Raw genomic sequence first — 57,390 nt, forward strand, 5'->3', positions numbered from 1 at the left:
CGGCGGGCTCGGGCTTGCCGGCGGGCTCGGGCTCGCCGTCGGTGTCGGAGGCCGTGGCCCTGTCGGCGTCCGCGGCCTCGTCCGCGTCCGGACGGTGGGGGGCGTTGTCGTCGTGCTCGGCGGGCCTGACGGCCTCGTCGTGCGCGTCCACCGGGTCGTGCGCGTCGTGCGGCTTCGCCGCGTCGTGCGCCTGCGCCGCCTCGTGCGTTTCCGTCTCGGAAGGCGAGGGCGGTCCGGGGACGTCGCTGGTGGCGGCGGAAGGCGAGGTGCCCGCGCCCGGGGCCGGGGCCTGTGCGTCCGCGGCCCGGTCGGAGGCCTCGCGAAGGGGCGGCCCGGGGTGTTCGGTGGCCGGGGCCGTAGGATTCGCGGAGTGCTCGGCCGGCCTGTCGTTGCCGGACCGCGGCTGCCCGCTCCCGCCGCTCACGTCCACGGTTTCCCCTCGTTCGATCGTCCTCCGCACCAGCCGGGCGAAGGGGTCTGGGTCGATGGTATGCGGCCGTCGTGACGTGTTCCGCCCCGGCACCCCCTGTGTTTGCCCTGCCGTAGCGCGGTCACACGGCCCGCGACTGGGTCACTGTCAGTGGCGGGCCGTATGGTCTGTGGTCATGGACAGCAGCATCGAGGGCACCGCCGAGGCCGGGCCCGGCGCGGGCGGGGACGCGGATCCGCCGGTCAGGGCGGTGCCGACGGCGAGGACGACGGAATCGACGGAATCGACGGAATCGGCGGTCGGGGCGCCGGCGGGCACCGGGCGGCCCGCCGCCGCGCCCGCCTCCCTCTCGCCCTCGCGCGCGAGCGACTTCATGCAGTGCCCGTTGCTGTACCGGTTCCGGGTGATCGACCGGCTGCCGGAGAAGCCGAGCGAGGCGGCGACCCGGGGCACCCTGGTGCACGCGGTCCTGGAGCGGCTCTTCGACGCGCCCGCCGGCGAGCGGACCGCGCCCCGGGCCAAGTCGCTGATCCCAGGGCAGTGGGACCGGCTGCGGGAGACCAGGCCCGAGGTCGTCGAGCTGTTCGCGGACGATCCGGAGGGCGAGCGGCTGGCGCGCTGGCTGGGCGAGGCGGAGCAACTGGTCGAGCGCTGGTTCACGCTGGAGGATCCGACGCGGCTGGAGCCCGCCGAGCGGGAGCTGTTCGTCGAGGCCGAGCTGGATTCGGGGCTGCGGCTGCGCGGGATCATCGACCGGGTGGACGTGGCACCGACCGGCGAGGTGCGGATCGTCGACTACAAGACCGGCAAGGCGCCCAGGCCGGAGTACGCCGAGGGCGCGCTGTTCCAGATGAAGTTCTACGCCCTCGTCGTGTGGCGGCTGAAGAACGTGATCCCGCGCCGGCTCCAGCTCGTCTACCTCGGCAGCGGTGACGTGCTGACGTACGACCCGGTCCCCGCCGACCTGGAGCGCGTCGAGCGCAAGCTGCTGGCGCTGTGGGAGGCGATCCGGCAGGCGACGGAGTCCGGCGAGTGGCGGCCCCGGCCGACGAAGCTGTGCGGCTGGTGCGATCACCAGGCGCACTGCCCGGAGTTCGGCGGTACTCCCCCGCCCTATCCGCTGCCGGTGAGGGCGGCCGACCCGGCAGGTCCGGCGCAGGGCAGAATGGGGCCGGACTAGCGAAGGAGACTTACGTGGCCATCCGCGTCCTACTGGTCGACGACCAGCCGCTGCTGCGCACGGGCTTCCGCATGATCCTGGAGGCCGAGCAGGACATCGCGGTCGTCGGCGAGGCCGGAGACGGCCTCCAGGCCCTCGACCAGGTGCGCGCCCTGCAGCCCGATGTGGTTCTGATGGACATCCGTATGCCGCGGATGGACGGTGTGGAGGCGACCCGGCAGATCACCGGTCCGGGGCGGGACGGTCCGGCGAAGGTGCTGGTGCTGACCACCTTCGACCTGGACGAGTACGTGGTGGAGGCGCTGCGGGCGGGGGCGAGCGGGTTCCTGCTGAAGGACGCGCCGGCCAACGAGCTCGTGCAGGCGATCCGGGTGGTGGCCGCGGGTGAGGCGATGCTGGCGCCGAGCATCACGCGCCGGCTGCTCGACAAGTACGCGACGCACCTGCCCTCGGGCGACGAGCCGGTGCCGGACACGCTGCACACGCTGACCGACCGCGAGGTCGAGGTGCTGAAGCTGGTGGCGCGCGGGCTGTCGAACGCCGAGATCGCCGCGGATCTGTTCGTCAGCGAGACCACCGTCAAGACGCACGTCGGCCATGTGCTCACCAAGCTGGGCCTTCGGGACCGTGTGCAGGCCGCGGTCTACGCGTACGAGAGCGGGCTGGTGCGCCCCGGCGCGCAGTAGGCGGTACGCAGCAGGCGGTACGCAAGAAGCTGTCGAGACGACGAGGGCGCCCCCTCCCGCTGGGAAGGGGCGCCCTTTGCGTGTCCGTGGAACCGCCGTCAGCTCTTGCTGAGTTCCCAGAAGCGGAAGACGGTCGAGGCGTCGAGGCAGTACTCCAGGCCGTAGACGCCGTCGCGCACGACCGCGTACTGCTTGGCCTGCCAGACCGGCAGCAGGGGGACGTCGTCGGCGACGATGTCCTGGAGCCGGCCGAACTCCTTGTCGGTCGCGGAGCGGTCGCTCTGGGCGGCCGTGCGCGGCAGGAGGGAGCCGGTGATGGTGGCGTTGCTGTAGTTGTTGCCCAGCACGTTGCCCTTGCCGAAGAAGGGGGCCGTGAAGTTGTCGGCGTCCGGGTAGTCGGGCACCCAGCCCCGCACGTACACGCCGTACTTGCCCTTGGCGATGTCCTTCTCGTACTGGTCGTACGCGACCGACTTGACGTCGGTGTCGAACAGGCCGCTGCTGTTGAGCTGGGCGGCGATGGCCTTCAGCTCCTGGCCGGTGGCGGGGCCGTAGCGGGACGGCGTGGACCAGAGGGTGAGCTTCACCTTGCCGGTGATGCCGTCGGCGTGCAGCGCCTGGGCGGCCTGCTCCTTGGAGGGGCGGGCGCCGTAGGTGTCGAAGAAGGCCGTGTTGTGGCCCGCGATGCCCGCCGGGATGATCGAGTACAGCGGGGCGGCGGTGCCCTGGTAGACGTTCTTCAGCAGGGCTTCGCGGTCGATCAGGTAGGCCATGGCCTTGCGGACGCCGAGCTTTCCGGCGACCGGGTCGTGCATGTTGAAGACCAGGTGCTGGACCTCGGCGCTGGTGCCCTCGATGACGTCGATGCCCTGGCTGCCGTCCTGCTTGTCGATGTCGGCGATGTCCGTCGCGGCGAGACCGCGGTAGGCGATGTCGATGTCTCCGTCGAGCAGGGCCTTCTTCAGGGTGGCCCGGTCGCCGTGGAAGAACTTGAGGGTGACCCCGTCGTTCTTGACCTCGGCGGTGCCCTTGTACTGGGAGTTGACGGAGAAGACGGCCTGGTCCTCGTCCAGGGAGTCCAGCTTGTAGGGGCCGGAGCCGACGGCCTGGTGGTCCCTGCGCAGTCCCTTCGCGTCGTACTGCCGGTGGTCGACGATGGAGCCGGCACCGGAGGCGATCTTGCTGGGGAAGGTGGCGTCGGAGCCCTTCAGGTGGAAGACGACGGTCTTCGCGTCCGGTGCCTCGACCTTGTCGAGCAGCGGGAACATGATCGCGGGACCGGCGGGGTCGTTGATCTTCAGCAGCCGGTCGAAGGAGAACTTCACGTCCTGCGAGGTGAGCTCGTCACCGTTGCTGAACTGGAGGCCGTCCTTGAGGGTGCAGCGGTAGACCTTGGCCCGGCTGTCGGTGAAGGAGCATTCCTTGGCCGCGTCGGGCTGGGGCTCGGTGGCGCCCTTGGGGAAGCTCAGCAGCGACTGGAAGACGTTGTTGAACAACAGCCAGGACCCGGGGTCGTAACCGGAGGCGGGGTCCGTGGCCTGGACTTCGTCCGACATCCCCATCACCACGGAGGAGCCGGTACCCCCGGAATCACCGGTCTCCGAGCCGCAGCCGGTCAACAGGCCGGAGGCCAGCCCCGCCATGATCGGCAGGACTGGCCACTGGTTGCGCAAATTCACGTACGTGTGCCTTGTCTTCGGTTCTCGTCGCCCCGGGGCCGGGTCCCGGGCCCCGAGGCACAAACCCGATTACCTTACCGCCTGCCGACGAGCGGCCGTTCGGCGACCGGGACTTGAGAGACCGTCAGCCGCTGGCGCCGCGGCCGAGCTCCCACAGCTGGAGCGTCGACGAGGAGTTGAGGGCGTACGAGGTGCCCGTGACGTCGTTCCGGGCGGCGACGTACTGCTTGCCCTGCCACAGCGGCAGCACGGGGACGTCATCGGCCACGATGTCCTGGATGTCCGTCAGGGCCTTGGAGGCGGTGAGACGGTCGGCCTCGCGACGGGAGTCCGGGATCAGGGTGTTGCGGACGTCGGCGTTGGCGTACGGCGAGCCGATGGTGTTGTCCTTGTCCAGGAACGGCGCGAGGAAGTTGTCGGCGTCCGGGAAGTCGGGGAACCAACCCATGCCGTAGACGTCGAACTGGCCCTTCTGCTCGGCGGGCCGGTAGGCGTCCCAGGGCGTGCCCTTGACGGTGACGTCGAACAGACCGCTGTTGTTGAGCTGCTTCTGCAGGACCTCGAACTCGTCCTTGGTGGCGGGGCCGTAGTGGTCCGTCGTGTAGTGCAGAGTCAGCTTCACCGGGGTGGTGACGCCGGCCTTCTGCAGCAGCGTCTTGGCCTTGACGACGCTCGGCTCCCCGTACTTGTTGAAGAACGAGTTGGAGTGACCGGTGAGGGTCGCCGGGACCAGTGAGTACAGCGGCTCGGCCTCGGAGCCGTACACCTTGGAGACGAGCTCGCCGCGGTTGATGACCTGCGCCATCGCCTGGCGGACGGCCTTGGACTTCACGGTCGTCGCGTTGGTGTTGAAGCCCAGGAAGCGGATTTCCAGGCCGGGCATCTCGACCAGCTCGACGTTCTTGTCGGTGCCGGCGTCGAGCTTGCGGATCTGGGCCGGCGACATGGCGCGGGTCATGACGTCGATGTCGCCCTTGTCGATGGCGGTGCCCATGGCGTCCGCATCCTTGAAGGTGCGCATGACAACCTTGTCGTTGCTCACCTTCAGGCTCCCCTTGTAGTTGGGGTTCTTGCTGAAGGTGGCGCCGACGAGGGCGTTGTCCTGGACATCGGTCGTCAGGGTGTAGGGGCCGGAGCCGTCGACGTCGAAGCCGTCGCGCAGCTTGTCCTTGGCGTAGTCGCTGGGGTTGACGATGCCCGCGACCGGGGTGGACAGCTTGTACGGGAACGTGGCGTCGGCGGTCTTGAGGTGGAAGATCACCTCGCGGTCGCCCTGGGTCTCGACGGTGTCGATGGTGGAGAGCAGCGCGAACACGCCCGAGTCGGCCTTGAGGTGCAGGGCGCGCTCGATGGAGAACTTCACGTCCTCGGCCGTGATGGCGTCGCCGTTGGCGAACTTCAGGCCGTCGCGCAGCTTGCAGGCGTAACGCTCGTTGCCGCTGTCGGTGAAGCCGCAGCTCTCGGCGGCCTCGGGCACCGGGTCGCCCTCGCCCTTGGGCTGGATCATCAGGGTCTGCACGGTCTGGCGCAGGATGTTCCAGGTGCCGACGTCGTAGGCGTAGGCGGGGTCGAGCGGGGCCGGGGTGTCCTTGGTGGCCGTGAACCGGTCGGTGGTGCCGACGACGATCGCGTCACCGCTCTTGGCCTCGCTGTCGGATCCACCGCACGCGGCGAGAACCGGCGCAAGCAGGCCGACCACGGCCGGCAGCACCAAAGTCTTGCGGTTCATGCTCGAAGTTCTCCAGAGCTGTTTCGGTCCGTGTACCCGGCATGCAGGGGTGTCGCGGCGGATCACGGGGGTAACGGCGATGTTCTCGCCATGAGATTAGTCCGCGCCCGCACGAGGGTTCACAGCCGCCGGAGTTGAGTTCCCATCACGCAGCGAAACCGGGCGCGGACACACCGAAAACCCGACAGAGGCAGGATTAGTACAGCGTTCCACCAATCGGGACACAAGGGCACGCGCCTTCCCCCCGAACAGGGGTGGGCAGCACAGGTCGACATCGATGTCGACCCCCCAGGGAGTGGGGAACGTCACACTCTCAACTGGGTTCAGCGACAGTGGAATTCGGCCAGGTCGACCGGTCGGAATTCCGCGCGGCGCACCATGGAGAGATTTTACCCGAGGAAATTTGCACGCTGGGTGAAGGTCTAGAGCATTTCTGTCATCAGACTGTGCAGAAATGGCAGGTCGACCTGTTCCAGAGAGGTCACGACGGTACGGCGGGCGGCCGGGGCGATCGGTGCCACGGACGGTACCGCGACGACCTGGCAACCCGCCGCCTCGGCCGCGGCGACACCGGTCGCGGTGTCCTCGACGACCGCGCATCTGGCCGGATCCACGCCGAGTCCGGCGGCGGCGAGCAGGTACGGATCCGGGTACGGCTTGGTACGGGACACCTCGTCGCCGGCGATGGACAGGGCGAAGTGCTGGGGGCCCAGGGAGGTCAGGACGCGGTCGATGATGCGGCGGTGGGAGGCCGAGACCAGGGCGGTGGGGATCTCGTGCTCGTAGAGCTCGGCGAGGAGTCTGGCGGCGCCGGGCATCAGGGGCAGGGTGCGGTCGATGCGGTCCTCGAAGCCGTCGTTGAGCAGGACCGTGAGTTCGGCGAGGGTGATGTCGGCGCCGGTGGCCTCGATGAGGAAGCCGGCGCTGCGGGTCATGGGGCCGCCGACGACGACGTGCCGCCAGGAGTCGTCGAGGGCGTGGCCGAGGCCGCCGAAGACCTCCACCTCGACGTCCCACCAGAAGCCCTCGGTGTCCACCAGGGTGCCGTCCATGTCGAGCAGCACGGCCTGCAGGGCTGAGCCTTCCGCCGTACGGGTTCCGAGCGCGGGGACCGTGCTGGTCATCCTGGCGCACCTCCATGAGGGACGACCAGGCCGGTTCCCGCACGGGGAACCGGCCTGCTGTGGATCGACCAGTGTACGACTCCTCCTGGCGAAACGCCTTGTTTATGACTAGGGCGCGCGGGTATCCCCCAAACACCCCGCGACCAGGCCGGGAGCCACTGCCGCGTGCCCGCGAAGGGGCGGAGGGATGCCGTTCGGCCGGGCGGCCGACACCCCGAGGAACCCCGCGCCCGGGTGTCCGAACGGGGCGGCCGAGAGACCGACGGAACGCCCCCTACGTCCGACACGCCCGCGCGGCTGCCCCGGCGGGCCTTCCCGAGCGCACCGACGCCCCGGAAACCGGCCAGCGCCTGCCTGCGACGCCGAGTGCGGCAGCGGCCGGGCGAGACACCCGGGGAACACACCCCACCGGACCGCCCGCACGAGCCACTCTGCGGAACGCGCCTGTGGGACGTTGCGCCCAGCCGGCGGGCATACGGAAGACCCGCACCGAGACGCGCCGCTCGGCCGCGCGGTACGCGGCCCGGCGTATCCGCGGCAGCGCGCCGAGCCCCCGGCCAAACCCCGGAGGAGGCCGCGGGGGCACCCCCGCACTCCCCGCGCGGCCGGTTTCTCTCGCCTGTGGCGATTACGCCCTGGCGCTGGGGGCCTTGGGCGGGAAGGGTGCCGTTTTGGCGTGCGCCGGTGCGGGGCAGCGGCCGGGCTGAGGTTGCTTGCGCTCGTGCCCTGGGCAGACACGCTGCTCCGGTCGACGCCGCGTCGCCGAGGGATGCCACGGGGTCCCGTGATCCGCGGGGGCACCCCGAATGGCCCAGGGCCTCCCCGAGCGCGCCCCGCCCCGATCGCCGTATGCGGAGCCCGCCGGGCAAGGCGGCAGCACGCCGAGCCCCCAGAGGGGATCGGCAGCGGAGCGGCGCTACGTCGAGACCCGGTCGAGCCACCGGAGGAGGCCACCGGGACACCCCGGCCCAAGCCTCGCAACGCCCCGGCACGGGCCCCACCGACGGCACCGCCCGGCAGAGCCGCGCCACGCCAACCCCGATCAAGCCACCGGAGGAGCCCGCGGGGGCGCCCCGGCTCACCCCAACGCCGTCGGCGGCCTCCGGAGCAGCGGGCGTGCGTCGTGTCCCGGCCGAACCCCCGGAGGGGTCAGCGGGCGTTGAAGTACTTTGCCTCCGGGTGGTGGATCACGATCGCGTCCGTGGACTGTTCGGGGTGGAGCTGGAACTCCTCCGAGAGGTGGACGCCGATGCGGTCCGGCTGGAGGAGTTCGGCGATCTTGGTGCGGTCCTCCAGGTTGGGGCAGGCGCCGTAGCCGAGGGAGAAACGGGCGCCCCGGTACTTGAGGGCGAACATGTCCTCCATGTCGGCCGGGTCCTCGCCGCCGAAGCCCAGCTCGGCGCGGACGCGGGCGTGCCAGTACTCGGCCAGCGCCTCGGCCAACTGCACGGACAGACCGTGGAGTTCGAGATAGTCCCGGTAGGAGTCCGCCTCGAACAGCCGCGCGGTCTCCTCGCCGATCCGGGAGCCGACCGTGACGACCTGGAGGCCGACGACGTCCGTCTCCCCCGACTCCTCCGGACGGAAGAAGTCGGCCAGGCAGAGGCGGCGGCCGCGGCGCTGGCGCGGGAAGGTGAAGCGGGTGCGCTCGTTGCCGCGCTCGTCCAGGATGATCAGGTCGTCGTCCTTGGACACGCACGGGAAGTAGCCGTAGACCACGGCCGCTTCGAGCAGGTTGTCCGTCTGGAGCCGGTCCAGCAGTCCGCGCAGGCGCGGGCGGCCCTCGGTCTCGACGAGTTCCTCGTACGTCGGTCCGTCCCCGGCGCGGGCCTGCTTCAGACCCCACTGGCCCTTGAACAGCGCGCCCTCGTCCAGCCAGCTCGCGTACTCCTTGAGCTGGATGCCCTTGACGATCCGGGTGTCCCAGAAGGGCGCGGTGGGCACCGGGTTGTCGGTGGCGACGTCCGAGCGGACGTGCCCCTCCTCCGGGCGCTCCTCGACCTCGACCGTGCCCGCCGCGCGGACCCGGCGCTGCTTGAGCTCGGGCAGCGCCGCCCCGGGCACGCCCCGCTTGACGCCGATGAGCGCGTCCATCAGCCGCAGGCCCTCGAAGGCGTCGCGGGCGTAGCGCACCTCGCCCTCGTACAGCTCGTACAGGTCCTGTTCGACGTACGCCCGGGTCAGGGCGGCGCCGCCCAGGATGACGGGGTAGTTGGCGGCGAGTCCGCGCTGGTTCAGCTCCTCCAGGTTCTCCTTCATGATCACCGTGGACTTGACCAGGAGCCCGGACATGCCGATGACGTCGGCCCGGTGCTCCTCGGCCGCCTCCAGGATCGCGGAGACCGGCTGCTTGATGCCGAGGTTGACGACGTTGTAGCCGTTGTTGGACAGGATGATGTCGACGAGGTTCTTGCCGATGTCGTGCACGTCGCCGCGCACGGTGGCGAGCACGATGGTGCCCTTGCCCTCGGCGTCCGACTTCTCCATGTGCGGTTCGAGGTAGGCGACCGCCGTCTTCATGACCTCGGCCGACTGGAGCACGAAGGGTAGCTGCATCTGTCCGGAGCCGAACAGTTCGCCGACGACCTTCATGCCGTCCAGCAGGGTGTCGTTGACGATGTCGAGGGCCGGGCGGGTCTCAAGGGCCTGGCCGAGGTCGGCCTCCAGGCCGTTGCGCTCGCCGTCGATGATGCGCCGCTTGAGGCGCTCCTCCAGCGGGAGGGCGGCCAGTTCCTCGGCCTTGCCGGCCTTGAGCGACTTCGCCGTGGCGCCCTCGAACAGCGTCATCAGCTTCTGGAGCGGGTCGTAGCCCTCGGCGCGGCGGTCGTAGACCAGGTCGAGGGCCGTACGCACCTGCTCCTCGTCGAAGCGGGCGATCGGCAGGATCTTCGACGCGTGCACGATCGCCGAGTCCAGGCCCGCCTTGACGCACTCGTCGAGGAAGACGGAGTTGAGCAGGATGCGGGCGGCCGGGTTCAGGCCGAAGGAGATGTTCGACAGGCCCAGTGTGGTCTGGACGTCGGGGTGGCGGCGCTTGAGCTCGCGGATCGCCTCGATGGTGGCGATGCCGTCCTTGCGGGACTCCTCCTGACCGGTGCAGATGGTGAAGGTCAGGGTGTCGACGAGGATGTCCTCCTCACGGATGCCCCAGTTCCCGGTCAGGTCGGCGATCAGCCGTTCGGCGATGTCGACCTTCTTCTCCGGGGTGCGGGCCTGGCCCTCCTCGTCGATGGTGAGCGCGATCAGAGCGGCGCCGTGCTCCTGCGCCAACCGGGTGACCTTGGCGAAACGGGACTCGGGTCCGTCGCCGTCCTCGTAGTTCACCGAGTTGATGACCGCGCGGCCGCCGAGCTTCTGCAGGCCCGCCTCGATGACGTCGACCTCGGTGGAGTCGAGGACGATCGGCAGGGTGGAGGCGGTGGCGAAGCGGCCGGCGAGTTCCTCCATGTCGGCGACGCCGTCGCGGCCGACGTAGTCCACGCACAGGTCGAGCAGGTGCGCGCCCTCGCGGATCTGCTCGCGGGCCATCTCCACGCAGTCGTCCCAGCGGGCCTCCAGCATGGCCTCGCGGAACTTCTTGGAGCCGTTGGCGTTGGTGCGCTCGCCGATGGCCAGGTAGGAGGTGTCCTGGCGGAAGGGCACGGTCTGGTAGAGGGAGGCGGCACCCGGCTCGGGCCGGGGCCGGCGCTCGGGCGGGGTGAGGCCCTGGACGCGCTCGACGACCTGGCGCAGGTGCTCGGGGGTGGTGCCGCAGCAGCCGCCGACCAGGGAGAGGCCGTACTCGCGGACGAAGGTCTCCTGGGCGTCGGCGAGCTCCGGCGCGGTCAGCGGGTAGTGGGCGCCGTCCTTGCCGAGGACCGGCAGGCCCGCGTTGGGCATGCAGGACAGCGGGATGCGCGCGGTGCGGGCGAGGTAGCGCAGGTGCTCGCTCATCTCGGCCGGGCCGGTGGCGCAGTTCAGGCCGATCATGTCGATGCCGAGCGGCTCCAGCGCGGTGAGCGCGGCGCCGATCTCCGAGCCGAGCAGCATGGTGCCGGTCGTCTCGACGGTCACGGACACGATCACCGGCAGGTCCAGGCCCAGGGCCGTCAGGGCGCGGCGGGCGCCGAGGACGGAGGCCTTGGTCTGCAGCAGGTCCTGGGTGGTCTCCACGAGCAGCGCGTCGGCGCCGCCCGCGACGAGTCCCTCGGCGTTGCGCTGGTAGGCGTCGCGCAGGGTGGTGTACGGGGCGTGGCCCAGGGTGGGCAGCTTGGTGCCGGGGCCCATGGAGCCGAGGACCCAGCGCTGGCGCCCGTCCCGGGCGGTGAAGGCGTCGGCCGCCTCACGGGCCACGCGGGCGCCGGACTCGGACAGCTCGTACACGCGGTGGGCGATGTCGTACTCGCCGAGGGCGGAGTGGTTGGCGCCGAAGGTGTTGGTCTCGACGCAGTCGACGCCCACGGAGAAGTACGCCTCGTGGACGGAGCGCACGATGTCGGGGCGGGTGAGGTTGAGGATCTCGTTGCATCCCTCAAGATGCTCGAAGTCGTCGAGGGTGGGGTCCTGTGCCTGGAGCATGGTGCCCATCGCTCCGTCGGCGACCACCACTCGGGTGGCGAGCGCCTCTCGGAGGGCGGACGCGCGGGTCCGGCTGTCGGCGGAAGGGGACGGCGGCAACGAGGCCATGAAGGGCTCCCTGGAGTGCGACGGCTGTCGGCTATGCGGTCTCCCCATCGGGTCGGGGAAGCCGCACGGCGCCAGAGTAGCCGGGAGTGGGATTGGATGGGCAGGGCGTCCACGAGGCGGACGGGTGTGGCGGCCGTGCCACGCGCAGGCCACGTGTGACGTAACAAGCGTCGACCGAACATTGGCGGGACGTCGACATGGACCGGTAGTGTTCGACATTGCCGAACGGTGTCGACGACACTGTCGGAGTCCGACGGAGACGGAGGCAGTACGGCGATGGCACGGAACATCCAGTCGCTCGAAAGGGCGGCGGCGATGCTGCGGCTGCTCGCGGGCGGCGAGCGACGGCTCGGCCTCTCGGACATCGCCTCGTCGCTGAGCCTCGCCAAGGGCACGGCCCACGGCATCCTCCGCACCCTCCAGCAGGAGGGCTTCGTGGAACAGGACGAGGCCTCCGGCCGCTATCAGCTGGGCGCCGAACTGCTGCGCCTGGGCACGACCTATCTGGACGTGCACGAGCTGCGGGCCCGCGCCCTGGTGTGGACCGACGATCTGGCCCGCTCCAGCGGGGAGAGCGTCCATCTGGGCGTGCTGCACCAGCAGGGCGTGCTGATCGTCCATCACGTCTTCCGGCCCGACGACAGCCGGCAGGTCCTGGAGATCGGGGCCATGCAGCCACTGCACTCGACGGCCCTGGGCAAGGTGCTGTCGGCGTACGACCCGGTGGCGCACAGCGAGGTCCTGGAGGCCGACCGCAAGGCGTTCACGGACCGTACGGTGTGCGACCTGGACGACTTCGAGCACGTTCTCGACATGACACGCGCGCGTGGCTACGCGGCGGACGTCGAGGAGACGTGGGAGGGCGTGGCCTCCATCGCCGCGCCCGTGCACGACCGGCGGCGCATGCCCGTGGGCGCGGTCGGCATCACCGGCGCCGTGGAACGACTGCGCCGGGACGGCGAGCTGCGCCCCGAACTGATCGCGGCGGTGCGGGACTGCGCCCGCGCGGTGTCGCGCGACCTGGGCGGCGGCCGCTTCTAGGGCCCCGCGGGGCCACGAGGGAACGAGAGAGAACCGGGACGCTGGACGGCGTTCCGGCCATCGCCATACCCTGAAATGGACATAACGGACCAATGCCTACGTCTCGTGCGTGAAGATCAATAGCGAAGGGCGATCAATAACGATCGCGTTTTCGATAACAGAACTCTTGACGCAGGTGTAACGCCGGAGCAAGACTCCCGTCCATCGGTCGGCATTGTCGAACACCTACCGGCAATACGCGCTAAGGTGTGACAACGCCAAGGGCCAGCTCATCGCTCTCACCCCCGAGGGCGCCAGATCCCCGGCGGGACCCGGGGTTCGGCTTCCCTGGACGTAAGGCAAAGGAGTCGCGGGTGTCCAGCTCCGACATCTTCATCGGCGAGACCATCGGTACCGCCATACTCATCCTGCTCGGCGGAGGCGTCTGCGCCGCCGTGACGCTCAAGGCCTCAAAGGCCCGAAACGCCGGTTGGCTCGCCATCACCTTCGGGTGGGGTTTCGCCGTCCTGACGGCGGTCTACACCTCGGCACCGCTCTCCGGTGCCCACCTCAACCCGGCCGTGACCCTCGCACTCGCGATCAAGGACCACGACTACAGCAACCTCCCCACCTACTGGGGCGGCCAGCTGCTGGGCGCCATGATCGGCGCGACCCTGGTCTGGGTGGCCTACTACGGCCAGTTCCAGGCGCACCTCACCGACAAGGAAATCGTCGGCGGCCCGGGTGCGCAGGCCACGGCAGCCAAGGCCGTCGAGGCCCAGGAGAAGGGCGCCGGCCCGGTCCTGGGTATCTTCTCCACCGGTCCTGAGATCCGGAACGCGGTGCAGAACCTCGCCACGGAGATCATCGGAACGATCGTCCTCGTCCTCGCCGTGCTCACGCAGGGCCTCAACGACAAGGGCAACGGCCTCGGCACCCTGGGCGCCCTGATCACCTCCTTCGTGGTCGTCGGCATCGGTCTGTCCCTCGGTGGCCCGACCGGCTACGCGATCAACCCGGCCCGTGACCTCGGTCCGCGCCTCGTGCACGCTCTCCTGCCCCTGCCCAACAAGGGCGGCTCCGACTGGGGCTACGCCTGGATCCCGGTTGTCGGTCCTCTGATCGGCGCGGCGATCGCTGCGGGCATCTACAACGTCGCCTTTGCTTAAAGAGCCCCGAGCCTCGTCTTCGAGTACCGAGCTTCACAGCACGCGCCGTACGTACCGCCCTCGTAACCACGGAACTCCCAGGAGCACACAGTGACCGACGCCCACACGGCCGGCCCCTTCATCGCGGCCATCGACCAGGGCACGACCTCCAGCCGCTGCATCGTCTTCGACCGGGACGGCCGCATCGTCTCCGTCGACCAGAAGGAGCACGAGCAGATCTTCCCGAAGCCGGGCTGGGTCGAGCACAACGCCAACGAGATCTGGACCAACGTCCAGGAAGTCGTCGCCGGAGCCATCCAGAAGGCCGGCATCACCCGTGACGACATCAAGGCCATCGGCATCACCAACCAGCGCGAGACCACCGTGCTGTGGGACAAGAACACCGGTGAGCCCGTCCACAACGCCCTCGTCTGGCAGGACACCCGCACCGACGGGCTCTGCAGGGAGCTCGGCCGCAACGTCGGCCAGGACCGTTTCCGCCGCGAGACCGGCCTGCCGCTCGCGTCGTACTTCTCCGGCCCGAAGGCCCGCTGGCTGCTGGACAACGTCGAGGGCCTGCGGGAGCGCGCCGAGGCCGGCGACATCCTGTTCGGCACCATGGACACCTGGGTCATCTGGAACCTGACCGGCGGTGTCAACGGCGGCAAGCACGTCACCGACGTCACCAACGCCTCCCGCACCCTTCTCATGAACCTGCACACCATGGAGTGGGACGAGAAGATCGCCGAGTCGATCGGCGTGCCGCTGCGGATCCTGCCCGAGATCCGCTCCTCCGCCGAGGTCTACGGCGAGGTCACCGGCGGCAAGCTCGGCGACATCCTCGGCGGCATCCCGGTCGCCTCCGCGCTCGGCGACCAGCAGGCGGCCCTGTTCGGCCAGACCTGCTTCTCCGAGGGCGAGACCAAGTCCACCTACGGCACCGGCACCTTCATGGTGATGAACACCGGTGACAAGATCATCAACTCCTACGCGGGCCTGCTGACCACGGTCGGCTACAAGATCGGTGAGCAGCCGACCGTGTACGCCCTGGAGGGCTCGATCGCCGTCACCGGCTCCCTGGTGCAGTGGATGCGGGACCAGATGGGCCTGATCTCCACCGCGGCCGAGATCGAGACGCTCGCGCTCTCGGTCGAGGACAACGGCGGCGCCTACTTCGTGCCGGCCTTCTCCGGCCTGTTCGCCCCGCACTGGCGCTCCGACGCCCGCGGTGTGATCGCCGGCCTGACCCGGTACGTCACCAAGGCGCACCTCGCCCGTGCCGTCCTGGAGGCCACCGCCTGGCAGACCAAGGAGATCGCCGACGCCATGGTCAAGGACTCCGGCGACGAGCTGGTGGCCCTGAAGGTCGACGGCGGCATGACCTCCAACAACCTGCTGATGCAGACGCTCTCGGACGTCCTGGACGCACCGGTGGTGCGCCCGATGGTCGCCGAGACCACCTGCCTCGGCGCCGCCTACGCCGCCGGTCTCGCCGTCGGCTTCTGGTCCAGCACGGACGAACTGCGCGCCAACTGGCGCCGGGCCGCCGAGTGGACCCCCCACATGGACGCGGACATCCGCGACCGCGAGTACAAGAGCTGGCTCAAGGCCGTCGACCGGACCATGGGCTGGATCGAGGACGAGGACTGAGCGGCCCGGACCGCCCAGCCAACTCTGACGAGGAGTAAGAACCCGAAATGACCAGTCAGTCCACCCTGCAGTCCGTGCCTGCCCTCGGGACGCACCCGGCCTCCGGCTCCAACCCGAGCCGGGCCGAGACCAGGGAGCAGCTCTCCAAGGCGTCGTACGACCTTCTCGTGATCGGCGGCGGCATCCTGGGCATCTCCACCGCCTGGCACGCCGCGCAGTCCGGGCTCAGGGTGGCTCTGGTCGACGCCGGCGACTTCGCCGGCGCCACCTCCTCCGCCTCCTCCAAGCTCCTCCACGGCGGTCTGCGCTACCTGCAGACCGGCGCGGTGAAGCTGGTGGCGGAGAACCACTTCGAGCGCCGTGCGGTCTCCCGCCAGGTGGCCCCCCACCTGGCGAACCCGCTCACCTTCTACCTCCCCGTGTACAAGGGCGGGCCGCACGGCGCCGCGAAGCTCGGAGCGGGCGTCTTCGCCTACTCCGCGCTCTCCGCCTTCGGTGACGGCGTCGGTCACCTGCTCAGCCCCGCGAAGGCCGCGCAGGACGTGCCGGAGCTGCGCACCGAGAACCTCAAGGCCGTCGCCGTCTACGGCGACGACCAGATGAACGACTCGCGCATGGCGCTGATGACGGTCCGCGCGACCGTCGAGGCGGGCGGGGTCGTCCTGAACCACGCCGAGGTCACCGGCCTGCGCTTCACCCAGGGCCGGGTCACCGGCGCCGACCTCAGGGACCGGGTCTCCGGCGAGGAGTTCGGCGTCAACGCCCGCCTGGTGCTGAACGCGACCGGCCCCTGGGTCGACCACCTGCGCCGCATGGAGGACCCGAATGCCGCGCCGTCCATCCGCCTCTCGAAGGGCGCGCATCTGGTCCTGAAGCGGACCTCACCGTGGAAGGCCGCGCTCGCGACCCCCATCGACAAGTACCGCATCACGTTCGCGCTGCCGTGGGAGGACATGCTCCTGCTGGGCACGACCGACGAGGAGTTCGAGGGCGACCCGGCGGACGTCTCGGTCAACGACAAGGACATCGCCCAGATACTCGACGAGGCCGCGTTCTCCGTGCGCGACCAGCAGCTCGAGCGGAGCCTGATCACCTACGCCTTCGCCGGCCTGCGGGTGCTGCCGGGCGGCCCCGGCGACACCGCCAAGGCCAAGCGCGAGACGGTCGTCACCGAGGGCAAGGGCGGCATGCTGTCCGTCGCGGGCGGCAAGTGGACCACCTTCCGGCACATCGGCCGCACGGTGATGCAGAAGCTGGAGGCGCTGCCCGGCCACCCGCTGGGCGACGACTTCGAGCCGATCTCCTCGCTGCCGAAGAAGCTGCCGCTGCCCGGCGTCGCCAACCCGCGCGCGGTCGCCCACCGCCTGCTCGTCGACAACCCGGCGCCCGGCCCGCGCATGGCGGCGGACACCGCCAAGCACCTGGCCACCCACTACGGCTCGCTGGCCTTCGACATCGCCCGGCTGGCCAACGACAACCCGGAGCTCGGCGCGCGGGTGCACCCGGACGCCCCGGAGATCTGGGCCCAGGTCGTCTACGCCCGGGACAACGAGTGGGCCGAGACGGCGGACGACGTACTGCGCCGCCGTACGACGCTGACGATCCGCGGCCTGGCCACGGACGACGTCCGGGCCAAGGTCCAGGACCTGCTCGACAAGAAGTAGGCCACGGCGCCGGCCCCCCTGACCGGGGCCGGCGCCGCGCAGGTCCGGTCCCCGCCGCACCGGGGCCGGCGCCACGAGAGGGGCGGCTCCACGCCGATGGAGCCGTCCCTCTCGTCTGCGTGCGCCGGTCTCACCCGCGTACGCCGGCGCCTTCATGGGCCGGCCGCGCATGCCCGGGGCCCCCTGCCGCACGGCCGCGTCCCGCCTCCACACGCTCCCCGAATGCCCCCGCACGCTCCCTCACACGTGTTTCGAACAGGCGGTTCGTCACCGGGTTCGGCCACTAGAACGGATGGCTCCGACACAGCGGTTCGGCACCGGAGACCGGCCGCGGGGAGCGGTGACATGCGAGGCGGATGGCACAGTGCCCGGGCGCGGCGGCGCCTGGGCTTCGCCGTGTGCGGGGCCGCGCTCGCGGCACTGGCGGGCGTCCTGCGGTTCTGGTGGCACAACGCCGCCACCGCGGGCGTCCTGGTCTCGGCGATCGGCGCGTTCGTGTCGGTCGCGGCGCTGGTCGCCGACGTCCTGCGCGGCGACGCCGACCCGCCGCCTCGGTCGGCCGACGAGGACCGGCGACGGGCCGCCGACGCGCTGGCCGAGGCCGTACGCGACCAGTGGGCGGCGGAGGCCCGGCTGCGCAGGCTCCAGGACCCGGTGCCGCTCGACGTGCGCTGGGCCCCGGCCGACCGGCGACTGGCCGACCACGCGGTGAACATCCGGCAGGACCGGCCCCTGCCCGCGCCCCGTGACCACCGCACGGAGACGGAGGACGACACGACCGGCCGGCTCCCGGCGCTGCCCGGCCGGCGCCTGGTGGTGCTGGGCGGCCCGGGGTCCGGCAAGAGCGTGCTGGCGATGCGGTTCGTCCTCGGCAGGCTGGCCGCGCGGCGGCCCGGCGGCCCGGTGCCGGTGCTCCTTCCGCTGGCGGGCTGGGACCCCCGGCGCACCGGCCTGCGCGACTGGCTCGCGGACCGGCTCGCCGCCGACTACCGGCCACTGGCCGCACCGGCCGACGGCCGGTCCACCCTCGCCCGCGCCCTCCTCGACGCGGGACTCGTCCTGCCCGTCCTCGACGGCTTCGACGAACTGGCCCGGCCCGCCTACGGGGAGGCCGTACGCCGGATCAACGCGGAACTCGACGACGACCTGCCGTTGCTGCTCACCAGCCGCGGCCCGGCCTGGGCGACGGCGGTGGCCGAGGGCGACGTGCTCACCGCCGCCGAGGTGATCGAGCTCCAGCCGCTCGACCTCGCGCAGGCCGGGGCCCATCTGGAGCGCACGGCGCGGCCCCTGCATCCGGCGGACGGGGAGCCCCGCACCGTGTGGACGCCGGTGCTGCGCGAACTCGCGCGCCGGCCACGGGCCCCGCTGGCGCGGGCGCTCACCACTCCCCTGATGGTGGCCTTGGCCCGCGCGGTCTACGGCGACACCTCCCGCGACCCGTCGGAACTGCTGGACTCGGAGCGTTTCGCCGCGGTCGACGCCGTCGAGCAGCATCTGCTCGGCGCCTTCGTGCCCGCCGCGTTCGCGGACACCGGGCCGCGGGCCACCGGCGACGCCGTGCGCCGGCTCACCCTGCTGGCCCGCGCCCTGCACCGGCGTGACACGGGGCGGCTGGCCTGGTGGGAGCTGGAGTCGATGCTGCCGCGGGCCCTGCGGGCGTACACACCGGGGCTGCTGGCGATGGCCGTGATGTCCCTCCTGCTGCTGCCCGTCTCGGTGGCGCGTGCGGCGAGCGACCTGGCGGGCACGGAGGACGCCGTGTCGGTGCTCGCCACGCTGGCCGGCCAGACCCTGGGGTTCGCCTTCGGGGCGACATGGCTGCTGCCGTCGCACCGGGACCGGCCGGGCCGGCGGTTCCTGACCCGCCAGACGGTGGTCACGGCGGGGGTGAGCGCCCTGCTGTGGGCGGGCTTCGCCTGCGCCGACGACCTGCGCTTCGGCTTCCGCTTCGGCGGGGTGACCGACGGCTGGGTGCCCGACCTGCTGGGCGGTTGTCTGTTCTCCCTGCTGTTCACCCTGTTCTTCGGCATCGCGGGGTTGCCGCAGCGGCCGGTGCCGCTCGGCCTGCCGTGGAGCGGTACGGCGGGGCGTGCGGTGGCCAGGATCTGCGGGACCGCCCTGATACTGGGCGGACTGGGCACGGCGGGCGCGGTGCTGCTCGGGCGGTCCGGCAGCCCGTGGACCGTCATCGTCGGCACCACCTGTGCGGGAGCGGGGGCGGCGTTGCTGGTGAGCGGCGGCCGCCGGGCCGGGCAGGACGCCCCGCAGCCGGCCCGTGCGGGCCGTATCGCCCGGCGCTTCGCGGCGGGCGTGGTCCGGGGAACCGCCGCCGCGCTGCTGATCGGGGTCACCGCGTGCACGGCCGCGGGCCTCGCCGCGGTCGGCGTGACCGTGCTCAAGTCCGGTTCCACGGCCGACCTGTCCGGCCGGCGGATCGACGGATGGCGCCTCTCGGAGCGGCACGGGCTGCGGACGGCGGTCACCGCGCGGCCGGTGCGGGGCACTTTGCTGATCCCCGGCGGCGGGGCGGCACCGGTCGCCTACCCGCAGGGCTCGCGGCCGCCCGACTGCACGCTGCCGCTGCTGCACGGCCGCCGCTGTGTCCCCTTCGCCGCCCGGCGCACGGTGTTCGACTCCCGGGACGGCGCCGTGGTCCTGCGGCTGACCCTGGTCGACGGCGCGCCTGCGGGGCTGCGACCGACCACGTCGGTGTATGCGGCGAACCTCAGGTCGGTGCTGCCCGAGGCGGCCCGCGCCTGGCTGACCCGGGGCCCGGCCCGGGGCGTCCTCGCGCGCTGTCTGCCGCCGTTCGTGGCCGGCGGGGTGCTGATCGGTGTGGTGGGCGGGTGTGTGTGCGGTGTCTACCGTGCCCTGAGCGTGCCGTCGGACATCATGCGCGCGTCGGGCCCGGGCTCCTCGCTGCGTACGGACCGGACCGCATCGCTGACCCGCGGGGGCGTCGTCGCGCTGCTGGTCGCCCTCGTCTGTGTGCCGGTGGTGGCGCTGCCCGGCGACTGGGGCGGTCTGGTGCACGTCGGCACCCAGCTATGGCTCCCGCTGGGCGCCGCGGCGCTCGCGCTGAGCTCCTGGGGGCGCTTCACCGTCGCCCGCGTGTGGCTCGCGGCGACGGGGCGGCTGCCGTGGGGGCTGATGGCGTTCCTGGAGGACGCGCACCGGCGCGGGGTGCTGCGGCAGTCCGGGGCGAGCTTCGAGTTCCGGCACCTGCGGCTGCAGTCGCATCTCGCGGGGGCCGGGACGCTGGCCGACGACGTGGCGGGCCTGCCCGAGCGAGTCGCGTGAAGTGGCTCCGACATGGCTCTTACGTGGCTCCGAAGTGCCTCCATAATGTGCTGAGACATCGGAGGTCTGAGCGACAGGGAGGCCCGCCATGGCGGTCACCGATGAGGCGATCGAGAAGATCAAGGACATGATCGTCTCCGGTGCGCTGCGGCCCGGCGACCGGCTGCCCAAGGAGAGTGAACTCGCCGCCGAACTGGGGCTGTCCCGCAACTCCTTGCGGGAGGCGGTGCGCGCCCTGTCGCTGATCCGGATCCTGGACGTGCGCCAGGGCGACGGCACTTACGTCACCAGCCTCGATCCCCAACTTCTGCTGGAGGCGATGAGTTTCGTCGTCGACTTCCACCGCGACGACACGGTGCTGGAGTTCCTGGCCGTGCGCCGCATCCTGGAGCCCGCCGCCACGGCGATGGCGGCCGCCCGGATCAGCGAGCGGCAACTGGACACGCTCTCCGCCCAGTTGGACGAGCTCGGCGCCGCGCCCTCGGTGGAGGAACTGGTCGCCTGCGACCTGGAGTTCCACCGCGGCATCGTGCAGAGCGCCGGCAACTCGGTGCTGTGTTCCCTGCTGGACGGCCTGTCCGGGCCGACCACGCGGGCCCGGATCTGGCGCGGCCTCACCCAGGAGGACGCGGTGGCCCGCACGCTGCGCGAGCACCGGGCGATCCTGGCCGCGCTGCGCGACCGGGACGCGGAGGCGGCGCGGTCCTGGGCAACCGTGCACATCGCGAGCGTGGAGCAGTGGCTGCGCAGCACCCTGTGACACCCTCGGCGGGCCACCGAGGCTCCCCACCGACGAGGGGTGTTCGCGGGTGGTGAACGGGGCAGTGATCCGTTCACTCCCCCGTGCAAGGGGGCTGCGGGCGCCCCCGATGGACGCCGTAAGGTTGGGACGTACGCGAGGGCACGTCGGAAGGAGGCGCTGGGTGATCGAGCTGGAGGGAGTTCCCGAGCTGATCGACCCAGTCATGGTGGCCGCGTTCGAGGGCTGGAACGATGCCGGTGACGCCGCCTCCACCGCGGTCGCGCATCTGGAGCGCGAGTGGAAGGGCGAGGTGTTCGCGGCGCTGGACGCCGAGGACTACTACGACTTCCAGGTGAATCGCCCCACGGTGTGGATGGACGCGGGCGTCCGCAAGATCACTTGGCCGACGACACGGTTGTCGGTGGTCCGGGTCGGCGGCGAGAAGCCGCGGGACCTGGTGCTGGTCCGCGGTATCGAACCGTCCATGCGCTGGCGATCGTTCTGCAACGAGCTCCTCGGCTTCGCCCACGAGCTGGGTGTGGAGCTGGTGGTCGTCCTGGGCGCCCTGCTCGGTGACACCCCGCACACACGTCCGGTCCCGGTCAGCGGGGTCACCTCCGACCCGGACCTGGCCCAGCGGATGGACCTGGAGGAGACCAAGTACGAGGGCCCCACGGGCATCGTCGGCGTCCTCCAGGAGGCGTGCACGCACGCGGGCGTCCCGGCGGTGTCACTGTGGGCGGCGGTCCCGCACTATGTGTCGCAGCCGCCGAACCCGAAGGCCACGCTGGCCCTGCTGAACCGGCTGGAGGACCTGCTCGACCTGCGCATTCCGCTGGGCGAGCTGCCGGAGGACGCGCGTGCCTGGCAGGTGGGCGTGGACCAGCTGGCCGCGGAGGACAGCGAGGTCGCCGAGTACGTCCAGACGCTGGAGGAGGCCCGGGACACCGCCGAGCTGCCAGAGGCGTCGGGCGAGGCGATCGCCCGTGAATTCGAGCGCTACCTGCGGCGCAGGGACGTCAACCCGCCGGGCGGGCACGCGACGGCGGACGGCGGGGACGGCTCGTCGTACCTGCGGGACAACCCCAGCGGGAAGACCCGTCCGCCGAAGCCCCCGCGGCCCGGCTCCGCGGGCCCCGGCGGCAGCACGGGCACGCCCGAGAGCGACGACGAGGACACCTCCGAGGACTGAGCCGGGGCGGTACGCGACACGCGTACCGCCCTCGTGCCGGGCATCCCCGTGGCCGCTCCCGCCACAGGTGACCCCCTGGTCGTCCGCAGCACCCCGACGGCAACTGGCCGGTTCATGGCGTGACATCTGCTTCCGGACGGAATGCACACGTTACCCAATTCAACTTGTTCCAAACCGAGTTGCCGAAACACGTCTGGACGGCTCGCCGTCGGCGTGCTTGGTTGTGCTGCGTGGCGGCCCGCACGGACCGAAGGGAACGGACCGAAGGGAGCGGCAGCGATGACCGATCGAACCATGCCGGAGCGGGACCCCGGGGCGACCGGACCGGGGCCCGACGGAGCGGGATTCACCTATCACGGGGCCGAACGTGAGCTGATCGTCGTCGCGCGTGCCGAGGCCCGGCTGCGCGCCGGGACCGACGGGGTCCGCTCGGCGGCGGGCACCGACGTGTCGGCGCTCGCCATGTTCCTCGGCGACGAACAGCTCACCCTGGAACCGCTGTTCGGCAGCGAGGAGCGGGTACGGCAGTCCGGCACGGAGGGCGCGCCCGACCTGACACTCTTCTACCGGCTGCGCGGCGGGGACGACCGGGCGCGGGAGTTGTGCGCGCGGATCGCCGCGCTGCCGGGGATCGACACGGCGTACGTCAAACCGGGCGCCGTACCGGCGACGGCCCCCGCCGACGACCGTCGCCTCAAGGAAGGCGCCCCGGTCACCCCGGACTTCAGCGGACGTCAGGGGTATCTGCGCCGCGCGCCGGAGGGGATCGACGCCCACTGGGCCTGGCAGCGGCCCGGCGGGTCCGGTCAGGGCGTGACGGTGATCGACGTCGAGGGCGCCTGGCAGCTCGGGCACGAGGACCTGGCGGCCAAGCTGGCCGGCGTGGTCGTCGGCACGCCCCTGACCGACCTGGCCTGGCGAAACCACGGCACCGCCGTGATCGGGGTGCTCGGCGGGGACCGCGGCGAGTGCGGCATCACCGGCATCGTGCCGGAGGCGGTGACCGCGGCCGCGTCCGTCCGGACGGCCGGTACGGCGGCGGCGATCCACGCGGCGGCCGACCGGCTCGGCCCCGGCGACCTGATGGTGGTCGGGCTGCACCGCCCCGGGCCGCGGTTCGACTACGCGGACCGCGACGACCAGCGCGGTTACCTCCCGCTGGAATGGTGGCCGGACGACTTCGCGGCGATCCGCCACGCCACCGACCGGGGCGTGCTGGTCGTGGCCGCCGCCGGGAACGGCGCCGAGTCCCTCGACGACGCGGTCTACGAGCGCCGTCCGGACGGCTTCCCGGCCTGGTGGCGCAACCCGTTCGATCCGTCGAACCCGGCCTCCGGCGCGATCCTGGTCGGCGCGGGTGCCCCGCCGCCCGGCACGCACGGCCGCGACCACGGCCCGGACCGCTCCCGGCTCGCCTTCTCCAACTACGGCGCCCGGGTCGACGCCCAGGGCTGGGGCCGCGAGGTCACCACCACCGGCGGCTTCTGGGACCGGCCCGGCGATCTGCAGGGCGGGCCCGAGGAGATCGCCTGGTACACGGACGCGTTCTCCGGGACCTCCGCCGCCACCCCGGTGGTGGCCGGCGCCCTGGCCGCCCTGCAGGGGATGCTCAGGGCGGCCGCCCAGCCCCCGATGTCCGCCGACCGGGCCCGCGAGGTGCTGCGGGCCACGGGCTCCCCGCAGCAGGACGCGCCGGGCCGGCCCGCCTCCCAGCGCATCGGGGGCCGGCCCGACGTCAGGGCGGCCGTCACGCGTCTGCTGCCGGAGGCGGTGGGCTCGGGCCGGGCCGAGCGGTACTGGGACGAGTTGCTCCCGTACCCCCGTGAACTCCCGCCGCGGCTCCGGCTGTTCGTGGCCGGCGCCTGGCGGAACCTGAACCACCCGTCCCCCGAGATCCGCCAGGCGGTGCACACCGCCTTCGCGGGGGGACGGCCCGACGTCCGCGTGTGGTTCGCGGACGACGAGATCGTCGGCCTGGTCGTCACGGGCTGACGGGCCAATCCATCAAGGGAAGGTGACACCGTATGAGCACCACCCCGCAGATGAGCCACCAGCAACAGCAGTTCCCGACCACCTCGCCCTACCAGCAGCCGTACGGCACGGTCGGCTCGCTGGAGCAGCTCCAGCAGCTCGGGCAGCAGCAGCCGTACCAGCAGCTGTTGCAGCAGCTCGGGCAGCCGCAGCTCGGACAGCCCCAGATCGGACAGCCCCAGATCGGACAGCCGCAGTTCGGGCAGCCGCAGTTCGGGCAGCCGCAGGGGCAGGGCGAGCAACAGATCCAGCAGATGCAACAGATCCAGCAGATTCAGCAGCAGATGCAGCACCAGATGCAGCAGGTCACGCAGGCGGCGATCCAGCAGGCCTCGGCCCAGCTGCTGCAGGCGGGCATCGCGAACGGCTACGTCGACATCGTGCAGCCGCTGCCGGGCCAGCCGCAGCAGATCTTCCTGCGCTTCCCGGACGGCTTCCGGGTCCTCAACAACCCGACCCCGCAGGCCCACCAGGACATCCAGCAGGCCTTCGCCGTCGGCCACCAGGTGATCGGCGTCTGGGACGGCACGTCACCGGCGGTCCTGCGCAGCGTGCGGGTGCAGCGGCTCTGACCGGCGCCGGGGAGAAAGTGCCGACCGGCAGGTGAACGGCCGGCCGGCGCGTGAAAGAAGGGGCGGCTCCTACCGCGGGGAGGAGCCGCCCTGTCGGCTTTCTACAGCGCCACGCCCAGCAGGGCGTCCACGGCGCGGGAGACGACGCCGGGGGCGCCGATGTCCGTGCCGCCCCGCTCGTCCTGCAGCGCGGCCCACCGGTCCACGGCGGCCAGCGCGGCCGGCGCGTCCAGGTCGTTCGCGAGGGCCTCGCGGATCTCCTCGACGAGCGCCTCGGCGGGCGGTCCGTCGGGGCGGGAGACGGCGGCGCGCCAGCGCCCGAGCCGCGCCTCGGCGTCCCGCAGGACCTGGTCGGTCCACTCCCAGTCGGCCCGGTAGTGGTGGGCGAGCAGGGCGAGCCGGATGGCGGCCGGGTCGACGCCGTCGCGGCGCAGCCGCGAGACGAAGACGAGATTGCCCTTGGACTTGGACATCTTCTCGCCGTGCAGGGCGACCATGCCGGCGTGGACGTACGCCTTGGCCATGGGGAACTCGCCGGTCAGCACCTGGGCGTGCGAGGCACCCATCTCGTGGTGCGGGAAGGCGAGGTCGGAGCCGCCGCCCTGAAGGTCGAAGCCCATGCCGAGGTGGTCAAGGGCGATGGCGACGCACTCGATGTGCCAGCCGGGGCGGCCGGGCCCCAGCGAGCCGCCGTCCCAGCTGGGCTCGCCCTCACGGGCAGCCATCCACAGCATCGGGTCGAGCGGGTTCTTCTTGCCCGGGCGGTCCGGGTCACCGCCGCGCTCGGCGGACAGCAGCCGCATGGCGGCGGCGTCGAGGTTCGAGACCTGGCCGAAGTGCGGGTCGGACTCGACGGAGAAGTAGACATCGCCGTCCAGCTCGTAGGCCGCGCCGAGGTCGCGCAGCCGCTCCACGAGCGGGACGATGCCGGGTATCGCCTCGACGGCGCCTATGTAGTGCTGCGGCGGGAGCATCCGCAGGGCGGTCATGTCCTCGCGGAACAGGGCCGTCTCCTTCTCGGCGAGGGCGACCCAGTCGACGCCGTCCCGCTCCGCGCGCTCCAGGAGCGGATCGTCGACGTCGGTGACGTTCTGCACGTAGTGGACCTGCCGCTTGGTGTCGAGCCACACGCGCTGAACGAGGTCGAACGCGTTGTAGGTCGCCGCGTGACCCATATGGGTCGCGTCGTACGGCGTGATGCCGCAGACGTAGATACGGGCGACGGGACCGGGGGCCAGAGTGACCAGACCGCCGGTCGCGGTGTCGTGGATCCTCAGGTCGCGGCCCTGACCGGGCAGGGCGGGGACCTCAGAAGCGGGCCAGGCATGCATGTACATGAGCGTAACCGGCCTCAACTCGCGCGTACGAACCGGACCAGGCCGGATGACCGGAAAGGCGATCTTGCGGTCCGGCCCCGGGTGTGCTCCCGCGCCGTCGCAGGCGCTCCCCGGACGGCGACGCTTTCCGGACCGGCGGCGCGTCCTAGACCGGCGGCCAGGGAATCGCCGGCCACTCCCCGCTCGGCTCCGGATGCTTCCCCGATGTCAGCAGTGCCCCGATCCGCGCGCGCGTGGCCGCGAGCTCGGCCGCGGTGATCAGCCCGGCCAGCCGGATGCCGAGCGTGCCGCCGTCGCCCAGGGCGTCCCTGAGCCCCTTGAGCACGCCGACCGCGTCGGGGGTGAGCGGCTCCCCCGCCCAGCCCCACAGCAGGGTGCGGAGCTTGTTCTCCACATTGAAGGTGACCCCGTGGTCGATGCCGTACAGCTGCCCCTCGGACGTCGGCAGCAGGTGACCGCCCTTGCGGTCCGCGTTGTTGATCACGGCGTCCAGGACGGAGAGCCGCCGCAGCCGCTCGTCGTCGGCGTGCACCAGCAGCGCCGTGCGGCCCTCACCGACCTCGGCGAAGCCGATCGCCTTCCAGCCGGGTCCGGCCTCCTCGCCGTCCACCAGGGCGAGCAGCTCGGTCTCCGGGGTCTCCTCGACCCACAGCTGGACCATGCCCTCGCCGTACGGCCCGTCCCGCAGCACGGTGGGCGGTACGAGCCCCCAGCCGGTGACCTCGGACACCTCGTAGGCGGCGACCTCGCGCTCGGCGAGGGTGCCGTCGGGGAAGTCCCACAGCGGGCGCTCCCCGGCGATCGGCTTGTAGATGCAGGACGCCTCCTGGCCGTCGAGGGCGACCGTGCAGAACAGCGCCGCGTTGGACGCCTCGCGGATGCGCCCGCGTACCGTCAGCTCCCCTTCGGCGAGCAGTGCGGCGGGGGCGACGCCGGGCGTCACGCTCCCCGGCGGTATCCGTTCTGGCGCGGACATACGTGTCCTTCCGGGTCGAGCGGGAGGCTGCACAGCGGGCACGGCGGCCGCCCGGCGTTGACGACGTCGAGGGCGCGCTTGGCGAAGGCTCTGGCCTGCGCGCCGGTGAGCCGGACCCGCAGCATCGGGGGCCCGTTCTCCTCGTCCTGGAGGAGCCGCTCCTCGGCCTCCGCGAGATCCTCCTCGGAGTCGGCGTCCAGCTCCACCAGCGCCTGGGCCTCGACGACCATGCGCTCTTCCTCGCCGTCCCAGGCCAGGGCCATGGTGCCGACGCGGAACTCCTCCTCGATCGGGGTGTCCAGCGGAGCCGAGTCGGAGATCTCCGTGGGCGCGACGGCGGGGACGGCGGCATTGCCGCCGCTACGCCGTACGACCTCGTCGAGCAGTTCGTCCATGCGCTCGGCGAGGGCGGCGACCTGGGTCTTCTCCAGGACCACGCTGGTCACCCGGGGGCCGGCGGTGGCCTGGAGGAAGAACGTACGGCGCCCGGGCAGCCCGACCGTACCGGCCACGAAACGCTCCGGCGGGTCGTAGAGGAACACCTGACGGGACACGTCCTGTCTCCATTGGAATCGAGAGTGCGTGAGAGTGCATGCGTGAACGCGACTGTGTGGATCGCTTCACCCTACTGCGGCCGACGATCACGGTGCGCCCGCACCGCCCCCGACCGGTGCGTCTTCCCCCTGGGGTTCCTCGCGCGGCGCAAGGGAGGCGAAATCCCCGGTGTCGCCGAGGCGAACGAGAAAAGGCCTGAGCCGGGTGTAACGGATCGCCGTGATGGAACACGGTTCGACGGAGATCCGTTGGAAGAGGTCGAGATGCAGTCCGAGGGCGTCCGCGACGAGCGACTTGATGATGTCGCCGTGCGAGCACATCAGGTACACGGCGTCGGCGCCGTGGTCGCGCTCCACGCGCGCGTTCCACTCGCGTACGGCGTCGGCGGCCCGGGTCTGCATCGCCCGCATCGACTCGCCGCCGGGGAACGCGGCCGCCGACGGGTGCGTCTGCACCACCTGCATCAGCGGCTCGTCCATGAGCTCGGCGAGCTTGCGGCCGGACCAGTCGCCGTAGTGGCACTCCCCGATCCGCTCGTCGGTGTGGGCGCGCAGCTCCGGGCGGGCGTCGAGCAGCGGCCTGAGGGTCTCCTGACAACGTTGCAGCGGGCTGGTGACGACCTCCGAGAGGGGCAGCCCGGCGAGCCGTCCGGGCAGCGCGGCGGCCTGGGCCGCCCCCCGCTCGTCGAGGGCGACCCCCGGCGTCCAGCCGGCGAGCAGGCCCGCGGTGTTGGCGGTGGAACGTCCGTGCCTTACGAGGATCAGCGTGGGCATGCCGCCCAGGGTAGGCGCACGCCGCGAACGACAGGGTGCGCCGGTCGGCGCCCGGCGGGAGAATACGCCCCGTGATCGTCGACTGTGCCATCTACCGCAACGGGCACCGTACGGAGAGTCCCCAGGACTTCTCCGACGCCCTGGCGGAGGCGCGCGCCCGCGGTGACAGCTTCCTGTGGATCGGGCTGTACGAGCCGACGGAGAAGGAGTTCGACCTGGTCACCGAGGAGTTCGGGCTCCACCCGCTGGCCGTCGAGGACGCCCTGAAGGCTCACCAGCGGCCCAAGCTGGAGGTGTACGACGACTCGCTGTTCGTGGTGCTCAAGCCGGTGACCTACGAGCCGAAGAGCGACACGGTCGCCTCCGGGGAGCTGATGCTGTTCATCGGCGACTCGTTCCTGGTGACGGTGCGCCATGGCGAGGGGTCGCCGCTCGGCAGCATCCGGCGCCATCTGGAGGAGCAGCACGAGATGCTGCGGCACGGTCCGACCGGGGTGCTGTACTCGATCACCGACGCGGTCGTCGACCACTACCTGGAGGTGGCCACCGAGCTCGGGACCGACCTGGAGGAGCTGGAGGCCGAGGTGTTCTCACCGAACCTCGGCGGCTCCCGGCACACGGCGTCGCGGATCTACACCTTCAAACGGCAGGTGCAGGAGTTCCGACGGGCGACGGGACCGCTGGCGCTGCCCATGACCAAGCTCGCGGGACTGGGGCCCTTCGCGATGGACGTGCCGTTCGTGCACGAGGCCGCCCGTCCGTTCTTCCGGGACGTGAACGACCACCTCACGCGCGTGAACGAGTCCGTGGAGGGCCTGGACCGGCTGGTCTCGGACGTGCTGGCGGCGCATCTGGCGCAGACGAGCGTGCGGCAGAACGACGACATGCGGAAGATCTCGGCCTGGGCGGCGATGGCCGCGATCCCCACGATGATCGCGGGGATCTACGGCATGAACTTCGACCACATGCCGGAGCTGCACTGGCTGTGGTCGTATCCGTTGGTCATCGGGACCATGGGCCTGCTGGAGCTGGTGCTCTACCGCATGTTCAAGCGCCGCGGCTGGCTGTGAGGCGGCGCCGCCCACGGTGAGTGAGCGGGCTTTGGGCGAGTCGAGCGGGCAGTCGAGCGGGCCTCAGGCGAATTCGGGGGCCGTGTTCGCCGGGCCGCCGAGGGCGTCGCGGCGCTCCGGCATCCTCAGGGACACCATCCGCCGCCAGCCCGCGAGCCGCTCGTACGCGTACACGGCGTGGATACCGGCCATCAGCACCGCGGACCTGGCCCGGGACCAGCCGAGGATGCGCCCCATGCGGGCCATGACGGCGAGGCTGACGTCCCGGTGGACGCGGATCTCGGCCAGGGCGCACGCGCGCAGGGTCCGCTGGATGGCGGGGCCGTGACCGGCGTACGCGAGACGCAGCAGTTCCTCGTGGCAGTAGGCGAGGTGGTTGTCCTCGTCGGCCGCGATCATCCGTACCGCCCGGCCGAGGTCGGGGTGCTCCCCGAAGTGCCTGCGCAGCAGTTCCATCTGCTCACAGGCCCGCTGCTCGGTGACACGGCTGTGGGCGAGGTAGACGACGATGTCCAGCACGGTGAGCGGTTCGTCGGCCTTGAGCTTCTCGTGGGCGAGGCCGATGCCCTGCCGCTCCAGGAGCATCGTGTAGTCGGTCTCGGGCGGTACGGGCACGGGCTTCAGGCCGCGCTTGCGCAGCAGGGCGTTGAAGATCCGGCCGTGCTTGTCCTCGTCCGCGCCGTGCCGGGTGATCTTGGGGGCGAGCGCGCGTTCACCGTCCGGCACCAGCGCGGCGATGCGCCCGTTCTCCCAGCCGCCCTGCGCTTCCCCGCCGGCCGCGATGGAGCAGAAGAGCCGGAAGGACTCGTCGTTGTCGAGGATCTCCTGGAACAGACTCTTGGCCGAAAGCATCGTGGGCACCTCTCTGCAGGATGCGCGGGGTTCCGGGAGAATCCCGTGGATTCCGGGGAATTCCACGAGATACCGCAGAGACCGAGTCAAATGCGGCCGGGAGCGTCCTGCAACAGGTATGTCGCACAACTGGGCCGAAAGAAGGAGCACCGGGGTCCTGACAAGGGCGTAACCGCGTGGGCCCGGGCGCGTTGTTCCCTGTGACGGCCGTGGCGGGGTAGACCCCCGAGCCCCCACCACGGCCGCTGAACTCCCTCTCCCGCCCCCCGCGTTACACGAGTCCGGCGCGCTCGGCGGCCTCGCTGCCGGCCCGCAGGGAGGCGAGCCGCTCGTCGAGCGTGAAGCCCGCGGGGGCCAGCGTGAGCGTGGTGACGCCGACCGCCGCGTAGGCCTTCATCCGGTCGGCGATGCGGTCCACGGAGCCCAGCAGGGTGGTCCGGTCGATCAGGTCGTGCGGTACGGCGGCCGCGGCGCCCTGCTTGTCCCCCGACAGGTACTTCTCCTGGATCTCGGCGGCTTCCTCCTCGTACCCCATGCGCCGGGCGAGCTCGTTGTAGAAGTTCTGCTTGCTGCTGCCCATGCCGCCCAGGTACAGCGCGGTGTAGGGGCGGAAGGTGTCGGCGAGCCGGGCCACGTCCTTGTCGTCGCCGACCGCGAGCGGCAGCGTCGGGCAGACGTCGAACCCGTCCATGGTCTTGCCGGCCTTCTCGCGCCCGGCGCGCAGGTACGTGACGGCCGTGTCCTCCAGGTGTTCGGCGGAGGGGAAGATGAGCAGCGCGCCGTCGGCGATCTCGCCGGTCTGCTCCAGGTTCTTCGGTCCGATGGCGGCGATGTACAGCGGGATGTGCTCCCGCTCCGGGTGCACGGTCAGCTTGATCGGCTTGCCCGGGCCGCCGGGCAGCGGCAGCGTCCAGTGCGCACCGTCGTACGTCAGGCGCTCCCGGGTCATCGCCTTGCGCACGATCTCGACGTACTCGCGCGTCCGCGCCAGCGGCTTGTCGAACTTGACGCCGTACCAGCCCTCGGAGACCTGCGGCCCCGAGACGCCGAGGCCGAGGCGGAAGCGGCCGCCGGAGAGCGAGTCGAGGGTGGCGGCGGTCATCGCGGTCATCGCCGGCTGACGGGCGGGAATCTGCATGATGGCGGAGCCGACGTCGATGCGCTCGGTCTTGGCGGCGACGTACGCGAGCACCGTGGGCGCGTCGGATCCGTAGGCCTCCGCGGCCCAGCACACGGCGTAGCCGAGCCGGTCCGCCTCCTGGGCCACGGCGAGATTGTCCGCGTCCATTCCGGCGCCCCAGTAGCCGAGGTTGATCCCGAGCTGCATGGCCGAATCCCCTTACTGATCAGTAATGTCCCTGTGGCCCCGACCCTAGCGCGGCACGGCTGCGGTGGGCAGTGGGTGCGGCCGTCGGGGGGACCGGCCGCGGGGCCGTCCGTGGCCGTGCCGAACTCCCGTGGTCCTGGGGAAATCGGTTGTCCACAGGCAACCCAATCCAACAGTTCTGGCCAGTAATCTCGGCGTTCATGGAGCAGAGGCATCTCGGCCGTACCGGCCTGCGCGTGTCCCGGATCGGACTCGGCACCCTGACCTGGGGCCGGGACACCGACGAGCACGACGCCGCGGACATGCTGAAGGCGTTCTGGGAGGCCGGCGGAACCCTCGTCGACACCGCGGACGTGTACGGCGACGGGGAGTCCGAGTATCTGCTCGGACGGCTGATAGACGGCCTGGTGCCGCGCCGCGACCTGGTCCTGTCGACCAAGGCCGGCAGCGTCCCGGATCCCGACCGGCGCTTCGACGGCTCGCGCGGCCATCTGCTCTCCGCGCTGGACGCCTCGCTCGCCCGCCTCGGTACGGACTACGTCGACGTCTGGCACGTGCACGCCTACGACCCGGACACCCCGCTGGAGGAGACCCTCCAGGCCCTCGACCTGGCAGTGAGCAGCGGCCGTGCCCGGTATGTCGGCGTCTCCAACTTCTGCGGCTGGCAGTTGGCCAAGGCCGCGACCTGGCAGCTCGCGCAGCCGGGCGCGCGCACCCGGCTGGCGAGCACGCAGATGGAGTACTCGCTGCTCCAGCGCGGCGTGGAACGCGAGGTGCTGCCCGCCGCCCTGGACCTGGGCGTCGGCCTGCTCCCCTCCTCCCCGCTCGGCCGTGGCGTCCTGACGGCCAAGTACCGTCACTCCACCCCGCCCGACTCGCGGGGCGCCTCGGAACACCTGGCGCCGTTCGTCGCGCCGTACCTCGACGACACGGCGAGCCGGATCGTCGACGCGCTGACGACTGCTGCCGACGGGCTCGCCGTGACCCCGCTCCAGGTCGCCCTCGCCTGGGTCCGCGACCGGCCCGGCGTGGCCGCCCCGATCGTCGGCGCGCGCACGGCGCAGCAGCTCACGGCGGCATTGTCAGTGGAGGCGCTTAGTCTTCCTGACGAGATCTGCCGGGCGCTCGACGATGTGTCGGCGCCCGTGCACCGCTATCCCGATCACGACTGGAGCACGCTGTGAGCACGGAGCCGGAGACCACGGAGGAAACCGGGCCGGGGACCCCGGACACCGCGGACGGCGCCACGACCGCCGAAGGCACGCCGACCGGGGAGGCCGGCGGGACCGCAGCGGCGGAGGCGGTCGATCCGACTGCCGACGGCGTTGCGGATGTCGAGGCCGATGCCGAGGCCGACGGCGATGACGGCGGCACCGACGCGGGGGCGCGGTCGGGCGACGCCGAGGCCGGAACCGATGCCAAGGTGTCCGAGGCGCAGGCCGAACTCGCGGCGCAGCGGGTCGAGCGGGAGCGGATCGAGCGGCGGAAGGCCGAGCGGAAGGGGCCGGTCGCCGCGGGCACCAAGCTGAGCGGCAAGGCGGCCGATCTGCTCGCGGCGGTACGGGCGGTGGAGAGCGGCGAGAAGCCCGCGGCCACGGTCTTCGAGGAGCGGGAGCCTGCGCCGCGCCGCCCGGCGCCCGAGTCCGCGCCCCGTCCGCAGCCCCTCACGCAGGCGGTCGCCGAGACCGCCGTGCCCGCCGCCCCGGCGGCGGAGTCGGTCGACGCCGTGCGCCGCGTCCTGACCGACGGCGGCGCGCCCGAGACGCTCGCGCCCCAGGTCGCGGCGGCCCTCGGCGAGGGCGCGGACGCCCTGTTGCGGGAGGACCCCTGGCAGTTGCTGCGGGTCGCCGGCATCCGGCCGGACCGGGCGGACGGCTTCGCGCGGGCGCTGCTCGGCGCGGAGTGCCGCCCGGACGACGAGCGGCGCGCCCGCGCCGTCACCGTCTGGCTGCTGGAACAGGCGGCCCTGGCCGGGCACACCTCGCTGGAACTGCCCGCGCTCGTCGCCGCACTGGCCAAGGGCGGCGTCCCGGATCCGGACGCCGCCGTGCAGAGCACGCTCGCGGAGGGCGAGGCCCTGGTCTTCCAGGACGCCCTGGAGGAGCCGGGTGCCCCGGCGCGACAGCCCCGGCAAGGGGAGGAAGACAGTGAGTCGGGCGAGGAGGGCGAGGAGGAGCGGCCGGTCCGCGTCCTCGTCGGTCTGGAGCGGTACGCGCTCGCCGAGGAGAGCCTCGCCGACGGACTGGCCCGCCTGGCCAACTCGGTGCCGAAGGAGGACGGCCCGGCCGAGGCCTGGGAGCGGGCCGCCGCCGGGGCCCGGGGCTCCGCCGGCGAGTTGATCGGCGCGGTCGCGGGGCACGGGCTGGTGCTGCACACCGGCGGGTACGCGTCCCTGGCCGACCCGGCGCGCCTGCTGTCCGAGGTGCCCGGTCTGGGGCTGCGCGCCTGGGCCGCCGCGCACACGGCCGACGGCCGGGACCGCTTCGCGACCCTGCTCGCCGGTTTCGGCACGGCGGACGCCCCGTCCGAGCGGCCGGTGGGCGGGACCGCCACCGTCGCGGGCCTGTTGTCCGGCGCCGAGGGCCCCGGCCGCGACGCGGACGGCGCGTTCGATCTCGACCTGCTCATCGTGCTCGACGCACCCCAGCTGGACGTCGAGACGGCGGCGCTGCTCGTCGAGTCGCTGCCGGACGGCGCGCGGCTGGTGCTGGCCGGAGACCCGGCCGTGCTCTGGTCGGTCGGGCCCGGGCGGGTGTTCGCGGATCTGCTCGCGGCGCGGACGTGCCCGCAGATCGCCTCGCGGGTGCCCGACCCCGGCCCCCTCGGTGAGCTGGTCTCGGGCATCGGCGTCGGCGAGCTGAACCAGGTCGACGCGCCCGGCAAGGAACTCGTCATCGTGCCGGTGCGGGACGCGGGCGACGCCGTGCACCGGACGGTGCAGCTGGTCGCGGACTCGGTGCCGCGGGCGATCGGCGTCCCGGCCGAGCAGACGGTGGTGATCACTCCGGGGCACGGCGGGGCGGCGGGCACCCGCGCGCTCAACGCCGCGCTCAAGGAGCGGCTCAACCCCGGTCCGGGCCGCTTCGGGGGCTTCGACCCGGGTGACCGGATCGCCTACTCCCCCGCGCCGGGGCGCACGCTCGCGGGCCAGGTCGTGAAGGCCGACGCCGAGGGGCTGCACCTGTCGTGCTCGGGCGCCCCCGTCGTCGTACCGAGGGAGCGGGTGGAGCAGTCCGTGCGGCACGGGTGGGCGCTGACCGCGCACCAGGCGGCGGGCGGCCGGTGGCCGGCGGTGGTCGTGGTCCTGCCCGGTGACGTCGCGCAGTCCCTCAGCCGGCCCTGGGTCTACACGGCCTTCAGCCGGGCGGACCGGCACCTCTCCGTGGTCCACGGCGTCGAGCAGGCCCTGGCGAGAGCGGTCACCGAAACGCCGCCCAAGCCCCGCACGACCCGCCTCCCGGCGCTTCTACGAACCCAGGTCCCCGCGTCCGGCTGATCCGCGCGCTCGGATCAGCCGGCCTTCCGGATCCGCCGCCTCTGCAAGCGACCACGGCGGCGGATTCCGGCGGTCAGCGATCCGCGTCCAACGGCTCCAGTTCCTCGTCGCCGTCCAGATCGAGGTCGTCCTCCAGCACCCCGGCCTCTTCGTCCAACTCGTCGTCGATCCCGTCGTCGACCTCGTCGTCGAAGACCGCGCTGACGTCGAACCGGCACACCACCCACTGCGGATCGACCTGCTCGAACGGCGCTTCCAGCCACTCCCCGGGATCGGCCGGCTCGTCCGCGGCGGTCACCCACAGTGTGGAGTCGGCCTCCTCCAGGCCGAACTCCTTGTGCCGGGAGGCGATCTCGTCCGGCTCGAACTCCCCGAACAGGATCCCCAGCGCCCCGTGCACCGTGCCGGCGGCCTCCGCGCCCGAGCCCTCCCCGTACTCAACCGCCTCGACCCGCTGGGCCTGCGCCAGCAGCCGCTGAGGTTCCGCCACGGCATAGTCGCGACGGATCAGCACACTGATCGCGTGGGGTTCCTCGGGGCCTGTGTACGGCGGCAGCGCGTCCTCCGTGCCCGGGATCTCGAAGGGCGTGACCTCGTCGTAGCGGTCGTAGAGCAGCTCGTCGTACGCCTCGGCGGCCGCGGCCAGCTGGTTGAACGCCTCGTAGACGGCCGGGTCGTCCTCCCCCGACCTGCGTTCGACCGCCGCCAGGTGACGGTCGAGCGCGGTCTTGACCGCTTCGGCGGCGGCGCGTACCTCGGCAGCGGTGGGCTGCGCAGCATCAGACATAGTGCAGACGCTATCCGTACCGGGCCCCAGCCCGCACAATAGATGCGATGCCGGAATACGAATTTGTCGACGTGTACGTACCGCGCGGGGTGTCCCGCAAGGAGGCGACGCGTCTGCTGACGGACCATGCCGAGTACGGACATTGGGAGTTGGACCGACTGAGCCTCATGCGCGACGGCAGCCGCAGGGTGCGGCTGCGCCGGCGGATCATCCGCCAGGTACGCGCCACCTGGTGAGGCGGAGCACATGATCGGAGCGGGCCCCGCGGCGTCGGGACCCGCTCCGTCCTGCGTGCGGGCGCGTTATGCCGCGGCCCGCGCCTTGCGGTACAGCACGGCGCCCGCGAGCAGCGCTCCCGCGCCGACCGGCAGGACGATGCCGAGCGGCAGGTCGCTGCCGGTGTGGGCGAGTTGCGCGAGGCCCGGCTGCCCGGAGTGCGTGCCCTGCTGGACGACGTGCGTGGTACCGCCGGCCCCGGGCTGGTGACCGCCCGCGGCGGGCGGGGTGGCCGGCGTACCGGGGTGACCCGGAGTACCCGGCTGGCCCGGGTGTCCAGGCGTACCCGGCTGCCCCGGGTGTCCGGGCGTCCCGGGGTTGCCCGGCTGACCGGGGTGGCCCGGTGTCCCGGGGTTGCCCGGCGTTCCCGGAGGCGGCGTTCCGTGACCGCCCCCCGGAGGCGTCCCGTGCCCCCCGCCCGGCGGCAGGCTGTGGTCACCGCCCCCGGATCCGCTCCCGTTCGCGCAGTGGTTCCCGACGGCCGCGTTGCCGACGCCCACCACGTTGACGCTGTTGCCGCACACGTTGACCGGCACGTCGATCGGTACCTGGACGGTGTTGCCCGACCCCACACCCGGCGACCCGCCGGTGTGCCCGCCCGCGTGCGAGCCGCCGTGCCCGCCGGAGTCGCCGTAGCCGCCCGAGGAGCTGCCGCCACTGTCGTTGGCGCACTTGTTGCCCATGGACGGGTTGAGGGCGCCGACCACGTTCACGGTGTTGCCGCACACGTTGACCGGCACGTGCACCGGCGCCTGCACGGTGTTGCCGGACAGCACGCCGGGCGAGTGCGCGGCGGAGCCGCTCGCGCCCGAGTCGGCGTGCGCGTAGCCGCCTGCCGCGGCGATCACGCCGGTGGCTGCGGCGACGGTCATGAGTCCCTTGCGGGTGCCCTGTCGCATTGGTGATTTCCCCCCTGCCTTCGATTCTGCTCCGTATTTCTGCAGCATTCCTGCAGCGGAATTGCGCTGTGCGCCGCTCCTGAAAAGACCGGTCGGCCCCGGAGCGCGTGGCGCGCGCTCCGGGGCCGACGGAAAGACGCCCCTCAGGGAGTCGGCGTCACTGGTTGACGCAGGTGTTGCCGAAGGCGGGGTTCAGCAGCCCGATCACCGAGATCGTGTTGCCGCAGACGTTCACCGGGACGTGCACGGGCACCTGAACGACGTTGCCGGAAAGGACACCCGGGGAGTGCACGGCGGCACCCTGAGCACCCGAGTCGGCGACGGCCAGGCCCGCGCCCGCGAGAACCAGACCACCAGTGGCAGCCGCAGCAGCGACGACCTTCTTGAGCATTATTCCTCCTCGTTGGCAAAAGCGATCCCGTGTCGCTGATCGCATCACCTGTAACGAGGAGGGACTAATCGAGCTACGAGCTTATGGTCGCATTCACTCTTTTCAGTCCGGTCCGTACGCGCGGCCGAATTTCCGGTGTCAGGAAGCGTCGATGAACCGGTCGAGCACCCGCACACCGAACTGGAGCCCGTCCACCGGCACCCGCTCGTCGACGCCGTGGAACATGCCCGCGAAGTCCAGCTCCGGCGGCAGCTTGAGGGGCACGAAGCCGAAGCCGCGGATGCCCAGGTCGTCGAAGGACTTGGCGTCGGTGCCGGCGGAGAGCATGAAGGGGATCGCCTTGGCGGCCGGGTCCTCGGCGAGGAGCGCGGACTGCATGGCCTCGACGATCGCCCCGTCGAAGGTGGTCTCCACGGCCTTGTCGGAGTGCACGTCCTCGCGCCGCACCTTCGGGCCGAGGATCCGGTCGAGGTCGGCGAGGAACTCCTCCTCGAAGCCGGGCAGGAACCGGCCGTCGATGTTGGCGGTGGCCTCGCCCGGGATGACGTTGACCTTGTAGCCGGCGTTCAGCTGCGTGGGATTGGCCGTGTTGCGCAGGCTCGCGCCGATGAGCTTGGCGATGCCGCCGAGCTTGGCGAGGGTCGACTCCATGTCCTCCGGGTCGAGCTCGGTGCCGAGCGCGTCGCCCAGCTCGTCGAGGAAGGCCCGGGTGGTCTTGGTGACGCGTACCGGGAACTTGTGCCGGCCCACGCGGGCGACGGCCTCCGACAGCTCGGTGATCGCGTTGTCCCGGTGGATCATCGAACCGTGTCCGGCCGTGCCGGCCACGGTCAGCTTCATCCAGTGCATGCCCTTCTCGGCCGTCTGGATCAGATAGAGCCGCCGCTGCTCGTTCACCGTGAACGAGAATCCGCCGACCTCGCTGATGGCCTCGGTGACCCCCTCGAACAGCTCGGGGTGACGGTCGACGAGCCAGCGGGCGCCGTACGTGCCGCCCGCCTCCTCGTCGGCGAGGAAGGCCAGCACGATGTCCCGCGGCGGCCGCCGCCCGCTGCGCAGCCGGTCGCGCACGACGGCCAGCGTCATCGCGTCCATGTCCTTCATGTCGACGGCCCCGCGCCCCCACACGCACCCGTCCGTGACCTCGCCGGAGAAGGGGTCGTGGGTCCAGTCGTCGGCGTTGGCCGGTACGACGTCCAGGTGGCCGTGGATCAGCAGCGCGGGCCGCGACGGGTCCTCGCCCTCGATGCGGGCCACGGTCGAGGCGCGCCCCGGGTGCGACTCGAAGATCCTGGGCTCCAGCCCGACCTCGGCGAGCTTCTCCGCGACGTACTCCGCGGCCTTGCGCTCGCCCGGGCCCGAGTGGTCCCCGTAGTTGCTGGTGTCGATCCGGATCAGCTCGCGACAGAGGTCCACGACCTCGTCCTGGCCCGTGACGCCCTTGGCCGTGTCCTTCTCGCTCACGCTGCTTCCTCCCACTGTCGCTGCTGGTCGGTCCCCCTCATCCTCCCCCTCCGCCCACTCCGCTCCCAAGACCGGACCCGGCCCGTCACAAGCCGTTCACGACCGGCCCGGGGACGGGAACAGGGTGTGATCAGCCACCCCCGAAAGCCTGGTAATGTTTCCTTCGTCGCTGCGGGGGAAACCCCGCACGACAGACACCTTGTCCGGGTGGCGGAATGGCAGACGCGCTAGCTTGAGGTGCTAGTGCCCTTTATCGGGCGTGGGGGTTCAAGTCCCCCCTCGGACACCACGGAGGGCCCCTGTTGATCAGGGGCCTTCACCTTTTCCCGCTCCGCACCGGGAGTTCGCCTCCGCGGCGGGCCAACTGAGCGGCCCTCGGGGCGAGTTCGGCGCCCGGTGTGCCCGCCGAGGGGCCAGTTGTGGGGCATCTCTCGTACTGCCCGCAGACCCCCAGGTCATCGCTGTGCACTCAGGGTCGCGATGTGCCCCGGTCAGCCGCCCCGAGTGGCCGGACGACGGAGCGGAGCCTAGCGTCGTACTAATATTTCCGGCTTGTTATGAAGCTGGAGCCGGACAACCCCAGGCAGACCTGCGGGCCCGCCAGCGCCCCGGAGGCCTCCGGGTTCGAGACTCGAGGGACCGGATGGCAGCCACACAGGAGGGCAGTGATCTCGGGCTGCTCGACGCGGAGCTCCGCGAGCAGTTCGCTGACACCGCACGTTTCACCGCGGGCACGGCCGCCTCGCCGCGCACGCTGGTCGACGTGTTCGACGCGTCCGTGCGCTCGTACCCGGACGAACTCGCGCTCGACGACGGCACCGCGCGCCTGACGTACCGCGCGCTGGCCGTGGAGGTGGAGCGGCTGCGGCGGCGGCTCGCCGAGGCCGGTGTCGGGCTCGGGGACCGGGTGGGGGTGCGGGTCCCCTCGGGGACCAATGAGCTGTACGTCGCCATCCTGGGCGTCCTCGCCGTCGGCGCCGCCTATGTCCCCGTCGACGCCGAGGACCCGGACGAGCGGGCCGAGCTGGTCTTCGGGGAGGCGGGCGTACGGGCGGTCATCGGCGCCGGGCACGGCGTCACCGTGCACGACGGCCCCGGCTCCCCGGCCGGGCGGCCCGGCACCGGGCACGACGCCTGGATCATCTTCACCTCCGGGTCCACCGGGAAGCCCAAGGGCGTCGCCGTGACGCATCGCAGCGCCGCCGCCTTCGTGGACGCCGAGGCCGCCCTGTTCCTCGCGGAGGAGCCGATCGGGCCCGGCGACCGGGTCATGGCGGGGCTGTCCGTGGCCTTCGACGCGTCCTGCGAGGAGATGTGGCTGGCCTGGCGGTACGGCGCCTGTCTGGTGCCCGTGCCCCGGTCGCAGGTCAGGAGCGGTGCCGATCTCGGGCCCTGGCTGGTCGAGCAGGAGATCACGGTCGTGTCGACCGTGCCGACGCTGGCCGCGCTCTGGGAGCCCGAGGCCCTCAACGACGTACGGCTGCTGATCTTCGGCGGTGAGGCCTGCCCGCCCGAGCTCGTGCAGCGGCTGGTCACCGAGGGGCGCGAGGTGTGGAACACCTACGGGCCCACCGAGGCGACCGTCGTCGCCTGCGCCTCCCTGCTGACCGGCGAGGAGCCGGTGCGCATCGGGCTGCCCCTCGACGGGTGGGAGCTCGCCGTCGTCGACGAGGCCGGACAGCCCGTGCCCCTGGGCGGCAGCGGGCAGCTGGTGATCGGCGGGGTCGGGCTCGCCCGGTATCTCGACGCCGAGAAGGACGCGGAGAAGTACGCACCGCTGGAATCCCTCGGCTGGGAGCGGGCCTACCGCAGCGGCGACCTGGTCAAGGCCGACCCCGAGGGGCTGATCTTCCTCGGGCGGGCCGACGAGCAGATCAAGCTCGGCGGGCGGCGGATCGAGCTCGGTGAGGTCGATGCCGCGCTGCAGGCGCTGCCCGGTGTCGCCGGGGCGGCGGCCGCCGTGCGCACCGCCCGCAGCGGCAACCAGCTCCTCGTCGGCTATGTCGTCACCCAGGACGGCTGGGACCAGGCGGCCGCCGTCGAGAAGCTGCGCGCCGCGCTGCCCGCCGCGCTCGTGCCGCTGCTGGCGCCGGTCGAGGAGCTGCCGACCCGTACCTCGGGCAAGGTCGACCGCAACGCCCTGCCCTGGCCGCTGGAGGGCGTCCAGGCCCCGAAGGCCGACCTGTACGGCACCGAGGCCTGGCTCGCCGAGCAGTGGACCGAGGTGCTGGGCATCCCGGTCACCGGCGCCGGTGACGACTTCTTCGCGATCGGCGGCGGCAGCCTGGCCGCCGCCCAGCTCACCACCCGGCTGCGCACCCGCTACCCCAGCGCGGCCGTCCTCGACATCTACCAGCAGCCCACGCTGCGCAAGCTGGCCCGGCGGCTGGAGGCCTCGGCGCAGGACGACGGGGCGCGGCGCACGGTCGCCCCGGTCCCGGTCCGCGCGCAGTTCGTCCAGCTCCTCCTGCTCGTGCCGCTGTTCACGCTGCTCGGGCTGCGCTGGTGGGTGGTGGTGGCCGCGGCCGGCAATCTGCTGCCCGCGTACTCCTGGCTGCCGACCGCCCCCTGGTGGCTGCTCGCTGCCGCTGCCCTGCTGTTCTTCAGCCCGCCCGGACGCATCGTGCTCGCCGCGGGCGGGGCGCGGCTGCTGCTGCGCGGCCTGGAACCCGGCCGCTACCCACGCGGCGGAGGCGTGCATCTGCGGCTGTGGACCGCCGAGCGGCTGGCCGAGTTCGCCGGGGCGACCGCGCTGACCGGCTCGTGGCTGGAGCGGTACGGGCGGGCGCTGGGCGCCCGGATCGGGCAGGACGTCGACCTGCACTCGCTGCCGCCGGTCACCGGCATGCTCCGGCTGGGGCGCGGGGCCGCGGTGGAGTCCGAGGTGGACCTGTCCGGGTACTGGCTGGACGGCGACCGGCTGGAGGTCGGTCCGGTGAAGGTCGGCGCGCACGCCGTCGTCGGGACGCGCAGCGTGCTGTTCCCGGGCGCGCGGGTCGGCAAGCGGGCCGAGGTGGCGCCGGGTTCGGCGGTCACCGGGCAGATTCCCACCGGTCAGCGGTGGGCGGGCGCGCCCGCGGTCAAGCTCGGCAAGGCCAAGCGCAACTGGCCCAAGGAGCGGCCGCAGCGGGGCACGTACTGGCGGGTGATGTACGGCGTGACGGGCCTCGCGCTCAATGCCCTGCCGGTGTCGGCGGTGGTGGCCGCGCTGTTGGTCGCCCGGCTGTTCGTGGCGCCCGGCGCCGGACCCGCCGAGGCCCTGTGGGGAGCCGCGCTGGCCCTCGTCCCGGCCACGCTCGCCTACGGGGTGGCGTACGCGCTGAAGATCCTGGTCGCCGTGCGGCTGCTCAGCCTGGGGCTGCGCGAGGGCACGCATCCGACGCACAGCCGGATCGGCTGGCAGGCGTGGACCGTCACCCAGCTGATGGACCGCTCCCGGGAGACGCTGTTCCCGCTGTACGCGGGCCTGGTCACGCCGGTGTGGCTGCGGCTGCTGGGGATGCGGATCGGGCGCGGCGCCGAGGTGTCGACCGTGCTGGCGCTGCCGAGCCTGACCACGGTCGGCGAGGGCGCGTTCCTGGCCGACGACACGCTGACCGCGCCGTACGAACTCGGTGGCGGCTGGATGCGGATCGGGCGCGCGGAGATCGGGCGGCGGGCCTTCCTCGGCAACTCGGGGATGACGGCGCCCGGCCGGAGCGTGCCGGACGGCGGTCTGGTCGGCGTGCTGTCGGCCACGCCGAAGAAGGCGAAGAAGGGCACCTCGTACCTGGGGCTGCCCCCGGTGAAGCTGCCGCGCAGCGCGAGCGACGGCGACCAGAGCCGTACCTACGACCCGCCGGCCCGGCTGCTGTGGGCGCGCGGGCTGGTGGAGCTGTGCCGGATCGTGCCGGTCATGTGCTCGGCGGCGCTGGTGGTGCTGACGGTGGCTGCGCTGTGCGCGCTGGGGCCCTGGGCCGGGCCGCTGTCGGGGCTGGTGCTGCTCGCCGCGGGCATCGGGGCGGCGCTCGTGTCGGTGCTCGCGAAGTGGCTGCTGGTGGGGCGGCACCGTACCGGGGAGCACCCGCTGTGGAGCTCCTTCGTGTGGCGCAACGAGCTCGCGGACACCTTCGTGGAGGTGCTGGCGGTGCCGTGGCTGGCCGGTTCCGTGCCGGGGACGCCGGTGATGACCGCGTGGCTGCGCGGGCTCGGCGCGCGGGTCGGCAAGGGCGTCTGGGTGGAGAGCTACTGGCTGCCGGAGACGGATCTGGTGACCCTGGAGGACGGGGCCTGCGTGAACCGGGGCTGCGTCCTGCAGACACACCTCTTCCACGACCGGATCTTGCGGACGGATACTGTGGTTCTCCGTGAGGGTGCCACGCTGGGCCCTGGCGGGATCGTGCTGCCCGGCAGCACGGTCGGGGCCCGTACGACCCTGGGTCCCGCGTCGCTCGTCATGGCCGCGGAGTCCGTCCCGGACGACACCCGCTGGCTCGGCAACCCGATCGAGGCATGGCGGCCCTGAGCGCGGGCCACCCGGCGGTGACGGTGGGCGGTGCACCGGCACGGAGTGGCAGCACAGCGCAGGGAGCAGACGCGGCAGTGGCAGTTCAGCAAGCAGTGGGGCAGGACCCGTACTTCCCGGCCAACGGCGATCCCCGCTACCGGGTGCACCGGTACGAGCTCACGCTGGACTACCGTCCGGGCCCGAACCGGCTGGCGGGCACGGCCCGGATCAACGCCATCGCGGGGCGTGCGGCGCTCACCGAATTCCAGCTCAACCTGGCCGACTTCAGGATCGGCCGGGTCCGGGTGGACGGCCGGCAGCCGCACTACACGCACCGTGGCGGCCGGCTGCGGGTCCGCCCGGCGAAGCCGATCCGCGCCGGGGCCGCCTTCACCGTGGAGGTGCACTGGTCCGGGAATCCGAGGCCGGTGCCCAGCCCCTGGGGCGAGCTCGGCTGGGAGGAGCTGGAGGACGGGGCGCTGGTGGCGAGCCAGCCGATCGGGGCGCCGTCCTGGTACCCGTGCAACGACCGGCCCGCCGACAAGGCGTCCTACCTGATCTCGGTCACCACGCCGTCCGCGTACGCCGTGGTCGCGGGCGGGCGCCTGCTGACCCGGACAACGAAGGCCTCGACGACGACCTGGGTGTACGAGCAGTCCGCGCCCACGTCCAGCTATTTGGTGGGGCTGGCGATCGGCAAGTATCAGACGGTGCTGCTGGGCGACCCGGGTCCGGGCGGTGTGCCGCAGCACGGGCACATCCCGGCGCAGCTGCTGCCGGAGTTCTCCCGGGACTTCGCGCGGCAGCCGGCGATGATGGAGCTGTTCCAGGAGCTGTTCGGGCCGTACCCGTTCGACGAGTACGCGGTCGCGGTGACGGAGGAGGAGCTCGATGTCCCCGTCGAGGCACAGGGGTTGTCGCTGTTCGGCGCCAACCATGTGGACGGGGCCCGGGGCTCGGAGCGGCTGGTGGCGCACGAGCTGGCGCACCAGTGGTTCGGCAACTGCGTGTCCATCGCCGACTGGCGGCACATCTGGCTGAACGAGGGCTTCGCGAAGTACGCGGAGTGGCTGTGGTCGGAGCGCTCGGGCGGTCGCGGCGCCCAGCAGCTGGCCGCCGCCGCGCACCAGTTGCTGTCCACCCAGCCGCAGGACCTGCGGCTGGCCGACCCCGGCCGCAAGCTGATGTTCGACGACCGCCTCTACCAGCGCGGCGGGCTGGCCGTGCACGCGGTGCGCTGCGCGCTGGGCGACGACGCGTTCTTCCTGATGGTGCGCAGCTGGGTACGGCTGCACCGCAACGGGGTGGTGACGACCCAGGCGTTCACCGCCCACGTCGCCCGCTTCGCGGAGGAGCCGCTGGACGCGCTGTTCGAGGCCTGGGTGTACGGCGCGAAGCTGCCCCCGCTGCCGACGCTGACGGCGACGGGGGGCGCGGCCTAGCAGTCCGGCTTCCCGGCACAATGGGGGCATGGCCCGACGCACTGCCCGCCCTGCCCGTACCGCCGGACCGGCGAAGCCCGCCGCCTCCTGTCCCTGCGGTCTTCCCGAGCCGTACGACGGCTGCTGTGGCCGCTACCACTCGGGCGGTGCCGCCGCGCCGACCGCCGAGGCGCTGATGCGGTCGCGGTACAGCGCCTTCGTGACGGGGGACGTGGCGTATCTGCTGCGGACGTGGCATCCGGACACCCGGCCGGCCCGGCTCGACCTCGATCCGGGGATGCGGTGGACCGGCCTCGAGGTGCTCGACACCGGTGAGGGGTCGGCGTTCCACACCACGGGGACCGTGACCTTCCGCGCCTCCTACCGGGGCGGCTCGCTGCACGAGCGGAGCCGGTTCGAGCGGGTCGGCGGGGCGTGGGTGTACGTCGACGGGGAGTTCCCCGACGAGTAGGGCGCCCTACGGCGCCAGGATGTCCAGTTCCTGGAGCGCGCCCACCGTGATCTCGCGGGTCAGCTCCCGCGCGCGGGCAGCGTCGCCCGCGCGCACCGCCTCCGCGACCTGGACGTGCAGGGTGACGGCGGCCGGGTCGGGGTCCTCGAACATGACCTCGTGGTGGGTGCGGCCGGCGAGGACCTCGGCGACCACGTCGCCCAGCCGGGCGAACATCTCGTTGCCCGAGGCCGCGAGGATCACCCGGTGGAAGGCGATGTCGTGGACGAGGTACTCCTGCAGCTTGTGGCCGCGTGAGTTGGCCACCATGCCGAGCGCGCACTCGGTGAGCTCGGCGCACTGCTCGGCCGTCGCGTGCTGGGCGGCCAGGCCCGCCGCGGCCGGCTCGACCGCCGAGCGCAGCACTGTCAGCGAGCGCAGCTGGTGCGGGCGGTCGGTGCCCGCCAGCCGCCAGCGGATGACCTGCGGGTCGTAGACGTTCCACTCGGCCTTGGGACGGACCGTGACGCCCACCCGGCGGCGGGACTCGACCAGGTGCATGGATTCGAGGACCCGGACCGCCTCGCGCATGACGGAGCGCGACACCTCGAAGTGCTGGGCCAGTTCGTCCGTGCGCAGGACACTGCCCGGCGGGTACTCGCCCGCGGTGATCGCAGGGCCGAGGGTATCCAGTACATGGCCGTGCAGCCCTCGGCCCGGTGTGCTCATGCACTCAGCGTACAGAGTGGATCACTCAAGCAAAAAGTCAGACTTATTCGTCACACACACTTGAATTAGTCGTACGTAATGGGTTTCAGTGAGGCCGACGTCGGATGACGACGTCAGATGTCGAGGAAGTCAGCGAGGCAGTGATGCGTACCCCCCACGTCGTCGCGGTGATGGGTGTCTCGGGCACGGGCAAGACCACGATCGGTCCGCTGCTCGCCGCCCGGCTGGGCGTCCCGTACGCCGAGGGCGACGACTTCCACCCGCAGGCCAACATCGACAAGATGTCGGCCGGGATCCCGCTCGACGACGCGGACAGGTGGCCGTGGCTCGACGCCATCGGCGCCTGGGCGCACGGGCGGCGCGGGCTGGGTGGTGTGGTCAGCTGCTCCGCGCTGAAGCGGGCGTACCGCGACCGGCTCAGGGCCGAGGCTCCCGGGATCGTGTTCGTGCACCTCACGGGCGACCGGACGCTGATCGAGGGACGGATGACCCACCGGCGCGGTCACTTCATGCCGGCCGCGCTGCTGGACTCCCAGTTCGCCACGCTGCAGCCGCTCCAGCCGGACGAGGCCGGAGTCGCCGTGGACGTCTCAGGCGGCCCCGAGGAGATCACCGAACGGGCGGTCAAGGCACTGGACACGCTTCCCGACGCACCGCAGTAATCCCTCCCCAAGTCCCCATACCTCCAAGGGAACCCCGTGACCAGACTCAGCGTCGAGATGCTGGCAGCGGACGCCGTCGAGCCGATCACGTCGGCCGGTCATGCCCAGCTGGGCATCGCCGTGCTGGCGGGCATCGCCGTCATCGTCCTGCTCATCACCAAGTTCAAACTGCACGCCTTCCTGGCGCTGACCATCGGCTCGCTCGCGCTGGGCGCGTTCGCCGGGGCGCCGCTCGACAAGGCGATCACCAGCTTCACCACCGGGCTCGGCACCACGGTCGCCGGCGTCGGTGTCCTCATCGCGCTGGGCGCGATCCTCGGCAAGCTGCTCGCCGACTCCGGCGGCGCCGACGAGATCGTCGACACGATCCTCGCGAAGGCGAGCCGCCGCACGATGCCGTGGGCGATGGTGCTGATCGCCTCCCTGATCGGCCTGCCGCTGTTCTTCGAGGTCGGCATCGTGCTGCTGATCCCGGTGGTCCTGATGGTCGCCAAGCGCGGCAACTACCCCGTGATGCGCATCGGCATCCCGGCACTGGCCGGTCTGTCCGTGATGCACGGCCTGGTGCCCCCGCACCCCGGCCCGCTGGTCGCGATCGACGCGGTCCACGCCAACCTGGGCGTCACCCTCGCGCTCGGCGTCCTCGTCGCGATACCCACGGTGATCGTCGCCGGGCCGCTGTTCTCGAAGGTCGCGGCCCGCTGGGTGGACGTCCCGGTTCCCGACCGCATGCTCCCCCAGCGGCCCTCCGAGGAGCTGGAGAGCCGCCCCCGCTTCGGTGTCACCCTGGCCACCATCCTGCTGCCGGTCGTCCTGATGCTGTCCAAGGCGCTGGTGGACATCGTGGTCGACGACCCCACCCACACGGTGCAGCGCGTCTTCGACGTCATCGGCTCACCGCTGATCGCCCTGCTCACCGCCGTCATCGTCGCCATGTTCACGCTGGGCCGGCCGGCCGGGTTCAGCAAGGAGCGGATCTCGCGGACGGTCGAGAAGGGTCTCGTCCCCATCGCGGGCATCCTGCTGATCGTCGGCGCGGGCGGCGGCTTCAAGCAGACGCTGATCGACTGCGGTGTCGGCCAGATGATCCTGGACATCTCCAAGGACTGGTCGATCCCGGCCCTGCTGCTGGCCTGGCTGATCGCGGTGGCGATCCGGCTGGCGACGGGCTCGGCGACGGTGGCGACCGTCTCGGCCGCGGGTCTCGTGGCCCCGCTGGCCGCCGACATGTCGACCACCCACACCGCCCTGCTGGTGCTGGCCATCGGCGCCGGCTCGCTCTTCTTCAGCCATGTCAATGACGCCGGATTCTGGCTGGTGAAGGAGTACTTCGGGCTGAGCGTCGGGCAGACCGTCAAGACCTGGTCCGTCATGGAGACGATCATCTCGGTGGTCGCCGGCGGTCTGGTCCTGCTGTTGTCCCTGGTGATCTAGGGGTCTCAGAGGAAGCTGAGAGGTCGCCGTGCCAGGCTGGCGCCCCCCATCACCCTCAGGAGCGCCTCGATGAGTCTGATCAACGGCCTGCCCGCCCATGTCCTGCTGGTCCATGTGGTCGTCGTGCTGATACCGCTCACGGCAGTGGCCCTGGTGGTGGCGGCGCTGTGGCCCCGCGCCGCCCGGCGGCTCGGTCCGCTGCTGCCGCTGCTGGCCCTGGTCGCCCTGGCCAGTGTGCCGTTGACCACGCAGGCGGGCGAGTGGCTGGAGCGGCACGTGGACGACGACGCCCTGGTGCGGCGGCACACCGAGCTGGGTGACGGGTTGCTGCCGTGGGCCCTGGGCCTCTTCGTCCTCGCCGTGCTCGTGTGGTGGGCGGCGAAGCGGGCTTCCGCAGAGTCCGAGCAGGGCGGCGGCACGCGTCGGCTCGCCCTGCTCGGGCGGATCGCCGTGGGCGTGCTGTCGCTGGCCGTCGCGGCGGGCGCGGTGGTGGACGTCTACCGGATCGGCGACTCCGGGGCCAAGGCCGCCTGGCACGACGCCTACTCGAAGACGGCGACGGGCGCACAGAGTCGCTGATCCGGCGCGGGCTCCGCGCCGGATCAGCGGCCCGCCGAGTCCAGCGCGGACTGGAGCGACTGCCGGTAGCCGGTGCTGGTGTACGTAGCGCCCGACACCACGTCGATGTCCGCGCTCTGCGCGGACAGTGCCTCGCGCCGCAGTGCGGGCAGCGCGTAGCCGTTGATCTCCTGATCGCGCGGGTTGTCCCGCGGGTAGTCGACGGCCGTCACGTCCGTGAGCCTGCCGTCCGCGATCGTCACCCGCACCCGCACCGGTCCCCAGCGGGTCTGCACCGTGTCGCCGGTGACGGACCTGCGGCCGGTGGAGCCCGTCGACCGGCTCGCACCGCCGGACGGAGTCGAACCACCAGACACGGAAGGGGACTTGCCGGACACGGACGGGGACGTGGTCTGCGCGGTCGCGAGCGTGGGACCGGTGTGCGGCTTCAGGGACAGCAGCAGCACCATCCCGCAGACCGTGGCCGCACCGGCCAGTACGGTCCGGCGGAGCGCGTGGTTCTTCCTCAACGGGTGCATGCGTGCGTCCTCACAGCTCGAACGATTCGTGGTGGATACGGCGGTCCGGCACTCCGGCCGCCCGCAGCGCCTCGTACAGGTCCCGCGCGAAGCCGGGCGGGCCGCAGAGGTAGACGTCGTGCTCGCGCAGCGCCGGAAAGGCCGTGCGCAGCGACCGCGCGGTGAGGTCCGGCCGCTCGCCGCGCGGCCCGTTGAGCGCGTACAGCACCCGGGCCCCGCGCCGGCGCGCGATCTCCTCAAGTTCGCCGGCCAGAGCCAGATCCTCGGCGCCGCGCGCCCGGTACAGCAGCGTGACCTCGCCGGGCAGGGTCTCGAACAGGGCGCGCAGCGGGGTGATGCCGACCCCGGCGGCGATCAGCAGGCAGCGGTGGCCGGTGGCCCGGTCGGCGGTCAGGGAGCCGTAGGGGCCCTCCGCCCACACCCGGGTGCCGGGCCTGAGCAGCGCGACGGCCGCGCTGTGGTCGCCGAGCGCCTTGACCGTGATGCGCAGCAGGTCCGGGCGCGGCGGGGCCGACAGGGAGTACGGCGTCGACGTCCGGCCCAGGCCCGCGCCGAGGAACCGCCAGCGGAAGAACTGCCCGGGCCGCGCGCCCAGTTCGTCCAGGTGCCGGCCGCGTACGACGACCGAGTACACGCCCGGCGCCTCCCGGTGCACCGACTCCACGCGCAGCCGGTGGCGGCGGTTGAGCCGGACCGGGGTGAGCACGCGGAACCACAGGACCAGGGCCGTGACGCCCAGGTACAGCGCGTACCAGAGGGCGGTGGCGACCGGTTTGCCGTTGAACTCGTTGCCCAGCGTGAGCTGGTGGAAGAAGGTGAGGAAGACGGCCGCGTACGTCAGCAGGTGGACGTAGTACCAGAACTCGTGGCTGGTACGGCGCCGTACGGCTCGCGCCGAGGTGATGCCGACCGCGAGGAGGATCACGGTTCCCGCCGTGGCCTTGAGCATGTCCGGGTAGTCCAGGACGACGGTCACCGTCTCGTGCCACAGCGAGGCACGGTCCTGGGCCGCGTACCCGGCGAGGATCAGCGCCACGTGCGCGACGAGCAGGCAGAGCGTGTACCGGCCGGCCATCGCGTGCCAGCGAGCCACCCGGTCGGAGCCGACCCGGGTCTCCAGCGCCGGTACCCGGGCCATCAGACCGACCAGCACGGCGCAGGCGTAGCCGCACAGCAGTCCGGAGATCCGGCCGGCGCCGGTCAGCCCGCCGGCGGTGCCCACCACGGACGCGGTGTCCGCCCACCAGAGGGCGATCACGGCCGCCGCTCCCGCCCACAGCGCGGCCGGCACGGCCCCCGCGAGGAAGCGTCCTACGGGCAGGGGCGGGGCCGCCCGCCGGGTGTCCACGGTGGCCATCGATCGCCGCCCCTTCGTTCGTCGTACCCGGCCACTGTGGGGGGCGAAGCTCTCAGCGACCTCTGAGTCAGCCATGCACGACGGGAGAAGTCGGCGGGAGAAGTTCAGGTCAGAGCAAATTCAGAGCGACGGCGGTGGGAACCACCCCTCGGCAGGGGTGATGCTGGTACACGCGATGAACACCACGCGTTCCGGCCCCCCGCCCCTGACCCGCCCCGACGGCACCCCGCCGCGGGTCCTCGTCGTCGACGACGACCCCGACCTCGCGGAGGTGCTCACCGGTGCCCTGCGCTACCAGGGCTGGGAGGTGCGCGCCGCCTCCGACGGCGTGACGGCGCTCGCCGCCGCGCGCGACCTGCTGCCCGACGCCGTCGTCCTGGACGTGATGCTCCCGGACACCGACGGCTTCGCCGTGCTGCGCCGGCTGCACGAGGTGAAGCCGGACGTCTGTGTACTCTTCCTCACTGCACGGGACGCGGTCGAGGACCGCATCGCCGGGATCACCGCGGGCGGCGACGACTACGTCACCAAGCCCTTCAGCCTGGAGGAGGTCGTCGCCAGGCTGCGCGGCCTGCTGCGCCGGGCGGGCATGGCCCGCACGCGGGAGGAGGGACCGCGGCTGGTCGTCGGCGACCTGGTGATGGACGAGGACGCGCGCGAGGTGACCCGGGCCGGCGAGCCGGTCGAGCTGTCGCCGACCGAGTTCGAGCTGCTCCGCCTCCTGATGAGCAACCCGCGCCGGGTGCTCAGCAAGACACAGATCCTGGACCGGGTGTGGTCGTACGACTTCGGCGGCCGGGCGCACGTGGTCGAGCTGTACATCTCGTATCTGCGCAAGAAGGTCGACGCGGGCCGCCGGCCCATGATCCACACGGTGCGCGGGGCGGGCTATGTGCTGAAGCCGGTGACCCGGTGATCCGGCCGCCCCGCCAAAGCGACCTGCGTCGGCTGCCCCGGCCCCGCACGCTGCGCGCCCGGCTCACCTTCGGCCTGGTGGTGCTGCTCGCGGTGAGCTGCGCGGCGGTGGGCCTGGCCGCGGTGGTCGAACTGAACGGCTCCCTGACCGGGCGGCTGGACGAGCAGCTCGCCCAGACCGGTACCCGGTTCCCGGAGAGCCTGGAACACCACGGCAGGCCGCCGGACGACCATGACGGGGACGAGTACGGCGACACCCGCCGGACGGCCGCCGGCACCTTCGGCGCCCGCCTGCTGAACGGCACGGTCACCAGCAAGGGACTCGTCCGCGGCGGCGACCCCTCGGCGGATCTGAACGTCGACCTGACCACGGCCGACACCGGACGCCTGGCCCGGATGCCGGCCGACGGCCGCGCCCGCACCGTCCGCCTCTCCGCGCTGGGCGACTACCGGGTCACGGCCACCGCCGGGAGGGACGGCGATGTGCTGGTCGTCGGCCTGCCGCTGGAACCGGTGCAGGCCACGGTGCGCCGGCTGGAACTGGTCGCCGCGATCGTCTTCGGCCTGGCCCTGGTGGTGACCGGGGTGGCCGGGGCGCTGTGGGTGCGCTGGTCGCTGCGGCCGCTCAGCCGGGTCGCCGCCACCGCCGCCCGGGTCAGCGAGCTGCCGCTGGCCGACGGAGAGGTGGTCCTGCCGCCCCGCGCGCCCCAGTCCGACCCGCACGGCGAGGTCGGCCGGGTCGCCACCGCCTTCAACCGCATGCTGGGCCATGTCGAGGACGCGCTGACCAAGCGCCACGCCTCCGAGGAACGACTGCGCCGGTTCGCCGCCGACGCCAGCCACGAGCTGCGCACCCCGGTCGCCTCGGTCCGCGGTCACGCCGAACTGGCGCTCCTCCACCCGGGCCCGGTACCGCCCGAGATCACCCGCGCCCTGCACCGCATCGCGGCGGAGTCGGCCCGCATGGGCGAGATGGTCGACGACCTGCTGCTGCTCGCCCGCCTCGACGCCGGCCGCCCCCTGGAGCGCGGCCCGGTCGACCTCACCCGCCTGGTCCTGGACGCGGTCACCGACGCCCGGGCCGCCGGTCCCGACCACAGCTGGAGGCTCGACCTGCCCGAGGACCCGGTGACGGTCCCGGGCGACGCCCACCGGCTCCAGCAGGTGCTGGCCAACCTGATGGCCAACGCGCGTGTGCACACGCCGGTGGGCACCAAGGTGACGGTGACCTTGGAGACCGACGCCGACTCGGCGCTCCTCTCGGTCCACGACGACGGCCCCGGCGTCCCCGAGGACGTCCGGTCGGCTGTCTTCGAGCGCTTCACCAGGGCCGAACGCCGCCGCCACCCGAACGCCTCCGGCGGCGGAGCGGGCCTGGGCCTGTCGATCGTGGCGGCGGTGACGGGGGCGCACGCGGGGAGCGTCGGCCTGGAGAGCGGACCGGGCTCCACGACGTTCACGGTCCGCCTGCCGAGGTAATAAAGACGGCCTACGAGGTCGCTAGGGCCGCCAGAGCGGATGCTCCCGTTTCGCCCACTCCCGGCTCACCGTGCCGGTGCGCAGGCCGCGGCGGGCCTCCGGGTCGCCCAGGGCCATGCCGATGTGGCCGGCCAGGACGATGCCGACGGTGAGGGCGAGCCAGTCGTGCACAAAGGTCGCCGAGGTGCGCCAGACCAGGGGTGTGAGGTGGGTGAACCACATCATCAGGCCCGTGCCGAGCATGACCACCGTGGCTCCGGCGATCCACGCGGCGTACACCTTCTGCCCGGCGTTGAACTTGCCGGCCGGACGGGACGAGGGCCGTTTGTCGCGGACCAGGGCCGCACGCAGCCAGACCCGGTCGTGCGGGCCGAAGCGGTTGAGGAAGCCCAGGTCGGTGCGGAAGGCGCGGGAGGCGAGGCCCAGGAGGACGGGTACGGGCAGGGCGAGGCCCGCGTACTCGTGGACGCGGACGACCAGGGCCCGGCGGCCGACCAGCACGGCGAGCTGCGGGACGTAGAGGAAGGCCGCGGTCAGCACGCACACGCCCATCAGTGCGGCCGTCGTGCGGTGCACCCACCGCTGGGCGGGGTGGAAACGGCGCAGGCGGGAGTCCGGCGGGGCCGGGGTGTCAGCTCGTAGGCGCATCGGTCCGTCCGTTCGAGCGGCCGACCCACGCGTCGACGTCGTAGCCGAGTTTCTCCCAGTAGCCGGGCAGGACGTGGTCGGTGACGGTGATGCCGGAGAGCCACTTTGCGGACTTGTAGAAGTACATGGGAGCGACATAGAGGCGGACCGGCCCGCCGTGGTCGTGGCCGATGTCCTTGTCCTGCATGCGCAGGGCGACCAGCACGTCGGCGCGGCGGGCCTGGTCGAGGGTGAGGCTCTCGGAGTACGTGCCGTCGAAGCAGGTGAACCGGACGGCCTTGCCGGTACCGCGTACGCCGGCCGCGTCCAGCAGGTGCGAGAGCCGTACGCCCTCGAAGGGGGTGCCGGGCACCCGCCAGCCGGTGACGCACTGGACGTCCTTGACCAGCCGGGTCTGCGGCAGGGCGCGCAGGTCGGCGAGGGTGAAGCTGCGCGGCCGGTCCACGAGTCCGTCGACGGTGAGCCGGTAGTCGGCGGCGCTCTTGTGCGGCACGGACGCGGCGACCGAGTAGTAGCGGAAGCCGCCGCCGTTCGGGAGCAGGCCCGTCAGGCCCGTGGGGTCCTTGCCGGACACGCTGCCGAGGAAGGATTCGAGGCCGCGTTGCAGGGTGGGGGCGGCGGCCACGCCGAGGGCGCCGAGGCCAATGGTGCCGAGGAGGACACGGCGGCCTATCGGGCGTCCCTCCGCGGGCGCCGGACGCTCCTTCGGCGTCCGCCGCTCCTCGGATGGTTCGGGGTTCACGTACTCATTCGAACACCGTCGAGGACCCGGGGCCAGGGAATGCGGCCGGCGGTCAGAGTTCCGTAATGACTTCTTACCCCTGTCTCAGAAAGCCCGGTCCCGGGCGTCGTGGAAGGCGGCGCGCGGGTCGCGGTCCGGGTAACCCCACGGCTGCGGGGTGACGTACCGGCCGATGCGGCGGAACAGGGCGGCGGCCTCAGCGCGCCGGTTCGCGCAGGACGTGGCGTGCGCCAGGAAATTCAGGTCGACGTGGCGGCGCGGGTGATCGTCGTGCTCCCACTCCAGCCACCACTGGAACGCGGACCTCAGCACGCTGCGGGCGCGGCGCCCCGACCAGTGCCCGGCGGCGGGGTCGGCGGGCGCCAGGCCCATGGCGGCCAGCACGCGGTGCCGCTCGGTGTGCGCGACCACGGGCAGCACGGCGAGCGGGGAGTCGGCGGGGGCCCGGTCCGCGGCCCGGTCGGCGAAGTCGTACACCGCGTGCCGCGCCCGAGGGTCGTGGCCGGGGTCGAGCTCGGCGAGGCGGGCGACCATCAGGTGGTGGGCGTGGTGGTGGTCGGGGTGCCGGTCGCGGAGCTCGGCGAAGATCCGGTGCAGCTCGTCCTCGGTGCCCAGGGTCCGCTCCAGCAGGAGCAGGCCGAGCCACGGGGTCGGGTCGGCGGGCGCGAGGCAGGCCGCCACGGCGCAGGCCTCGCGGGCCCGGGCGGGTTCCTCCTTGCCGCGCAGGGCACGCGTGACCAGGGCCAGGGCGAGCAGCGCGGCGGCGTCGGCGGAGCAGGGCTCGGCGAGCAGCCAGTCATGGGCCCAGGCGGCGGCGTAGGGCTCGTCGGCGAGGGCCGTGATCCGGTGTCCGCGGCGGTCCCAGTCGTCGCCGGTGCGCAGCAGCAGGGCGCGGGCGGCCTGCCGACGGCCCTGGGTCAACGCGGCACGCGCGATGATCAGTTCGGCGTCGTCGAGGGCCGCGTCGAAGGCCTGGGCCGTACGCTCGCGGCCGGCGTCGAGCAGAGGCGGGAGTGGGGGCACCGCGGGACTTCCTGGTTGTCGGGCTGCCATCGACCGATCACGCACAGCAAACCCTCAGCCAACACTTTGCGTCAAGCCGAACCCGGCTATTACTAGCTTCAACTACCGTTTCTCAAGAGGAACTTGAGGCGTCCGCGACCGCCCGCGCAGGCCGTCGGGAGCGCGTTGCGATTCACTCTTGTGGCGTACGCCATGGCGTCGGCCGCTTTGTCCACGGACCATGGCTGTACGGTCCCGCCGCCGCTTCGGATCGCCTGATCGACCGCCCGGCGCCGTGACCGAGTCAACCGCCCGTTTTCCGGGTACTCCCAGGGGCACGGCCGCCCCGGGAGCGCTACAGTCGGCGCACTACGCACTCCGTGGCCCGGCCGAATGATCGAGGTACGCAGCGTGTCGGTTCTGGTTCTGATTCTCGCGGTGAGCGCGGCCTGCTGTCTGGGCTTCGGATTCGTGCTCCAGCAGAACGCCGCCCAGAAGGCACCGCTCAGCGACTTCCTCTCCCCCCGCCTCCTGCTCGACCTGATGAAGGTGCCGCGCTGGCTGGGCGGCATCGGGCTGATGGTGGCCGGCATGGTCCTCGGCGCGGTCGCGCTGGGCAAGGGTGAGATCTCCCTGGTGGAGCCGCTGCTGGCGACGAACCTCCTGTTCGCCTTCGCCCTCTCCCGGCACCAGACCAAGCACAAGCTGAGCCACCAGGGCGCGACGGGCCTCGCGCTGCTCGCGGGCGGCGTGACGATGTTCATCGTCGCGGGGCAGCCGCACAGCGGCACCGCCGTCGACAGCCCGTTCCGCCACTGGCTGATCATCGGCATCATGGTGGGCACGGCGCTGATCCTGACCACCTACGCCAAGCGCTCCCGGCTGACCTGGGCCCCGGTGCTGCTGGCCCTGGCCGCCGGTCTGCTCTACGGCGTACAGGACGCGCTGACCCGGGTGAGCGGACAGCGCTTCTCCGGGGGCGGCCTCGCCGAGGTCCTCACCAGCTGGCAGCCGTACGGCGTGCTCGTGATCGGTGTCACCGGGCTGATCCTGGTGCAGAGCGCCTTCGAGACCGCGCCGCTGCGCATGTCGCTGCCCGCGCTCACCGCCGCCCAGCCGCTCGCCGGGATCCTGTGCGGCGTCGGCTTCCTCGGCGACCGGCTGCGCACCGACACCGGAGCGCTGGCCTGGGAGGCCGCGGGCCTCGCCGCGGTCGTCACGGGCATCGTCCTGCTCGGCCTGCATCCGGCCATGCCGCGCGGCACGACGGAGCAGGCGCCCACCCGGGACCTCCAGCCGCACTGACCGTGCCGCCGGGCCCTGCTTGGATGGACGCATGAGCGCTGCTGACGAGATCCTCGACATCGTCGACGAGAACGACCAGGTCATCGGGCAGTCCCCGCGCGGCGAGGCCTACGCCCGCGGTCTGCGCCACCGCTGCGTCTTCATCCAGGCCCGCGACGCGGCCGACCGTCTCTTCGTCCACCGCCGCACCCCGACCAAGCTGGTCTTTCCCTCGCTGTACGACATGTTCGTCGGCGGAGTCGTCGGCGCCGGCGAGTCCTACGACGAGGCGGCCCTGCGCGAGGCCGAGGAGGAGCTGGGGGTGACCGGGCTGCCCCGCCCGTCCTTCCTGTTCAAGTTCCTGTACGACAGCGGCGCCGCCGCCGGGAGCTGGTGGTCGGCGGTGTACGAGGTCCGCTGTGACCTGCCGGTGCGCCCGCAGGCGGAGGAGGTCGCCTGGCACGACTTCCTGCCCGACGACGAGGTGGAGCGGCGGCTCGGGGAGTGGGAGTGGGTGCCGGACGGGCTGGCGGCGTACGAGCGGCTGAAAGCCCACCGGGCGGCCGGGCAGCGGGCTCGATAGGGTCCTGCGCGTGATCGAATTCGTTCGCAACGTCCGGCTGTGGTTCGCCCCCGATCTGGTCCGGGAGGAGGGCGACACCCCC

At 72.2% G+C, this 57,390-nt stretch carries 46 protein-coding genes, 1 tRNA gene and 1 pseudogene (1 of these 48 only partly in view); 27 read left to right on the plus strand and 21 right to left on the minus strand.

Features of this window, described 5'->3' with window-relative positions; genetic code table 11:
* Window positions 1–430 (minus strand): annotated as a pseudogene (locus IPZ69_RS05720) (hypothetical protein); the annotation flags it as partial.
* Window positions 431–605: 175 nt separating this feature from the next.
* On the opposite strand from IPZ69_RS05720, the gene IPZ69_RS05725 reads away from it, so the two are divergent.
* Window positions 606–1,610, plus strand: coding sequence for a RecB family exonuclease (locus IPZ69_RS05725; protein ID WP_235452843.1), 1,005 nt, complete (start codon window positions 606–608; stop codon window positions 1,608–1,610).
* Window positions 1,611–1,624: 14 nt separating this feature from the next.
* Window positions 1,625–2,296, plus strand: a complete 672-nt coding sequence (locus tag IPZ69_RS05730) for a response regulator (RefSeq protein WP_020141342.1) — start codon at window positions 1,625–1,627, stop codon at window positions 2,294–2,296.
* Between the two features lie 98 nt (window positions 2,297–2,394).
* Here IPZ69_RS05730 and IPZ69_RS05735 read toward each other — a convergent pair whose 3' ends face one another.
* The 4 genes from IPZ69_RS05735 to metH form a co-directional block, all read right to left on the minus strand.
* Window positions 2,395–3,975: an ABC transporter substrate-binding protein gene (locus tag IPZ69_RS05735; RefSeq protein WP_235452846.1), complete on the minus strand. Its 1,581-nt coding sequence runs from the start codon at window positions 3,973–3,975 to the stop codon at window positions 2,395–2,397.
* A 124-nt stretch (window positions 3,976–4,099) separates the two neighbouring features.
* Window positions 4,100–5,704 (minus strand): ABC transporter substrate-binding protein, encoded by a 1,605-nt coding sequence (locus IPZ69_RS05740; protein WP_235452848.1) that lies wholly within the window; start codon window positions 5,702–5,704, stop codon window positions 4,100–4,102.
* Window positions 5,705–6,126: 422 nt separating this feature from the next.
* The gene (locus IPZ69_RS05745; RefSeq protein ID WP_235452850.1) at window positions 6,127–6,828 is read right to left on the minus strand and encodes an HAD family hydrolase; all 702 of its coding nucleotides are present in this window, start codon (window positions 6,826–6,828) and stop codon (window positions 6,127–6,129) included.
* A gap of 1,149 nt (window positions 6,829–7,977) precedes the next feature.
* On the minus strand, window positions 7,978–11,493 hold the full coding sequence (gene metH / locus IPZ69_RS05750) for a methionine synthase (protein ID WP_235452852.1): 3,516 nt from the start codon (window positions 11,491–11,493) through the stop codon (window positions 7,978–7,980).
* Between the two features lie 276 nt (window positions 11,494–11,769).
* On the opposite strand from metH, the gene IPZ69_RS05755 reads away from it, so the two are divergent.
* From IPZ69_RS05755 to IPZ69_RS05795, 9 genes are all read left to right on the plus strand, one after another.
* Window positions 11,770–12,534: an IclR family transcriptional regulator gene (locus tag IPZ69_RS05755; RefSeq protein ID WP_235452854.1), complete on the plus strand. Its 765-nt coding sequence runs from the start codon at window positions 11,770–11,772 to the stop codon at window positions 12,532–12,534.
* 353 nt (window positions 12,535–12,887) lie between these two features.
* Window positions 12,888–13,682: an MIP/aquaporin family protein gene (locus IPZ69_RS05760; RefSeq protein WP_235452856.1), complete on the plus strand. Its 795-nt coding sequence runs from the start codon at window positions 12,888–12,890 to the stop codon at window positions 13,680–13,682.
* Window positions 13,683–13,772: 90 nt separating this feature from the next.
* Window positions 13,773–15,311, plus strand: a complete 1,539-nt coding sequence (gene glpK, locus IPZ69_RS05765) for a glycerol kinase GlpK (RefSeq protein ID WP_235452857.1) — start codon at window positions 13,773–13,775, stop codon at window positions 15,309–15,311.
* Between the two features lie 47 nt (window positions 15,312–15,358).
* Window positions 15,359–16,975: a glycerol-3-phosphate dehydrogenase/oxidase gene (locus IPZ69_RS05770; RefSeq protein WP_235452860.1), complete on the plus strand. Its 1,617-nt coding sequence runs from the start codon at window positions 15,359–15,361 to the stop codon at window positions 16,973–16,975.
* A gap of 345 nt (window positions 16,976–17,320) precedes the next feature.
* Window positions 17,321–20,278, plus strand: a complete 2,958-nt coding sequence (locus IPZ69_RS05775; protein ID WP_235452863.1) for an NACHT domain-containing protein — start codon at window positions 17,321–17,323, stop codon at window positions 20,276–20,278.
* 88 nt (window positions 20,279–20,366) lie between these two features.
* On the plus strand, window positions 20,367–21,038 hold the full coding sequence (locus tag IPZ69_RS05780) for a FadR/GntR family transcriptional regulator (RefSeq protein ID WP_235452866.1): 672 nt from the start codon (window positions 20,367–20,369) through the stop codon (window positions 21,036–21,038).
* 163 nt (window positions 21,039–21,201) lie between these two features.
* Window positions 21,202–22,212, plus strand: a complete 1,011-nt coding sequence (locus tag IPZ69_RS05785) for a PAC2 family protein (RefSeq protein ID WP_235452868.1) — start codon at window positions 21,202–21,204, stop codon at window positions 22,210–22,212.
* 279 nt (window positions 22,213–22,491) lie between these two features.
* On the plus strand, window positions 22,492–24,204 hold the full coding sequence (locus IPZ69_RS05790) for a S8 family peptidase (RefSeq protein ID WP_235452870.1): 1,713 nt from the start codon (window positions 22,492–22,494) through the stop codon (window positions 24,202–24,204).
* Window positions 24,205–24,236: 32 nt separating this feature from the next.
* The gene (locus tag IPZ69_RS05795; RefSeq protein WP_235452872.1) at window positions 24,237–24,815 is read left to right on the plus strand and encodes a hypothetical protein; all 579 of its coding nucleotides are present in this window, start codon (window positions 24,237–24,239) and stop codon (window positions 24,813–24,815) included.
* A gap of 101 nt (window positions 24,816–24,916) precedes the next feature.
* Here the strand turns inward: IPZ69_RS05795 and mshC are convergent, their stop codons facing one another.
* From mshC to IPZ69_RS05815, 4 genes are all read right to left on the minus strand, one after another.
* Window positions 24,917–26,146, minus strand: a complete 1,230-nt coding sequence (mshC, locus tag IPZ69_RS05800; RefSeq protein ID WP_235452875.1) for a cysteine--1-D-myo-inosityl 2-amino-2-deoxy-alpha-D-glucopyranoside ligase — start codon at window positions 26,144–26,146, stop codon at window positions 24,917–24,919.
* 151 nt (window positions 26,147–26,297) lie between these two features.
* Window positions 26,298–27,128: an SCO1664 family protein gene (locus IPZ69_RS05805; protein ID WP_235452878.1), complete on the minus strand. Its 831-nt coding sequence runs from the start codon at window positions 27,126–27,128 to the stop codon at window positions 26,298–26,300.
* A complete protein-coding gene (locus tag IPZ69_RS05810; protein WP_235452880.1) occupies window positions 27,092–27,682 on the minus strand; it encodes a DUF3090 domain-containing protein in 591 nt (196 codons plus the stop codon). The genes IPZ69_RS05805 and IPZ69_RS05810 overlap by 37 nt, the downstream gene beginning before the upstream one ends.
* A gap of 87 nt (window positions 27,683–27,769) precedes the next feature.
* The gene (locus tag IPZ69_RS05815; RefSeq protein ID WP_235452882.1) at window positions 27,770–28,456 is read right to left on the minus strand and encodes a histidine phosphatase family protein; all 687 of its coding nucleotides are present in this window, start codon (window positions 28,454–28,456) and stop codon (window positions 27,770–27,772) included.
* 71 nt (window positions 28,457–28,527) lie between these two features.
* On the opposite strand from IPZ69_RS05815, the gene corA reads away from it, so the two are divergent.
* Entirely contained in the window at window positions 28,528–29,526 is a 999-nt protein-coding gene (gene corA, locus IPZ69_RS05820) for a magnesium/cobalt transporter CorA (protein ID WP_235452884.1), read from the plus strand.
* 63 nt (window positions 29,527–29,589) lie between these two features.
* Here corA and IPZ69_RS05825 read toward each other — a convergent pair whose 3' ends face one another.
* Together IPZ69_RS05825 and IPZ69_RS05830 are read right to left on the minus strand one after the other, a co-directional pair.
* Entirely contained in the window at window positions 29,590–30,378 is a 789-nt protein-coding gene (locus tag IPZ69_RS05825; protein ID WP_235452886.1) for a ferritin-like domain-containing protein, read from the minus strand.
* A gap of 271 nt (window positions 30,379–30,649) precedes the next feature.
* Complete coding sequence (locus IPZ69_RS05830; RefSeq protein WP_235452887.1) at window positions 30,650–31,705, minus strand: LLM class F420-dependent oxidoreductase; 1,056 nt, start codon at window positions 31,703–31,705, stop codon at window positions 30,650–30,652.
* Between the two features lie 200 nt (window positions 31,706–31,905).
* Between IPZ69_RS05830 and IPZ69_RS05835 the strand changes: the two genes are divergently transcribed.
* Window positions 31,906–32,889 carry an aldo/keto reductase gene (locus IPZ69_RS05835; RefSeq protein ID WP_235452889.1) on the plus strand — a complete coding sequence of 328 codons (984 nt, stop codon included), beginning with the start codon at window positions 31,906–31,908 and terminating at the stop codon, window positions 32,887–32,889.
* Window positions 32,886–35,201 (plus strand): ATP-dependent DNA helicase, encoded by a 2,316-nt coding sequence (locus IPZ69_RS05840; protein WP_235452892.1) that lies wholly within the window; start codon window positions 32,886–32,888, stop codon window positions 35,199–35,201. Before IPZ69_RS05835 ends, IPZ69_RS05840 begins: the two co-directional genes overlap by 4 nt.
* Before the next feature lie 73 nt (window positions 35,202–35,274).
* On the opposite strand, the gene IPZ69_RS05845 is transcribed toward IPZ69_RS05840, so the two are convergent.
* Window positions 35,275–35,988: a hypothetical protein gene (locus tag IPZ69_RS05845; RefSeq protein WP_235452894.1), complete on the minus strand. Its 714-nt coding sequence runs from the start codon at window positions 35,986–35,988 to the stop codon at window positions 35,275–35,277.
* A 47-nt stretch (window positions 35,989–36,035) separates the two neighbouring features.
* Between IPZ69_RS05845 and IPZ69_RS05850 the strand changes: the two genes are divergently transcribed.
* Window positions 36,036–36,224 (plus strand): DUF5703 family protein, encoded by a 189-nt coding sequence (locus IPZ69_RS05850; RefSeq protein ID WP_046732800.1) that lies wholly within the window; start codon window positions 36,036–36,038, stop codon window positions 36,222–36,224.
* Between the two features lie 66 nt (window positions 36,225–36,290).
* On the opposite strand, the gene IPZ69_RS47355 is transcribed toward IPZ69_RS05850, so the two are convergent.
* The 3 genes from IPZ69_RS47355 to IPZ69_RS05865 form a co-directional block, all read right to left on the minus strand.
* Entirely contained in the window at window positions 36,291–37,163 is an 873-nt protein-coding gene (locus IPZ69_RS47355) for a chaplin family protein (protein WP_235452896.1), read from the minus strand.
* Between the two features lie 157 nt (window positions 37,164–37,320).
* A complete protein-coding gene (gene chpH / locus IPZ69_RS05860; RefSeq protein WP_235452898.1) occupies window positions 37,321–37,554 on the minus strand; it encodes a chaplin ChpH in 234 nt (77 codons plus the stop codon).
* A 138-nt stretch (window positions 37,555–37,692) separates the two neighbouring features.
* Window positions 37,693–39,018 carry a M20/M25/M40 family metallo-hydrolase gene (locus tag IPZ69_RS05865; RefSeq protein ID WP_235452900.1) on the minus strand — a complete coding sequence of 442 codons (1,326 nt, stop codon included), beginning with the start codon at window positions 39,016–39,018 and terminating at the stop codon, window positions 37,693–37,695.
* 201 nt (window positions 39,019–39,219) lie between these two features.
* On the opposite strand from IPZ69_RS05865, the gene IPZ69_RS05870 reads away from it, so the two are divergent.
* The 4 genes from IPZ69_RS05870 (at window position 39,220) to IPZ69_RS05885 (ending at window position 45,397) form a co-directional block, all read left to right on the plus strand.
* Window positions 39,220–39,307 (plus strand) — tRNA-Leu (locus tag IPZ69_RS05870).
* A gap of 354 nt (window positions 39,308–39,661) precedes the next feature.
* Window positions 39,662–43,522 (plus strand): Pls/PosA family non-ribosomal peptide synthetase, encoded by a 3,861-nt coding sequence (locus IPZ69_RS05875; RefSeq protein WP_235452902.1) that lies wholly within the window; start codon window positions 39,662–39,664, stop codon window positions 43,520–43,522.
* A gap of 77 nt (window positions 43,523–43,599) precedes the next feature.
* A complete protein-coding gene (locus IPZ69_RS05880; RefSeq protein WP_235452904.1) occupies window positions 43,600–44,946 on the plus strand; it encodes a M1 family metallopeptidase in 1,347 nt (448 codons plus the stop codon).
* A gap of 28 nt (window positions 44,947–44,974) precedes the next feature.
* On the plus strand, window positions 44,975–45,397 hold the full coding sequence (locus tag IPZ69_RS05885; RefSeq protein WP_235452905.1) for a YchJ family protein: 423 nt from the start codon (window positions 44,975–44,977) through the stop codon (window positions 45,395–45,397).
* 6 nt (window positions 45,398–45,403) lie between these two features.
* Here the strand turns inward: IPZ69_RS05885 and IPZ69_RS05890 are convergent, their stop codons facing one another.
* The gene (locus IPZ69_RS05890; protein WP_235452906.1) at window positions 45,404–46,105 is read right to left on the minus strand and encodes a FadR/GntR family transcriptional regulator; all 702 of its coding nucleotides are present in this window, start codon (window positions 46,103–46,105) and stop codon (window positions 45,404–45,406) included.
* A gap of 143 nt (window positions 46,106–46,248) precedes the next feature.
* Between IPZ69_RS05890 and IPZ69_RS05895 the strand changes: the two genes are divergently transcribed.
* The 3 genes from IPZ69_RS05895 (at window position 46,249) to IPZ69_RS05905 (ending at window position 48,780) form a co-directional block, all read left to right on the plus strand.
* Window positions 46,249–46,767, plus strand: coding sequence for a gluconokinase (locus IPZ69_RS05895; RefSeq protein ID WP_235452907.1), 519 nt, complete (start codon window positions 46,249–46,251; stop codon window positions 46,765–46,767).
* 36 nt (window positions 46,768–46,803) lie between these two features.
* Window positions 46,804–48,201, plus strand: coding sequence for a GntP family permease (locus IPZ69_RS05900; RefSeq protein WP_235452908.1), 1,398 nt, complete (start codon window positions 46,804–46,806; stop codon window positions 48,199–48,201).
* 69 nt (window positions 48,202–48,270) lie between these two features.
* Window positions 48,271–48,780 (plus strand): DUF2231 domain-containing protein, encoded by a 510-nt coding sequence (locus tag IPZ69_RS05905; protein WP_235452910.1) that lies wholly within the window; start codon window positions 48,271–48,273, stop codon window positions 48,778–48,780.
* Window positions 48,781–48,803: 23 nt separating this feature from the next.
* Here the strand turns inward: IPZ69_RS05905 and IPZ69_RS05910 are convergent, their stop codons facing one another.
* Window positions 48,804–49,298 (minus strand): FMN-binding protein, encoded by a 495-nt coding sequence (locus IPZ69_RS05910; protein ID WP_235452912.1) that lies wholly within the window; start codon window positions 49,296–49,298, stop codon window positions 48,804–48,806.
* A 10-nt stretch (window positions 49,299–49,308) separates the two neighbouring features.
* The gene (locus IPZ69_RS05915; protein ID WP_235452913.1) at window positions 49,309–50,655 is read right to left on the minus strand and encodes a ferredoxin reductase family protein; all 1,347 of its coding nucleotides are present in this window, start codon (window positions 50,653–50,655) and stop codon (window positions 49,309–49,311) included.
* 175 nt (window positions 50,656–50,830) lie between these two features.
* Here IPZ69_RS05915 and IPZ69_RS05920 point away from each other — a divergent pair, with 175 nt between their 5' ends.
* Both IPZ69_RS05920 and IPZ69_RS05925 read left to right on the plus strand, forming a co-directional pair.
* A complete protein-coding gene (locus tag IPZ69_RS05920; RefSeq protein ID WP_308407429.1) occupies window positions 50,831–51,571 on the plus strand; it encodes a response regulator transcription factor in 741 nt (246 codons plus the stop codon).
* On the plus strand, window positions 51,568–53,049 hold the full coding sequence (locus IPZ69_RS05925; protein WP_235452914.1) for a sensor histidine kinase: 1,482 nt from the start codon (window positions 51,568–51,570) through the stop codon (window positions 53,047–53,049). The genes IPZ69_RS05920 and IPZ69_RS05925 overlap by 4 nt, the downstream gene beginning before the upstream one ends.
* 21 nt (window positions 53,050–53,070) lie before the next feature.
* On the opposite strand, the gene IPZ69_RS05930 is transcribed toward IPZ69_RS05925, so the two are convergent.
* The 3 genes from IPZ69_RS05930 to IPZ69_RS05940 all read right to left on the minus strand — a co-directional run bounded on the left by IPZ69_RS05930 (window position 53,071) and on the right by IPZ69_RS05940 (window position 55,462).
* Window positions 53,071–53,697, minus strand: a complete 627-nt coding sequence (locus IPZ69_RS05930; protein ID WP_235452915.1) for a cytochrome b/b6 domain-containing protein — start codon at window positions 53,695–53,697, stop codon at window positions 53,071–53,073.
* A complete protein-coding gene (locus IPZ69_RS05935) occupies window positions 53,681–54,439 on the minus strand; it encodes a molybdopterin-dependent oxidoreductase (RefSeq protein WP_235452916.1) in 759 nt (252 codons plus the stop codon). Before IPZ69_RS05935 ends, IPZ69_RS05930 begins: the two co-directional genes overlap by 17 nt.
* Before the next feature lie 84 nt (window positions 54,440–54,523).
* Window positions 54,524–55,462: a hypothetical protein gene (locus IPZ69_RS05940; RefSeq protein ID WP_235452917.1), complete on the minus strand. Its 939-nt coding sequence runs from the start codon at window positions 55,460–55,462 to the stop codon at window positions 54,524–54,526.
* A 390-nt stretch (window positions 55,463–55,852) separates the two neighbouring features.
* On the opposite strand from IPZ69_RS05940, the gene IPZ69_RS05945 reads away from it, so the two are divergent.
* The 3 genes in view from IPZ69_RS05945 to IPZ69_RS05955 are tightly spaced (at most 31 nt apart) and all read left to right on the plus strand, a layout consistent with a single transcriptional unit that may run on beyond the window.
* Window positions 55,853–56,746 carry a DMT family transporter gene (locus tag IPZ69_RS05945; RefSeq protein WP_235452918.1) on the plus strand — a complete coding sequence of 298 codons (894 nt, stop codon included), beginning with the start codon at window positions 55,853–55,855 and terminating at the stop codon, window positions 56,744–56,746.
* Window positions 56,747–56,777: 31 nt separating this feature from the next.
* A complete protein-coding gene (locus IPZ69_RS05950; RefSeq protein ID WP_235452919.1) occupies window positions 56,778–57,308 on the plus strand; it encodes an NUDIX domain-containing protein in 531 nt (176 codons plus the stop codon).
* 10 nt (window positions 57,309–57,318) lie between these two features.
* Window positions 57,319–57,390, plus strand: the 5' end (the start) of a protein-coding gene (locus IPZ69_RS05955; RefSeq protein ID WP_235452920.1) for a YidH family protein. 321 nt of this gene lie beyond the right edge of the window; the window shows 72 of its 393 coding nt (coding positions 1–72); the start codon lies at window positions 57,319–57,321; its stop codon lies beyond the right edge, outside the window.

It is taken from the genome of Streptomyces olivochromogenes (assembly GCF_021538895.1).
Lineage (GTDB): Bacteria > Actinomycetota > Actinomycetes > Streptomycetales > Streptomycetaceae > Streptomyces > Streptomyces olivochromogenes_A.

What these genes read in the sequence shown, in the direction of transcription:
- IPZ69_RS05725 (WP_235452843.1), top strand. Translation starts at nt 606, where the DNA reads ATGGACAGCAGCATCGAGGGCACCGCCGAGGCCGGGCCCGGCGCGGGC.
- IPZ69_RS05740 (WP_235452848.1), bottom strand. Translation starts at nt 5,704, where the DNA reads ATGAACCGCAAGACTTTGGTGCTGCCGGCCGTGGTCGGCCTGCTTGCG.
- IPZ69_RS05745 (WP_235452850.1), bottom strand. Translation starts at nt 6,828, where the DNA reads ATGACCAGCACGGTCCCCGCGCTCGGAACCCGTACGGCGGAAGGCTCA.
- metH (WP_235452852.1), bottom strand. Translation starts at nt 11,493, where the DNA reads ATGGCCTCGTTGCCGCCGTCCCCTTCCGCCGACAGCCGGACCCGCGCG.
- IPZ69_RS05755 (WP_235452854.1), top strand. Translation starts at nt 11,770, where the DNA reads ATGGCACGGAACATCCAGTCGCTCGAAAGGGCGGCGGCGATGCTGCGG.
- IPZ69_RS05770 (WP_235452860.1), top strand. Translation starts at nt 15,359, where the DNA reads ATGACCAGTCAGTCCACCCTGCAGTCCGTGCCTGCCCTCGGGACGCAC.
- IPZ69_RS05775 (WP_235452863.1), top strand. Translation starts at nt 17,321, where the DNA reads ATGCGAGGCGGATGGCACAGTGCCCGGGCGCGGCGGCGCCTGGGCTTC.
- IPZ69_RS05780 (WP_235452866.1), top strand. Translation starts at nt 20,367, where the DNA reads ATGGCGGTCACCGATGAGGCGATCGAGAAGATCAAGGACATGATCGTC.
- IPZ69_RS05790 (WP_235452870.1), top strand. Translation starts at nt 22,492, where the DNA reads ATGACCGATCGAACCATGCCGGAGCGGGACCCCGGGGCGACCGGACCG.
- IPZ69_RS05795 (WP_235452872.1), top strand. Translation starts at nt 24,237, where the DNA reads ATGAGCACCACCCCGCAGATGAGCCACCAGCAACAGCAGTTCCCGACC.
- mshC (WP_235452875.1), bottom strand. Translation starts at nt 26,146, where the DNA reads ATGCATGCCTGGCCCGCTTCTGAGGTCCCCGCCCTGCCCGGTCAGGGC.
- IPZ69_RS05805 (WP_235452878.1), bottom strand. Translation starts at nt 27,128, where the DNA reads ATGTCCGCGCCAGAACGGATACCGCCGGGGAGCGTGACGCCCGGCGTC.
- IPZ69_RS05815 (WP_235452882.1), bottom strand. Translation starts at nt 28,456, where the DNA reads ATGCCCACGCTGATCCTCGTAAGGCACGGACGTTCCACCGCCAACACC.
- IPZ69_RS05825 (WP_235452886.1), bottom strand. Translation starts at nt 30,378, where the DNA reads ATGCTTTCGGCCAAGAGTCTGTTCCAGGAGATCCTCGACAACGACGAG.
- IPZ69_RS05830 (WP_235452887.1), bottom strand. Translation starts at nt 31,705, where the DNA reads ATGCAGCTCGGGATCAACCTCGGCTACTGGGGCGCCGGAATGGACGCG.
- IPZ69_RS05835 (WP_235452889.1), top strand. Translation starts at nt 31,906, where the DNA reads ATGGAGCAGAGGCATCTCGGCCGTACCGGCCTGCGCGTGTCCCGGATC.
- IPZ69_RS05845 (WP_235452894.1), bottom strand. Translation starts at nt 35,988, where the DNA reads ATGTCTGATGCTGCGCAGCCCACCGCTGCCGAGGTACGCGCCGCCGCC.
- IPZ69_RS05850 (WP_046732800.1), top strand. Translation starts at nt 36,036, where the DNA reads ATGCCGGAATACGAATTTGTCGACGTGTACGTACCGCGCGGGGTGTCC.
- IPZ69_RS47355 (WP_235452896.1), bottom strand. Translation starts at nt 37,163, where the DNA reads ATGCGACAGGGCACCCGCAAGGGACTCATGACCGTCGCCGCAGCCACC.
- chpH (WP_235452898.1), bottom strand. Translation starts at nt 37,554, where the DNA reads ATGCTCAAGAAGGTCGTCGCTGCTGCGGCTGCCACTGGTGGTCTGGTT.
- IPZ69_RS05875 (WP_235452902.1), top strand. Translation starts at nt 39,662, where the DNA reads ATGGCAGCCACACAGGAGGGCAGTGATCTCGGGCTGCTCGACGCGGAG.
- IPZ69_RS05885 (WP_235452905.1), top strand. Translation starts at nt 44,975, where the DNA reads ATGGCCCGACGCACTGCCCGCCCTGCCCGTACCGCCGGACCGGCGAAG.
- IPZ69_RS05890 (WP_235452906.1), bottom strand. Translation starts at nt 46,105, where the DNA reads ATGAGCACACCGGGCCGAGGGCTGCACGGCCATGTACTGGATACCCTC.
- IPZ69_RS05895 (WP_235452907.1), top strand. Translation starts at nt 46,249, where the DNA reads ATGCGTACCCCCCACGTCGTCGCGGTGATGGGTGTCTCGGGCACGGGC.
- IPZ69_RS05905 (WP_235452910.1), top strand. Translation starts at nt 48,271, where the DNA reads ATGAGTCTGATCAACGGCCTGCCCGCCCATGTCCTGCTGGTCCATGTG.
- IPZ69_RS05910 (WP_235452912.1), bottom strand. Translation starts at nt 49,298, where the DNA reads ATGCACCCGTTGAGGAAGAACCACGCGCTCCGCCGGACCGTACTGGCC.
- IPZ69_RS05915 (WP_235452913.1), bottom strand. Translation starts at nt 50,655, where the DNA reads ATGGCCACCGTGGACACCCGGCGGGCGGCCCCGCCCCTGCCCGTAGGA.
- IPZ69_RS05920 (WP_308407429.1), top strand. Translation starts at nt 50,831, where the DNA reads ATGAACACCACGCGTTCCGGCCCCCCGCCCCTGACCCGCCCCGACGGC.
- IPZ69_RS05930 (WP_235452915.1), bottom strand. Translation starts at nt 53,697, where the DNA reads ATGCGCCTACGAGCTGACACCCCGGCCCCGCCGGACTCCCGCCTGCGC.
- IPZ69_RS05950 (WP_235452919.1), top strand. Translation starts at nt 56,778, where the DNA reads ATGAGCGCTGCTGACGAGATCCTCGACATCGTCGACGAGAACGACCAG.